The sequence below is a fragment of the Tropicibacter sp. S64 genome, from assembly GCF_049803835.1.
Classification (GTDB): Bacteria; Pseudomonadota; Alphaproteobacteria; order Rhodobacterales; family Rhodobacteraceae; genus Pacificoceanicola.
Genome location: NZ_JBNAGK010000006.1, coordinates 24648 through 81154 on the forward strand (window position 1 = coordinate 24648; position 56507 = coordinate 81154).

Consider the following 56507-nt stretch of genomic DNA (forward strand, 5'->3'; position numbering starts at 1 on the left):
CGCCGGGGCGGCCCTGGGGGTGCGTCAGTTGATCGTGGGGTTCCAACCCACCCGCCGCGTCAGTCGAATTCCCGGAGCCGCGCCACATAGCGCGCCAGCGTGTCGATCTCCAGGTTCACCCGGTCACCGACTCGCGCCTTTCCCCAGGTCGTCACCTCCTTGGTGTGCGGGATGAAGTTGATGCCGAAATCGCAACCCTCCACCTCGTTCACCGTCAGCGACGTGCCGTTCAGCGCCACGGAGCCCTTCGGCGCGATGTATTTCGCGAGGTTCTCCGGCGCGCGCAGGGTCACCCGCGTGCTGTCGCCCTCGTCCCGCATGGCCACGATTTCCGCCACGCCATCCACATGCCCCGACACGATATGCCCGCCAAGCTCGTCGCCAACCTTCAGCGCTCGCTCCAGATTGATCCGCCGCCCCTCGGCCCAGTCACCAAGGTTGGTCTTCGACACCGTCTCCGCGCTGATCTCCACCTCGAACCAGTCGCCGCCAAAGCGGATCACCGTCAGGCAGACCCCGTCGCAGGCGATCGACGCACCGATGTCGATGGTGGCGGTGTCATAGGCCGTGCCGATCTGCGCCTTCAGGTCGCCGCGCTGTTCCAGAGTTCGGATGTCTCCCATGTCGGTGACGATGCCTGTAAACATGCCGAAAGCTCCTGCGGACGGGGGCAACCCGGGCCTTATTTTCGCCGAGGTTAGCCGTTAAGAAAATGGTCAGGGAAAGGACATAGAACGCCGCAATGAGCAACGCAACCGGACAAGAACGGGTCTTCCTGTTCCTGCAGGGGCCGCACGGTCCCTTCTTCAACCGGCTTGGCGCGATGCTGCGCAAGACCGGGGCGGATGTCTGGCGCGTCGGCTTCAACGCCGGCGACCGGGCGTTCTGGTTTCATCCGTCCAGCTACATTCCCTTCCGCGGCACGCAGGACGACTGGCGGCAGAACTTCATCGCCCTGCTCGCGGAAAAACGCGTCACCGACATCGTGCTTTATGGCGACGTGCGCCGGATCCACGCCGAAGCGGTGGAGGAGGCGAAGAAGCGCGGGTTGACCGTGCATGTCTTCGAGGAAGGCTACATGCGGCCCTACTGGGTCACTTACGAGCGCGGCGGGTCCAACGGCCATTCGAAACTCATGCAGATGAGCATCGAGGAGATGAAGCGGGCGCTGGAGATGTACGACATGGAAGCCCCCCTGCCGCCGGCGCATTGGGGCGACATGCGGCACCACATCTTCTACGGCGCACTCTACCACTGGTTCGTGATGTTCCGGAACGGCGATTACCGCAACTTCCGGCCGCACCGCTCGCTGACCGTGTTGCAGGAGTTCGTGCTCTACCTCAAACGGCTCCTTCTGATGCCGTTCAGCTGGCTCGACCGGGTCATCGCCACCACCCGCATCCGTCTCGGCGGCTTTCCCTATCACCTCGCGCTGATGCAGCTGGAGCATGACAGCTCCTTCCAGAAGCACTCGCCCTTCAACAGCATGCCGGAGTTTCTCGAACTGGTGATCGAGGGCTTTGCCAGCGGTGCGCCGGGGCATCACCATCTGGTCTTCAAGGCGCATCCGCTGGAGGATGGCCGCGTCAACGTGCGCCGCGCGATCCGGCACTTCGCGGCACAATACGGCGTCTCGGACCGGGTGCATTACGTCCGCGGCGGCAAGCTCGCACAGCTGCTCGTGGATGCCCGCACCGCGGTCACGGTCAACTCCACCGCCGCGCAGCAGGCGCTTTGGCGCGGAATTCCGATCAAGGTCTTCGGCGACGCGGTCTATTCCAAGCCGGAGTTCGTCTCGACCCAGCCGCTGCCGGAGTTCTTCGCCGCACCGTCGCGCCCGAACATGCACGCCTACAAGGACTATCGCCGCTATCTCCTTGAAACCTCTCAACTTCCCGGGGGATTCTATTCCGCCCGCGGGCGACGGCAACTGCTGCGTCAGGTGGTCGACATGATGCTGGCCCCCGACGATCCCTATGACGCCCTGAAACGCGGGACCGCGGCCCCACGGCAACAGTTGCGCGTGGTGCATTAGGGCGAACTGCCTCAAACACTGGCGTTTTTCGTTCAGGACCGGTAGCCTGAAAAGAAAAACCCGAGGCAGAACACAGGTCGAGGAGACCGAGCAGTGAAATACTCCCCTTCCCGGTGGGCGAAGTCCGTCGCCTTGCTGGCTGCGGTGTCGGTTCTGGCATCCTGCGGCCTGCCGCGCGTTGGCCCCAACAAACGCGAAATCTTCTCCGGCTCCGTGCAGCGGCAGGGCGACGCCTTCATCGTCTCCGTCAACGACCGCGTGACCCGCGCCACCGCCGTGGTTCCGGCGCTCGGCTTCTCCGAAGCCTTCACCAACGCCGCCGCGCTCGGCTCCGACACGATCCGTCCCGGCGATACGCTCGGCCTGACGGTTTGGGAAAACGTCGACGACGGCCTGCTCAGCAGCGGCCCGGCCAACGCCACCGCGCTCGAAGAGGTGCAGGTGGACGGCTCCGGCTTCATCTTCGTGCCCTATGCGGGCCGGATCAAGGCCGCGGGCAATACGCCCGAGCGGCTGCGCCAGATCATCACCAGCAAGCTGAACGAACAGACGCCGGATCCGCAGGTGCAGGTGCGCCGCATCGCCGGTGACGGCTCTACCGTCAGCCTCGTCGGTTCCGTCGGCGGCCAGGGCGTCTATGCCATCGAACGCCCGACGCGGACTTTGTCGACCATGCTGGCCCGGGCCGGCGGCATCACGATCGAACCGGAAATCGCCCAGATCAAGGTGCTGCGCGGCGACCGGACCGAGACCGTCTGGTTCCAGGACCTCTACAAGCATCCCGAGTTCGACATCGCGCTGCGTGGCGGTGACCGCATCCTCGTCGAAGCCGACACGCGCGCCTTCACCGCGCTTGGCGCGACCGGGGCGCAGGCCCGCGTGCCATTCGAGAGCCAGAACATCAGCGCGGTCGAAGCCATTGCCCAGGTCGGCGGCCTGCTGGCAGCCTCCGCGGACCCGACCGGCGTGTTCATCTTCCGCAACGAACCGGCGGAAATCGCCAACACCGTCCTCGGGCGGACCGACCTGATCGGGGCGCAACGCATGGTCTACGTGCTTGACCTGACGCAGCCGAACGGCATGTTCATGGCGCGCGACTTCGTGGTGCGTGACCAGGACACGCTCTACGTCACCGAAGCGCCATTCACCCAGTGGAACAAGACCATTGCGGCCCTCACCGGCACGCTCGGCGCGGTCAGCACCATCACGACGGCAGCCGAAACGATCGGTGGCACGGGCGGCAGCGGCGGCTGAGATCTTGACTATCAGACCCGAGGGACAGGGCAGCGCCGAGGGAGACATCCCTCGGCGTCTTTTTGTCTACAATGCCGGGTTTCTGCGGCAGCCGCGCCTGCGCCGGATCCTCGCCTTGGCCGGTTACCGCGTGTCTTTCGGTCGGCCGGCGGAGGGTGACCTGATCGGCGTCTGGGGCCAGTCTCCCTATGCGCACCGCGGCGAGGCCATGGCGGCCCGGACCGGGGTGCCGCTGGTGCGGATCGAGGACGCCTTCCTGCGCTCACTCCATCCCGGGCGCAGCGGCGAGCCGCCACTTGGCCTCCTGATCGACCACACCGGCGTCCATTTCGACGGGCGCAGGCCCTCTGACCTCGAAACCCTGCTTGCCACGCATCCGCTTGATGACACGGCGCTTTTGAACGTCGCACGCGGGGCCATGGCGCGGATGCGGGACGCGCATTTGTCGAAATACAGCGCCACCCGGCTCGATCTGGACCTGCCCGCCCCCGGCTATGTCCTGGTCATCGACCAGACCACCGGGGACGCCTCCGTCATGGCCTCCGGCGCGGATCGCAACCGGTTCCTCGAAATGCTCTTCGTCGCGCGCGAGGAAAATCCGGGCGCACGTATCGTCATCAAGACGCATCCCGAGACCAACGACGGGTTCCGCGCCGGGCATTTCCGCAGCACCGACGCGACCGGACTGGTGAGCCTCTGCGATATGCCCATTTCACCCTGGCAGCTGCTGGATGGCGCCACCGCCGTTTACACCGTTTCTTCCCAGATGGGCTTCGAGGCCATACTCGCCGGGCACAAACCCCGTGTCTTCGGTCTGCCCTTCTATGCCGGGTGGGGCCTGACGCAAGACGAGACCCCGATCGCGCGGCGGCAGCGCACGCTTACCCGCGCGCAGCTCTTCACCGGGGCCATGCTGCTCTATCCGACATGGTACGACCCCTATCGCAACCAACTCGGCACGCTGGACGATGTGCTGGGTGCGCTAGAGTCGCAAACCCGGGCCTGGCGCGAGGATCGGCAAGGCTGGATCTCCGAGGGGATGCGTCTGTGGAAAAGGCGTCATCTTCAAACATTCTTCGGATCCGAGAAGCGGTTACGGTTCGAAGATGATGTGGACAAGTCACGCGCTCTGGCCCGGTCCACGGGTGCGCGTCGCATGGTCTGGGCTGGCAAGGCGCAGGACGAGGCCGCTGTGCGGGTCGAAGACGGGTTCCTGCGCTCCCGTGGGCTGGGCGCGGAACTCACACCTCCGCTGTCGCTGGTGCTCGATCCGGAGGGAATCTACTACGACCCCACCACGCCATCCCGCCTCGAAAGCTTGGTCCGTGCGAGGGCTGTGGATACAAGACCAGATCAGATCGAACGTATCCACAGGGTGATAGACCGCATAAACCGAAATCGCTTGTCCAAATACAATCTGTCCGGAGATTTACCCACATTGTCGCCGGGGTCTCGCATCCTCGTTCCCGGACAAGTCGAGGACGATGCCTCCATTCTTCGCGGCAGTCCGGACATTCAGTCCAACGCGGCGCTTCTCGCCCGCGTGCGCGAGGCCAACCCCGATGCGGTGATCCTCTGGAAGCCCCATCCGGATGTGGAGGCTGGCTTGCGCACGGGTGCGGTGGACAATCCCGGGCAATGGGCGGACATGACGCTGGCGCACGCCCCCATCGCACCGCTGCTGGAACAGGTCGACGCGGTCTGGACCATGACGTCCCTCACTGGGTTCGAGGCGCTGCTGCGCGGCTGCCGTGTGACGACCCTCGGTGCACCATTCTACGCCGGCTGGGGCCTGACGCAGGATCTCGGGCCCGTGCCCGCCCGCCGCCTGTCTGGCCCGCGGCCCTCTCTCGCGGCGCTCGCCCACGCGGTGTTGATCGACTACCCGCGCTATCATGACTCGAAGACCGGCTTGGCGTGTCCGGTGGAGATCGTTCTGGATCGGCTGGAATCCGGCGACCTGCCGCGCCCCGGTCCATTCAACAGGACCCTGTCCAAGCTGCAGGGCGTGTTTGCCACACAGGCGCACCTATGGCGGCGATGAGAAAAATCATGGACTGCCAATTCGTTAACGATTCATGAAGAAATGCAACGTCAAAAACGAAACTCAACGCCTTGTCGAAAAAGGATTTTCTGCGTTTTCCACCGCAGCATTCCACTTTCGGGAGAGTATCAAGAAAGCCTGATAATCCCTTATTGCATCGACAGAAATCAGGATTCCGCGCTGCGGCGCCAGACGTGGTGGATATCGCCCCCCTCCACCGAACTGTCCACAAGCGTGAACCGCGGCGCTTCGGCCAGTCTTTCGACGCCGAGCGCGCCCAGCCCCGGATGCCCTTCGGCCCCGAGCGTTAGTCCAGCGGTAAAGACGTGCAACTCGTCCACGAGATCTGCGCCCAGCAGGGAGGCCGCCAATTGCCCGCCGCCCTCGCAGAACACCCGCGTCAGCCCGGCCTCCCCGAGCGCCCGCAGCAGCGCGGCAGGATCGACCCGCCCCGCCAGCAACCGGCACGGCACCAGTCTCGCGCCAAGGCCCTCCCACGCCCGCAGCAAGTCGCGCCCTGCGTCGGGACCGTGACAGATCCAGACCGGCACCTCCTGTGCTGTCCGCGCCAGGTTTCCCAGAAGCGGCAGGTCCAGGAACCGCGAAACAACCACGCGCACTGGCTGCCCGACGGTACCGAAGCCGCGCACGGTCAGCGCCGGATCGTCGGCTCGCGCCGTGCCACCGCCGACCATGACCGCGTCATGGGTATTGCGCAGCCCGTGTACAGTGCCCCGCGCCGCCGGGCCTGTGATCCACTGGCTCTCGCCTGTCGCCGTCGCAATCCGCCCGTCAAGGCTCATGGCCAGTTTCAACGTCAGCCAGGGCCGCCCCTGCTCCGTTCGGAGGAAGAACCCAGCGTGATCGGCCAGCGCCTCCTCCGCCAGAACGCCGGTTTCGACTGCAATGCCCGCCGCCCGCAGCATGGCAAAGCCCTTGCCGGACACGCGCGGATCGCTGTCCGGAACCGCCGCCACCACCCGCGCCACCTTCGCGGCAATCAGCGCTTCGGCGCAGGGCGGGGTCTTGCCGTGATGGGCACAAGGTTCGAGCGTGACATAGGCCGTCGCTCCCTCCGCCTGCGCACCAGCCATGGCCAGCGCCTGCGTCTCCGCGTGGGGCCGCCCGCCCGGCTGCGTCCAGCCGCGTCCGACAACGCGGCCATTCCGGACGATCACGCAACCCACAGCCGGGTTGGGCCAGCATTTGCCCATCCCGCGACGACCCAGGCCAAGGGCATGGGCCATGTGCTGGCGATCCGTCTGGCTCACTTGTCCGCTGCGGGGGCGCCTGCTTCCGGACGCAACTCGGAGACGAATTTGTCGAAGTCGTCCGCGGCCTGGAAGTTCTTGTAAACGCTGGCAAACCGGACGTAGGCGACGGTGTCGATCCGGGCCAGCGTCTCCATCACGATCTCGCCGATCTGGTGCGAGGAGATGTCGGTCTCGCCCATGCTCTCGAGCCGCCGCACGATGCCCGAGATCATCTGGTCGACGCGTTCCGGCTCCAGCGGGCGCTTCTGGATCGCGATGCGGATCGAGCGCTCCAGCTTGTCGCGGTCGAAATCCTCGCGCCGCCCGTTGGACTTGATCACGACGAGGTCGCGCAATTGTACCCGTTCATAGGTGGTAAATCGCCCGCCACAGGCCGGACAGAACCGGCGGCGCCGGATGGCCACGTGATCCTCCGCCGGGCGGGAATCCTTCACTTGAGTGTCTACGTTACCGCAAAACGGGCAGCGCATCGGCCGTCCCCCTTGTTCTTATTGCCTGCTCTCTGTGCCTGATTGCGCGGTTTGCCCGCACTTATCCACAGCCACTATAGGTCAGTCCCAAGGTTTTGGGTAGTGCTCAATTAACCACTCTAGATGCTGACGAAACGGCCCGTGGCGAAAGGGACTCACTGACCGTGTTGCCACATCTGCTCGCCCGGGTCCCAGGTCATGCCGACGGCTTCCTTGGCCCGCATCAGCGCGTCACCCCAGGGGAAATCCACCTGGGCCGGATCGCAGGACAGGCTCGCAACCGATTGACCGCCCTTGAGAACCTCGACGCCGCCCGAGACCGCGCCGGGCGCGTCGGACACTGCCAACTGCTTGTCGATGGCGCCGTGCACGAGATAACCGTACTCGCCATTGGCGAACTCCACCTCTTCCCAGATCGTGCCGCCGATCCCGGGCCACGGCATATAGGCGACATTCGCCGGGTGCTCGCGCAACTCCAGCTCCGGTGCGCCCTGCTTGCCATAGCGGTAGACGATGTTGCCCTGCTCGACGCAGACCTCCAGCCAGCGGGACTTGCCCGCGATCTTGCAAGAGAGGAACAGGTCTTCGGGCGCACATGCAGCCCCGGCAGACGTGCCGGAAGCCACCAGAAGCACCGCGGCGGCGAAATGGATCTTCATGTGGTTCTCCAAAAGAAAAAAAGACGTGCGCAGGGGGGGCTGACGGGCGAGGCCCGTCAGATATTGCTCGGCATCGGATAGACCGGCTTCGTGTTCTCGCCCGCCTTCAGCGCGGCCTCGCGCCGGGTCATCCAGGCAACGATCTCCTCGGCGCTCGGATTGGTGTCCGCGATCCACTGGAAACACCACTTCGCCTCCCGCTTCAGCGCCTCTTCGTCCACATCCTTGAGCGAGCGCTCCGGATCGTCCCAGCGCGGCCCGCCCAGGTACACCGCGGCGAACATCATCTTCGCCTTGAGCGGCGGCGTGCCCCCGACCAGCAAGGCCTCGTAAAACATGCGGTGAACGTCTTCCCAATGGACGGTCTGATAGGTTTCCAGCCCTTCGTTGCCGACACCGCAATAGGCATCGTGTAAGGCGGCGGCCTCCAGATACTCGCGGCTTTGCCGGTCGCCCATGATCGGTTCGAGGATGACCGGAATGCTGGCCCCGTCTGTCAGCGTCTTGGGCGGCGCGGTCCAGGTGCGGCCAAAGCCATCCACGAACTCGATCTTGCGGGTCGTCGGCAGGAAGGCATGGGCGAACTTCTCGACGAAAACCGGCGTGCCCGCCATCTCGATCGGCCCGCCGATGAAGCGGCAGATCTTGCCGTCCTGCCCCGGCCCTTCGCACAGCGCTCCGGTTTTGACCATACGCCCGGCCAGGTACTCGGGCACCGCGTAGGCGATGGTCCCGGCAAGGGCTACGGCAATGATGGCAAGGGTTTTTCCGGATCTTTGCAAAGCCATTCGAGTCCCTTGGACGTCTTCAATCAATGCAAGCGTAACAAACCCGCCCGCTCCCGCAAGTCCGAGATTCCAGCCCTCTGACCATCATCCCAGGTGCGCGGCAACACTGCGGCGGTGGGGCGCGGTGCGGTGTTCGAACAGGTAGATGCCCTGCCAGGTGCCAAGCGCCAACCGGCCTTCCACCACGGGAATGCTCAGCGACACCGGCATCATCGCGGCCTTGATGTGCGCGGGCATGTCATCGGGGCCTTCGTAGATGTGCGTCAGGTACGACATGGCAGGATCGTTGCCTGGCGGAACCAGCCGATCAAAGAAGGCGTTCAGGTCGGTCTGCACGTCAGGGTCGGCGTTCTCCTGGATGAAAAGGCTGGCAGAGGTGTGGCGCACGAACAGGGTGAGCAGGCCGCCAGCGTTGGCGCGCACCCACTCCACAACCGGACTGGTAAACTCGTAAAGCCCCTGCCCGCGTGTCTCGATGATGAATGTCGTATTGGCCACGCGCTGTCTCCCCTGCCAGTTGCAGGAATGCCCGACAGGGCGACGCGCTGCAAGACCGTGTCAGGTATCCTTGACGACACAGGCCACGGAGGGCATGTCGCCGGTATTGTCAAACAGGATTTCCCGGCCACTGTCGGTGACCGCCGGCATCTGTGCCACTTGTGCCAGCGTTTCTTGGCACCGCGCGAAGTCCTGAGCGTCGACCTCGATCTCGATGACCACGGGTTCATCAGGCACGAACACATCGGTTGCCGCGACCGCTCCAGCGGCGGCGAACAACAGGGCGAAAGCGGACATAGCGGTTTTCTTCATGGCAGTTGCCTCCTGGGACCTTAACGCCGGTTTTAGCAGGCAGGTTCCGCAGAAATGGTGCACGTCAGCTTTGGACCGCGTGCAGAATGCCGAAAAACAAAGACAACTTCGCCCGGTTGGTAAACTGTCGACTCGAGCCTCGCCTAATCCGGGCGCTTGTGGCCAAGCATCAGTTTCAAAAGGAGAAAAAGCCACGGCAGTCCGTGTAATCCAAAATCGAACAAGTCGGTGGGACGGGTCAGGTCACCCGCCAGAAGCATCCTGAATTTTTCGCTGAAATGCGGCTCCGGCACAAAGGGCGCGAGGCCCAGCGTGACGCAGAGGAACAGCAGCAGCGGCCAGGGCAGCGCGTCCAGCACCCGGCGCAACCCGCTCATTCGCGGAACAGAGACTTGCCCATCTGGTCGATCATCTGCCTGGCCTTGTTGACGGAGGCCTCGACCGCCACGTCATATTCCCGGATCAGATCGGCGCGGATCAGGCGATGGCTCTTGGCTTCGCCATCCACCTCCGCTTCGATTACCGCGCAGATGCGGAACTGCCCGCCCTCGTCGATGGGCTCCGGCGTGATCCGAAAGCCTTCGTATTCAATAACTTCGACGGCGGGCGCCTTCTCGGACCCACCGCCGCCGAACAGTTTCTTCCACAGCGACATCTACTGATCCAGGAACGAGCGCAGCTTGCGCGAGCGTGACGGATGCTTGAGCTTGCGCAGCGCCTTGGCCTCGATCTGGCGGATGCGCTCGCGCGTCACGCTGAACTGCTGGCCGACCTCTTCCAGCGTGTGGTCCGTGTTCATGCCGATACCGAAACGCATCCGCAGAACCCGCTCCTCGCGCGGTGTAAGGGACGACAACACCCGTGTCGTGGTCTCCTTCAGGTTCTCCTGAATGGCCGAGTCCAGCGGCAGGACAGCGTTCTTGTCCTCGATGAAATCGCCAAGCTGGCTGTCCTCCTCGTCGCCAATCGGCGTTTCGAGCGAAATCGGCTCCTTGGCGATCTTCATCACCTTGCGGACCTTTTCCAGCGGCATCTGCAGCTTTTCGGCCAGTTCTTCCGGCGTCGGCTCCCGGCCGATCTCGTGCAGCATCTGGCGGCCGGTGCGGACCAGCTTGTTGATCGTCTCGATCATGTGGACCGGGATACGGATCGTGCGGGCCTGGTCGGCAATGGACCGGGTGATCGCCTGACGGATCCACCAGGTCGCGTAGGTCGAGAACTTGTAGCCGCGGCGATACTCGAACTTGTCCACGGCCTTCATCAGGCCGATGTTGCCTTCCTGAATGAGATCAAGGAATTGCAGGCCGCGGTTGGTGTATTTCTTGGCAATCGAAATCACGAGGCGCAGGTTCGCCTCGACCATTTCCTTCTTGGCCTGACGGGCCTCTTTCTCGCCCTTCTGGACCTGCCCGACGATGCGGCGGAATTCGGAAATATCCAGACCGACGTACTGACCGACCTGCGCCATGTCCGCACGCAGTTCCTCGACCTTGTCGGAGGAGCGCTCGATGAACATCTGCCAGCCGCGCCCGGCCTTCTCCGCCATGCGGTCGAGCCAGTTCGGGTCAAGCTCGTGGCCGCGATATTCGTCCACGAATTCCTTGCGGTTGATCCGGGCCTGATCCGCCAGCTTCACCATGGCGCTGTCGATCGACATGATGCGCTTGTTGATGCCGTAGAGCTGGTCGATCAGCGCCTCGATGCGGTTGTTGTGCAGGTGAAGCCCGTTGACCAGTTCGACGATCTCGCCACGCAGCTTCTGATACCGCGCCTCGTCCATGTCGGAGAAGCTGTCGTCCTCGTTCAGGGTGGCCGAGATGCGGCTGTCCTGCATCTCCGCCAGTTCTTCGTAATCCTGGGCGATGCGGTCCAGCGTTTCGAGCACGCGCGGTTTCAGCGCGGTCTCCATCGCGGCGAGCGACATGTTCGCCTGCTCGTCGTCGTCCTCATCGTCGTCGGAGGACAGCGGATTGCCGTCGGCGTCGAGTTCCGGCTGATCGGACCGCGGCTTGGACGTCTCCACACCGGAGGTATCCACCACCGGCTCGCCGACTTCGCCCTCTTCGCCCATCTGGCCGGAGAAGGTTGTCTCGAGGTCGATCACGTCGCGCAGGAGGATGTCCTCGGACAGCAGTTCCTCGCGCCAGATCGTGATCGCCTGGAAGGTCAGCGGGCTTTCGCAAAGCCCGAGGATCATGGTGTTGCGGCCAGCCTCGATGCGCTTGGCAATGGCGATCTCGCCCTCGCGGGACAGCAGCTCGACGCTGCCCATCTCGCGCAGGTACATGCGCACCGGGTCATCCGTGCGGTCGAGCTTCTCCGAGCCGCCGGAGGACAGCGCCACATCGCCGCCGCGCTTGGTCTCGACGAGATCGGTCGCGCCCTTGGCATTTGCATTGCCGTCGTCGTCATCCGCCTCTTCGTCGTCCTCGGTGACCTGGATGCCCATTTCGGAGAGCATCGACATCACGTCCTCGATCTGGTCGGAGCTGACCTGATCCGGCGGCAGCACGGAGTTGAGCTGATCGTAGGTGATGTAGCCCCGTTCGCGGGCCTCCGCGATCATCTTCTTGACCGCAGCCTGGCTCATGTCGAGACTGACGTCGTCGTCCTGATCTTCGGGCTTGGAGTCGTCGTTATCCTTGGCGGCCATCAGGCTCTCCTCATCAGGGAATCGGGCGCGATGTGATTCGGTATCACGAATCATCATGGCATTCGAGTGATTCGGGTTCACTCATTTACCCTGTCTTCCTTACTGTTTCTTCACCACAACGGGCATGTGTTCAATCTAGCGCCGGGATTTGTCGAAGCGAATCTGCGACAGGAGCGAATCGAAGGCGCTGCGCTCTTCCTTGTCCATATGCGCGCCGTTCGGTCCCACGTCGAATTCCGTGTCGTCCTCGTCATTGATCCGTCCCGCCTGGGCCCGGGCCTGTGCCGCCTGGGCAAGCCTCCAGGTGAGCGCCTCGTCGGCGCGATCCTCGAGATCCTCCCGCGCCTCGCTCAGCTCCGTGTGCCAGCCGCGATGTGCTTCCATCTTGGCGAGCTCCTCGGCGACGGTCAGGCGAGACAGTTCCGCATCCCCGGGGCGGCGGATGCACGGCACGACGCTCAGATGGCGCGCCTTGAGCAGGCTTTCAAGGGCCTCGGAGCCGATTGCCTCCGCCACCCGGTCGCGCATCACCGCCTCGTTGCCGATGCAGCGCAGGATGGTATCGCGGATCAGGGCGCTTTGCGGGTCGCGGCAAGGCATCAACTCGAGTTGCGGCTCGAATTCGAGGGCCACCTCCGGCGCACAGAGGATCGCGGCGAGAACCACCGCCTCGCGCAATTGGAACTCGGCCTCGTCCCCGCCCGACACCAGCAGAGATGCCTTCACCGCGGACGAGGGCGGCGGCGGCGCACGCCAGTCACGGCGTTTCCACTCCTGCCGGGGACCACCGCTCTGCGCCTTGCCGCCGCGCTGACCGCGGAACAGCTGGAAGCGCAGTTCCTTTATGTCCTCGCCGTAATGGTGGCGCAGCGAAGGGTCCTGGATCATCGAAATCCGGGCCCGCAACTGCTTGTCCAGCGCCGCCTTGCGCTCGGGACTGTCGAAGACCTTGTCTTCCGTCTCCTGCCGCCAGAGCAGCTGCACCATCGGCATCGCCGCGTCGAGCACCGCCTTCACCGCCTCCGGCCCTTCGGCACGCAAGAGATCGTCCGGGTCCTTGCCCTCCGGCATGACCGCAAAGCGCAGCCCCTTGCCCGCCTCCAGGAGCGGCAGCGCAAGGTCGATCACGCGATACGCCGCCCGCAGACCCGCCTTGTCACCGTCCAGCGCGATGATCGGCTCATCGCTCAGCCGCCACATCAGTTGCAACTGCTGCTCGGTCACGGCGGTGCCCAACGGAGCCACGGAAGCCCCGAACCCCGCCTCGCTCAGCGCGATCACGTCCATGTAGCCTTCCGCCACGACCAGCGGCGCGCCCTTGCCCGAGGCTTCCCGCGCCGGGCGCAGGTTGTAGAGGTTGCGCGACTTGTCGAAAAGCTCGGTTTCCGGCGAATTCAGGTACTTGGCGTTGTCGTTCGGGTCCATCGCCCGGCCGCCGAAGGCGATGCATTTGCCGCGCCCGTCGCGGATCGGGAACATGATGCGGTCGCGGAAGACGTCATAGGGCTCGCGGCCCTTGTCCGATTTCTTCACGAGGCCCGCCGCGAGCATGAGCTCCATCGGCACGCCCTTCGCCTTCAGCCCCTCGCGCAGGTTCTCCCAGCCCGCGGGCGCATAGCCGATCTCGAAGCGCTCCAGCGCCCCCTGCTTCAGCCCGCGCTTCGCCAGGTACTTGCGGGCTTCCTCCGCCACGCCGCGCTGCAATTGCAGGCGGAAGAACTGCACAGCCTGCTCCATCACATCGGCCAGCAGGGACCGACGGTCCTGCTTTTCCTGAGCCCGCGGGTCCTGTTTCGGCACCTCCATGCCCGCTTCCTGGGCAAGGATTTCAACCGCTTCCATGAAGCTCACGTTCTCTGTCTCGCGCACGAAGGAGATGGCGTCGCCCTTCGCATGGCAGCCGAAGCAGTAGTAATAGCCCTTGCGGTCGTCGACGTGGAAACTGGCAGTCTTCTCGTGGTGGAACGGGCACGGCCCCCACATGTCGCCCTTGCCCTGCTGCGACTTGCGATTGTCCCACAGCACCTTGCGGCCGGCCACTTGGGCCATGCTGGTGCGGTTGCGCAATTCGTCGAGGAATCCGGGGGGCAGGCTCATGGCCCTCTATATTGGCCGAAGCCCCGGACGAGTCCAGAGGACACCCGGCTTATCCACAGGGATTCGGACGGTGGGTTACAAACCCACCCTACCGCTACTGCGCCTTGCAGGTCGCGAGATAGGCGTCCTTGATCCCGGCGATCTGGTCCTCCGGCACCCCGTAGACGAACTCCACCAGCATGTCGGCGGCGGTCTTGCCGTATTCCGCACGCAACTCGCGGCGGATCTTGACCTTGCCGACCCCGGCCTCGCGGGCATCCACCGCCTTCGAGACGACAACCATCTGCGCGTCACAATCCGCCACCTGAGCAAAGGCCGGGGCGGCGAAAATCAGGGCGATGAGGGTGGCAAGGGTCAGGCGCATCGGGGTCTCTCCGTCTTGATTGGCCGCTATCTAGTGCGGGACGCGCTGCGCGGCAACGGAAACCATCGCATTGCCGATCTCGTGAACGAGGGTCCGGGCCATGGAGCGGAAACCAAGGATCAGGAGCGCCTCATTGCTCTCGCGCAGGATGGTGACACTCATGTGCTGGCACAGGGTCCGAACGACCTTGCCCATGGGCAAGCTATCAGGGCGCAGATCAACCGGAACGAGTCTCGCCAGAACCTCATGGCCGCCTGCCCCACAAAGCCGCACCACCGCCCAGCCGTCCGTCTGGTCAGAGACAGCCGCGACCTCGGCAAGGGTGGGATCCGGCTCCGGCCCCAAAAGCATCGCCTGATCCTTGCCGCACCAGAAGAGCCGCGCATCGCCCTCTCCGGGCGCAGGCCATCCGAGCCCGTGTTTGTCCCTGAGGATCTGATCCAGCAAACCTGTCCGTCCTGCGAACGGCGACAGCCATGTGAGTCTTCCCGGCTCCACCTCTTCGAGCCGCCACGGCCCGTGGGCTACCGGCAAGAGCCCCACGCAGGGCGTTTGTGCGATCAAATCAACCACGCAGCCGCCCTCCTTCGGGATCGAAAGCCACCGCGTCCGTGACCTCGCAGACCGTCTCGACACTGCGCAGATGGTCGCAAAAGTAGACCAACGAGCCGATCCGCGCCCGTCCGTTCCGCAGGAAAGCCAGCGCCCGCGTCTCGCCCAGCGTCGGCGAGAAGCAACTGCTGGTGACATAGCCCTGGTCGTTCTCCCGCACCGGCACCGCGTCTTCGTCGAACAGGTGCCCGCCGGCCGGCAGCACCTCCATCCGGTTCACCGGCCGGAGGCCCACCAGTTCCTCGCGGTCCTCCATCAGCCCCGGCCGCGCCGCCAGCGCCTTGCCGATGAAATCCTTCTGTCCGCTCATCATCCGCTGGAACCCGATGTCAAACGCCGTCGTGCGCCCGTGTATCTCCGCATGGGTGATGTGCCCCTTCTCGATGCGCAGCATGTTCAGCGCCTCCATCCCGTAGGCCCCGCCGCCCATGCCCTCCGCGCACTCCACCAAAAGCTCGAACAGGCTCGCCCCGTACCGCGCCGGAACCGCGACCTCGTAGGCATGCTCGCCGGAGAAGGAGATGCGGAACAGCCGCCCCTCCACTCCGCAAATCCGCCGCGCCCCGCAGGCCATGTACGGGAAATTCTCATTGTCCACCGACACATCGAGCAGCGTATTCACCAGATCCCGCGCCTTCGGTCCGGCCACGGCGAATTGCGCCCAATGCTCGGTCTCCGACACGAAGCGCACGTCCATCCCGGCACAGAACGCCTGCTTGACCCAATCGAGGTGCCGCATGACCTGCCCGGCGGCGGCGGTGGTGGTGGTCATCAGCCAGCTGTTCTCCGAAAGCCGCGCCGTGGTGCCATCGTCCATGACGTAGCCATCCTCGCGCAGCATCAGCCCATAGCGCACCCGCCCCGGCTTCAACGTGCTGAAAACATTGGTATAGACGAAATCCAGAAACGCCCCGACATCGCGCCCCTGCAAGGCGATCTTGCCCAGCGTTGAGACATCGCAGACGCCGACCGCCTCGCGCACCATGCGCACCTCGCGGTCACAGCTTTCACGCCAGATCTTTTCCCCATCCCTCGGGAAAAAAGACGGCCGATACCAAAGCCCCGCCTCGATCATCGGCGCGGCGCGGTTGAGGCTGCCCACATGCGAGGGGATGAACCGTTCCGGCGCAAACCCCTTGTCCGTCGCCCCCGCGCCGAGCGCCGCAATCGCGACGGGCGTATAAGGCGGGCGGAAGGTGGTCGTCCCGGTCTCCGGGATGGTCCGCCCGGTGACATCCGCCAGCACTGCCAAAGCCGCGACGTTGGAACTCTTCCCCTGATCGGTCGCCATGCCCTGCGTCGTGTAGCGCTTCATATGCTCGACGGAGCGGTAATTTTCCTGCGCCGCCTGCGCCACGTCCTTCACCGTCACATCGTTCTGGAAATCGAGCCAGGCCCGCCCTTTGCCCGCCACGGCCCAGAGGCGGCGGATGCGGTAGAGCGCGTCCTCGGCCTCCGGCACCTCGGGCAGATCGCCCCGGAAGCCCAGTGCCCGCGCCGCCTCCAGACCCGCCTCCGCGCCGTCCATCAGACAGGTCGCGGTCGAGAAGCGGCCCCGCGCCGCGCCCGCGACCGTCAGGCCCGGCACAGCATCCTGCCGAGGCACAAACGCCAGCAGGTCGTCGTCCCAGACCGGCCGCCCGTTCATGTGGCAGGTCAGATGCACCGAAGGGTTCCAACCGCCGGATACGCCCAGCGCCTTCACCGCAAGCCGATCTTCGCGGCCATCCGGCAACCGGATCGCGATTCCCTCAAGTCCCTGCCAGCCAAGCCCTTTCGTCACCTGCGCCCCCGGATAGAACGGCACATCCCCAGCGAGGTTCTTCGCGTCATGGCGGCTGTCGATCAGCGCCACCACGCGCACCCCGGCCTGTGCCATGTCCCGCGCCGTACGATGGGCGTCGTCGTTGTTGCAGAACACAGCCACCTCCCGCCCCGGCACCGTGCCGAAACGGTTGAGATAGCCGCGCAAGGCGCCGGCCATCATCACCCCGGGCTTGTCGTTGTCGCGAAAGGCAATGTGCCGCTCCAGAGCGCCCGCACAAAGCACGGCCCGCTTCGCCACGATCCGCCAGAAGGTCTCGCGGGGGCGGTCCCCAGGCTCCGCCAGATGATGCGAAACCCGCTCCAAAGCGCCATAGGTGCCCTGATCGAAGGCCCCGGTCACGCTTGTGCGCGTCATCAGCCGGACGTTTTCCATCTCCCGAAGCTGCGTGAGCATATCCGCCACCCAAAGGTGCCCCGGCCTGCCGTCCACCGCTTCCATCTCGTTCAGCAGACGCCCGCCAAGAACCGCCTGCTCGTCACACAGAATTACATCCGCCCCGGCCCGCGCCGCCGCCAGCGCCGCCATCAGACCCGCCGGACCGCCGCCGATCACCAGCACATCGCAGAAGGCAAAAGCCTTGTCATAGCGGTCGCTGTCCTGCTGGCCGGACAATGCCCCAAGCCCCGCGGCACGGCGGATCACCGGCTCGTAGACCTTCTCCCAGAAGGATCTCGGCCACATGAAGGTCTTGTAATAAAACCCCGCCCCCAGAAACGGCGCCGCCAGATCGTTCACCGCCATCAAGTCAAGACCAAGGGACGGCCAACGGTTCTGACTCCGCGCCTCCAGCCCGTCGTACAGCTCCTGTACCGTGGCCCGAGTGTTCGGGTCCGACGAAGCTCCGCGCCCCACCGTCACCAGCGCATTCGGCTCCTCCGAACCAAGCGTCAGCACGCCACGCGGGCGGTGGTACTTGAAGCTGCGCCCCACCAGCCGCACCCCCTCGCCCATCAGCGCGGAGGCCAGCGTATCCCCGGCAAAGCCCGCATACGTCCGCCCGTCAAACCGGAATCCAAGCGGCGCAGACCGATTCACACGCCCCTTGCCGTCAATCCGCATCCCGCGTCTCCACCAGAGAAGCGCCATAGACCGCGTGGGTCACCGTATCGCGCTCCACAACCAGCCAGGCGCCACAGCCCGCCTCGTGATACCATAGGTCCCGCGTCCGCCCCGCCGGGTTGTCGCGCAGATGCAGGTAATCGCTCCACTCCGCCACACCGGCCTCCGCCGAAGGCCGGTCCAGCATGGACGCCGCGCCCTGATAGTAGAACTCGCGCCGATCCCGCTCGCCGCACAGGGGGCACGGCAGTCTCATTGGCCCATCCCGGCGCAGACCGCCTCGGGCACCCGGTCGAGCCGGTAGGACACCCATTGCCCCGGCACCTCCGCAAGGTCCATCGCCCCGCCGCACTCTTCCGTCTCGCCCACCATCAGGTAGCGCGTCCGAAAGGTCAGGCTGTCCCCGCTCTGCTTCGTCACTTGCAAGAAGCCACCGTCACATTCGACCTGACACAGCAAGGCATCGGCCTCGGTCCCGCAGAGCAGGAATTGCGAGAGCACCCGCCCCGCGTTGCCCTCCATCCGCGCGTGGCCCTGATTGGCCGCAATAACCTCGATCAAGCCCTTGCGTGTCACCTCTGACAGCCAGTCGCCCACTGAAAGCCGGATTTCCCGCACCACCTGAGCCGGATTGGCATCCAGATGCGACTGCGCATAAACCCGCGCGTAGCAGCCGGGCCGGATCTCCTGTGCTGACGCCATGGTGGCGCAGAGCATGAACAGGACCGCGACAGCCGGTTTCTTCTTGGTCAAAATACCCAAAATTCCGCCCCCTCCACGCGCCTCAATGCAGATTGTGTTGCGCACCGGTCCCCTCCTCGTCCATCAGGCCGCGCCCGGTCTCGAAGCGGTCCAGCCGGAACCGCGCCGCCGGTTCGTGCGGGCGGTCCTGCGCGATCAGGTGGGCAAAGCTGAACCCGGACCCGGGCACAGCCTTGAACCCGCCGTAACACCAGCCGCAGTTGAGATAGAGCCCCTCGATCCCCGTCCGATCAATGATCGGCGAGCCATCGGGCGACATGTCCATGATCCCGCCCCAACTGCGCAGCACCTTCGCCTTGCCGATCATCGGCATCAGCGTCATAGCCGCCTCCATCACATGTTCCTGCATCGGCAGGTTCCCCCGCGCCGCATAAGAGGCGTAGAAATCCAGATCGCCGCCAAAGACCAGACCACCCTTGTCGGACTGGCTGATATAGAAATGCCCCATGCCGAAGGTCACCACATGGTCGATCACCGGCTTCAGCCCTTCGGTGACGAAAGCCTGCAGTACATGGCTCTCGATGGGCAAGCGCATGCCCGCCATTGCCGCCACCTGCGACGAGCGCCCGGCCACCACGATGCCCACCTTCTTCGCCCGGATCGCGCCGCGCGTGGTCTGAACGCCGGTGACGCGCCCGCCGTCCACATCAATCCCGGTGACTTCGCAGTTCTGAATGAGGTCGACCCCGCGCCGATCCGCCCCCCGGGCATAACCCCAGGCGACAGCATCATGCCGCGCTGTGCCGCCGCGCGGGTGATACAGCCCGCCATAGATCGGGAACCGCCCGTTCTCATGGTCGAGCCAGGGCAGCAACCGCCGCACCGACTTGCGATCCAGCAGGATCGCGTCGTCGCCCTGATTGATCATCGCATTCCCGCGCCGCGCCGCCGCGTCGCGCTGGCCGTCGGAGTGGAAGAGGTTGATGACCCCGCGCTGCGAATGCATCACGTTGAAATTGAGCTCTTCCTCCATCCCTTCCCAGAGTTTCAGCGAGTGGGAGTAGAATTCGGAGTTGCCCGGCAGGCCGTAGTTCGCCCGGACAATCGTGGTGTTCCGCCCGACATTGCCGCCGCCGAGGTAGCCCTTCTCCAGCACAGCGACGTTGCTCAGCCCGTGTTCCTTCGCGAGGTAGAACGCCGTCGCCAGCCCGTGCCCGCCGCCGCCGATAATGACGATGTCATATTCCGCCTTCGGCGCCGGATCGCGCCAATGCGCCGTCCAGCCGCGATTGCCGGTCAGCCCTTCCTTCAGAACCCTGAGCCCCGAGAACCGCATCCTGCTCTCCTCAAATGCAAGGCAGGGCCACCGTGGCAGCCCTGCCTGCAAGTATCAATGGGGAGTCCGCGCCCTGCCCGGTCCGGCCCCGACAAACCCGGGTTTACCCGCGACAGTGCGGCGAAAGCCGCGCCTGCCGCACCGGCATCACTGGATCAACCGCAGATTGTTGATCTGACGCGCGATGGCGTGGAAGGTGTCGGTGATCTCGACCCCCTGAACGTCGAAGTAATGCGAAGCGGAGGATGCACAATCCCGCAGGGCCGCCTTGCCACCGGCCGGTGCCTCGAAGGCGATGGAGAAGATCACGATGCCCTCGTCCTTGGCCGCCTGGCAGATGTCATGCAGACGGTCGTCGGCCCGGTCTCCCCCCACGAGTTCCTCGTAGGCGTAATAGACATCGTAATACTGCTGGTAGCTGACATAGCCGTCGTAATAGGGCTTCACGTAGAACTTGTTGGCCACCGCCGCGGTCGAGAAGCGGGCATAGAGTTCCTGGTTCGTCATCTGCCGCGCGTTGCTGCCGCCGTCTGGGCTGTTGCGGTAGCGGTAGCTCGAACTGGAGTTTTCATAGCGCTTCCAGAACCACACGTCGTTGCTCGTCCCGCTGTAGTCGCGCACCTTGATCGAGAAGTGATCGTCGTAGGGAGAGTCGTTGCCGTGATCGTTGATCCAGACGTTCGACATCCCGGTCTTGTACTTGCTCCGCAGATCGTACTCCGACGTGTTCTCGCCGTCGGTCATCACCACGACGAACTTGATTGCTTCCGGATCGTTGTATCCGGCGGGTCGCGACGCGGCGGCCACCGGGACGAGGCCCTCGTCCGCAAGCGCGCCGACGACAGGACGGGCGGCAGGGTCGAGCAGCGCAACGCCCCATTTCACGCCAAGGTCGATCGCCGTGTTGCCACCGGCCTGCAAGGCATTCACCCGGCTCTTCAGGATCGCGGCATCGGCACTGTGAACCACGACGGCACTGGTATCACCTGTGGCGCACCACGGCATGGCGATGGCGGCCGTGTTCTGATCGCTCGACTGGATATCGAAGTGCGACAGGCGGGTCAGCGTCTGCGAAGGACTGATCGCCGTGTCGTGGAAGGCCCCGTCCGGGAAGATGGCGCAGCGCGAATAGTCATGCAGGGAGTCGAACGTCCAGTGCGCCCCGACCGTCTCGCCCAGACTCACGGTCGCATTGTAGGGAACAAGCGACACAGTCGCGAGGCCCGTGCCTTCCTCCGCCGGCTTGACGACGGTGTCGATGAACTGCCGCGCTGCCTCGCGCATGTTGATGATCCGGTCGCCGTCCATCGAGCCGGAGATGTCCAGCACAAGCGAGATCTCGACGTTCGAAATCTTCTCCTCGGCGGTACTGATTGCCTGCACCGGCAGGTTGTCCAGTCCGGACATCTTCAGAAAGAAGGTCTGAAGACCGAGCGAGCCCTTGGCCTGCACCGTGCGATAATTCAGGCCGTCATCGACAGCGATGGTGGACAGCGCGGTTCCGAGCCCTGCTTTCGCCATGTAGTCCTGCACGACCGCCGTCGGCTCCTGCATCTGGTCAAGATCGGTGGCGGCCAGAACCGCGCGGTCGAGCGTTGCCTGCATTTTCGCCCGGTTGGCTTCCTGACGCATGATGTCGACAGAGGCCCCGGTGATGATCAGGATCAACATGACCATGAACACCGAGAAGATCGTGATGTTGCCGCCTTCATCTGTCCGGAAGACATCGAGGCCGGGAATTGCCCGTTTCATAGCGGAATTTCCTTCCTGTCATGTCGCTCGTGCGGTTGGCACAAATGGTTAATAAACGCTGAATGCGCCCCAAATCCGGTGCGCTCAGGGCCATCGCCGGACGAAAATGTGGAAACAATTTGCCGCAAACACCCGCAAAGTTCCCGGCCCTGACGACTTTGTGGCGAAATGGTGCGGCGCAGCGGAAAGACGCCCGACCAACAGACCCCATCCCGGGCCGATGCGCAGGTTGACGAACCTGTCGGGAACCAGGGCCCGGTGAGGCAGGATTTCCGGATGCTCCCAGTCAGGCCACGGCCCGGCTCCCGAAACCGCGCGCCAAACGCGAAACAGGGCCGCCCGTGGCGGCCCTGTCGGCAAGTTCAAGCGTGATGGCGTCTTCCGGTCCGTCTCCGTCAGACCGGAGTCGTCCGCGTCAGGCGTCGCTCCAGGTGATCTTCGGAGCGAAGCGCGGGCGGGTGAAGCCGAAGTTGTAGAACAGACCGGCGGAATTCAGGCCCGGCACCTCGAAGGGCGGCTGATAGTCGGTCTGCGTCTCGACCACGATGATGCGTTCGTTGTCCAGCATGTTCGGCAGATTGTCCGTCAGGTTGGCCAGATCGGACCCGGTCATGGCCGAGAAACCGCCGCGCGTCTTGGACCATTCGACATTATATCCGCCGTCTGCCTGCTTGTACCGCACGAGAGTCACCCGCAGCGAGTAAGGTCCGGCGGAGCGCGTCAGGTAAGCCATGAGATCCACCATGCCATCGAGATAGGCATTATCGATGGGATCGGTCTCCCGCGAGATCGCGTCCGAGATCGTGTAGGCCGCCTTCACGTTCAGGCTCTTGTAGCGGAAGGCGTCATGCAGCGAGAAGGTGGCGGCGAGGATCGTGATCACCAGCGGCACCCAGAGGATCGTTTCGACGGTGACGTTGCCGTCTTCATCCCTGGCGAACCGGCGCAGGTGGGAAAGCATCTTGTTCAGCATCGTCTCTTACCTCGGTTCCTGGACGAAGGCGGAGGTCACGACCAACTGGGCATAGCCTTCCTCGTCCTTGTTCAGTTGCTTGCCAAGCGACGTCGTCGGCAGCATCGGCTTGTACTTCAGGCAGGCGCGGATCAGCATCAGGTCGTTGTCCTGCCCCGGCACGAAGTTGCGCACCGGATGCGGCTCCTGCTCGGCGTTCTGGCAATCGGCGTTCACCGGCGCCGCCGAGAAGTCACGCGGGCTGACCTGCACCATTTCGAGCCGCAGGTTGCTCTCGCACTCGTCGAGGATGGTCGCCTTCTCACAGATCATGGCCCGGACGTCCGCGTAGGTGGGGATGTCGCCGGTGCTCAGGCGGATCTCGCGGGTCGCGAGGTCGAGGCCCCGTTCCAGCATTGCATGACGCAGGTTCATGTAGGCGATCTCGACACCGGCGGCGAGCAACAGGAAGAAGACCGTGAAGTAGACCGCGAATTCGACCGTTGCGTTGCCGTCCTCGTCCCTGCGGAAGCGTCTGGCGAAGCTGTGGATGCTGTTCATGTTCATTGGATCAGCCTCAGGTTGTTGATTTGACGGGCAACCGCATCGAAGGCGTCGTAGATTTCGTCACCGTTGACGTGGAAGTGATGGCTGGGCGAGGATGCGCAGTCGAGCATGTCCTTGGCCGCGGCATTGGTGGTTTCGAAGGCGATGGTGAAGACGGTCACCCCGAGGTCCTTGGCCATCTGGCACTGCTTTTGCAGGTTCGAGATGTTCTTCGACTGCACCGACATGTTGTAGTAGCTGCCGCTGCCCTGATCCTGGAGCGCCACCTCGTTGTTGATGGCCGCTTTCGGGTCGTTCGGACGGAACTGGTCGGTGGTCTGGCCGTCGGTCATGATGACCACGTATTTCTCGGTTTCCTGGTCGTTCCAGTCGATCGGGCGACCCTGGAACCGGGCGTCCACGAGACCGGCTTCGATCAGGTAGCTCACCGCGTCACGGTTGACCGGGTCGAGCAGCGCGAGACCGTACTTGATGCCGTACTGGAGACCCGTGCCGTCGTGCATCCGCATGTTGCCGATGAAGTCCACGAGGCCCTGACGGTCGGACGAGTAGTACTGGACACGGCTGTCCTCGCCCGGGCACCACCCCCAGTCCATGACCGACGCCTCGTAGGGCCAGTAGTTGAAGTGCGGGACATAGTCGCTGGAGAGCGGCATGGCGGTGGTGTCGAACTCGTTGTCGTAGATTTCGACGCAGGAGGACGGCATGTTCACGTTCGTCTTGCCCGAGTTGCCCGGCGAGTCGGCGGTGCCGTCCGGTTCCTGCGTGCTGACCGGGTGCACATACTCGGCGGCCCAGTGGTCGTAGTTGATCGAGCCGTAGGAGAGCTTGCTGCCGGGGATCTTGCCGTTGTGCTTGGTCGGGCCGATGTCGGAGTCCGCGCCGTTCCGGTCACCCTTGACCTGGAAGTAGCGGGCCTTGCCGGAGGAGCCGAGCACCGAGACGCCGAGGAACTGGTTCGGGTCGCTCAGCTTGCTGTCCATGCTGAACATGTAGGCGGCAGCGCCCCGGAAGATGTCGTCCATGTCACGCGAGGCGGTGCCCGGGAAGTCCTTGATCATGTGGGCGCGATCGTAGATGTCGTCACCGTCGGTGTCGAAGTACAGCACGATGCTCGTGACGGCCGAGTCCCAGACCGGGAAGAAGCCGTCGGCGTTGGTGTAGGCCGTGCCATCCTGGCAGGACGGATCGGCGGCACCCTCGTCGGCGTTCTCGGCGTTGTTGTTGCACAGCGAATAGCCCGGTGCATCCTGGTCGCCGTTGCCCCAGCCGTTGTTCTCATGCTTGATCTTCGGGCGTTCGCCGCGGAAATACTCGAACAGCTCGGTGCCCGGGTTCACGTGACCGGCGAAGGGAATGAGGTTCAGCGTGGTCACGCCGTTGCTCTCTTCCGTCATCACCTTGTTCACGAAGGCCTGCGCGGCGGGACGCATGCGGTCCATCCGGTTGTTCCAGCGCATGGAGCCGGAAATATCCAGAACCATGGAGATTTCCACGTTGGAGATCTTCTCCTCGGCGGCGCTGACGGCGGGTGCGGTGAGGGTATCGAAGCCGGACATATGCAGGAAGATGGTGTCCATGACACCCTTGCCCTTCGCCGTGACGGTCCGCGCGTTGGCCGATTCCTCGACCGTCACTTCCGCAACCACCCCGGCCAGCCCGGACTTGTTCATGTAGTCGTTGACGACGCCCACCGGATCCTGCGTCTGGTCGAGGTCCGCTGCGGCCAGCACCGCCCGGTCCATCGAGCTCTGCATCTTGGTCCGCGTGGCCTCGAATCGCATTATGTCCACCGACGCGCCGGTGATGACGAGAAGAAGAATGACCATGAAGACCGAGAAGATCGTCACGTTTCCGTCTTCGTTCTCCTGGAATACGTCGAGATCAGGCAGCATCCGTTTCATATTCGTTCGTCCTTGCGTTCGTCCCCTTACTCGCTGAGGGGTTGAATGGTTAATGAAGTGTGAATGAGACAGGATTTGGGCGCGTTTGCGGCCCAACTGCCCTGATTGCTGGTTTTCAAGCCCCAGAGACGTTGACCTAGCGTCAAGACGCATACTGCTTTCGGATAGGGGCGAGGCCATCCCTGCAGGAGTCGAGAGCAGTCGGACCAGCCCGTTCCACACACGATTCGGCTGCGCGACGCTATGGTTCACGACGGACCACATGTCACCTCGCGGTCGCAGGATGGCCCCGCTTTCGCTCCGGGTCTTACCGCCTCGCGCCGGCCACACATCGGAACCGACACCGGGATCGGTCGTTTGTCCGCCTTCCGCCCCCAAGAAGCACGGGTTCGTCCTGGCGTCGCATCGCATGGCCAGAGTCCCCTTGTTCTTGCTCCCGCCAGCCTGGTGCCGCGGGTCAATTAACACTAGGCAAGGAACTGGACACGAAAGCGTTCAGAAATGTGGCCGCAGTTTGAACTTCCCCCTCAATTTTTCTCAAACGAGGGTGCGATGGCGATGCTCCGCTTCGGCAATCCGGAGGGACAATTGGCCTTCGCCAACCGCGCTCCAGCCGGGCATCGCCGGGCACAGAAAGCCCGTAATCCCCTGAAAATCATTGTGTTTCGCAAGGGTGCCTGGCTTCACCCGCTTGCGGAACAGGGGCGGCGGAGCCCTGCGGCGGCTCTGCCAGACGCCGCTGCGGTCCGCCGCGGCACACCCTTGACGGGTCCGGGACGCCAAAATGGCGTCTCCCGCATGGGTTGAAACTTCTTCGTAAGGTTGAGTGCGGGTCCGGGGACCGGGCGGTCGGTCGCGGCAGTCACCTTGCCAGAAAGACCTTAAGGAAAAGGAAAACGGCGCCGGAGGCCTTTACCCCCGGCGCCGCCGTGCCGCAAATGACCGGACGACAGGCCCTCGCTACAGGCCCTTTGCGCGGTAGCTGGCGGCGACCCGCTCGATGGCGACGATATAGGCGGCGGTGCGCAGGTCGCGAACCTCTGGCCGGCCGTGCCAGACCGCGCGCATCGCCTGATAGGCAATGCGCATCGTGTCATCGAGCCCGGACCGCACCAGTTCGAGCTCGTCGGCCCCGCGCAGGTATCGCTCCTTGAACCTGGGGGACATGCTCCAGGTGTCGCCCATCGCGGCGTCCAGCCGCTCCAGCTCGTCCACCACCAACTGGTGCCGCGCCTCTTCCTGCCGCCGCTGCATCCGTCCGAAACGGATGTGGCTGAGGTTCTTGACCCATTCGAAATAGGATACGGTCACGCCCCCGGCGTTGGCATACATGTCCGGTATGATGACGACGCCCCGGTCGCGCAGGATCTCGTCCGCCCCGGCGGTGATCGGCCCGTTGGCGGCCTCGATGATGAGCGGCGCCTTTATGGAATGGGCGTTGCTCAGGTTGATGACCCCTTCCAGCGCGGCGGGAATGAGAATGTCGCACTCGGCTTCCAGCAGGCTCGCACCCTTCGCGAGGTGGCGGGTCTCGGGATAGCCGGTCACGCCGCCGTGCCGGACGATCCAGTCCCGCACCGCCTCGACGTCCAGACCGTTCTCATCGTGCAGGGCACCGTCATGTTCGATGATGCCAGTGATGATCGCGCCATCCTCCTCGCTCAGGAACTTCGCGGCGTGGTAGCCGACGTTGCCAAGCCCCTGCACGATGACCCGCTTGCCCTCCAGCGTGCCCGAGAGCCCCGCCGCCGCCTTGTCCTCCGGATAGCGGAAGAACTCGCGCAGGGCGTATTGCACCCCGCGCCCCGTCGCCTCCACCCGGCCGGAGATACCCCCGGCATTCAGCGGCTTGCCGGTGACGCAGGCGCGGGCGTTGATGTCGGTGGTGTTCATCCGGGCGTACTGGTCGGAGATCCAGGCCATCTCGCGCTCGCCCGTTCCCATGTCGGGCGCGGGCACGTTCTGCGACGGGTGGATCAGCGAGCGTTTCACCAGTTCATAGGCAAAGCGGCGGGTGATCTGCTCCAGCTCGCGCTCGTCGTATTCGCGCGGGTCGATGCACAGCCCGCCCTTGGAGCCGCCGAAAGGCGCCTCCACCAACGCACATTTATATGTCATCAGCGCCGCCAGCGCCTCAACCTCGTCCTGGTTAACGGCGAGGGCATAGCGGATGCCGCCCTTGACCGGCTCCATGTGCTCGGAATGCACCGAGCGATAGCCGGTGAAGGTGTGGATCTTGCCGCGCAGGCGCACGCCGAAACGCACCGTGTAGGTAGCGTTGCACACGCGGATCTTCTCTTCCAGACCTGGCGGCAGGTCCATCAGGGCTACAGCCCTGTTGTACATGAGATCGACAGACTGTCGAAATGTCGGTTCATTCAGTGGAACTGCACACATGCCGGGCCTCCTCCCGCGCGGGCAGGCCGTCCCGTTTGCGGTGTCCGGCCCCGCGCCTTGCTGTTGCACAGCGACCCTACCCCGGCTTGGCCCGGGACCCAACCACCTTTTCGCCCCATTCACCCCCTGATTCTGCGTCCGAAAATCGGCGCCTTGGTGAACTGTGAAGAATGGCGAAACAGTGACCCTCATGCGGGCCTCACTGTCGATGCGAACCCTTAAAAATAGGGGCAATTGCTATTCAAATCGCCCCATTTTGGCCCGGATTTCCAAGCATAACCGGCGCATCGCACTGTGTTCCAGCGTACCCGGTCTGCTCCGGGGGGAAGGTAACGAAATGAAAATGGTATCGCACGCGCTGTCCGGCCTGAACGCCCCTGTCCGCTACGGGACCCAATCGGCGACCGGCGGATGGCTTGGCCGGTTCCGGGCCGAAGAAGTCGGCAGCATGTCCTATTTCGCCGTGGCGGGCGCGCTCGTCATGATGGTCTTCGGCGGCATCGGGATCGACATGATCCATGCCGAACTGAAGCGCAACAAGGTTCAGAATACGCTGGACCGCGCCGTACTTGCCGCCGCCAACGTCAAGAACGAGATGGACCCCGCCGATACGGTCGAGGCCTATTTCGCCGCGATGAACATGACCGACGCCTTGCAGAACGTCGAAGTCTCGCAGGACATGAACAACCGCCGGGTCAAGGCCGATGGCCTCGTGACCATGCCGTCGCACCTGATGGGCCTGATCGGCGTCGACTCGATGCAGGCCGCCGGCACTGCCACCGCGCTGAACGGCATCGGCAACGTCGAGATCTCGCTGGTGCTCGACATTTCCAACTCGATGAACGCGGGCGCATCCGGCACGCCGAAGATCGACCAGCTCAAGGAGGCGGCAAAGTCCTTCGTCGATACGCTGCTGCCCGCCGACGCCGTCGATCCGCTGGTCTCGATCTCGATCGTTCCCTACAATGCGACGGTCAACCTCGGACCGGACCTGGCCTCTTATTTCAACCTCGAGGACGCGCATCCGTTCTCGCACTGCGTGACCTTCCACGCGGCCGACTACAGCTCGACCCAGGTCGATACGATCAGCCAGCTGGACCAGATTGCCCACTTCGATCCCTACGACGGCCATGTCGCCACCGAGGACCCCTGGTGCCCGACCGGCAACCGGGCGCGCATCCTGCCGCACAGCTCCGATCCGGAACTGCTGAAGGCGGAGATCGACGGGCTTGTTGCCAACGGCAACACCGCCATCGACCTCGGCGTGAAGTGGGGGGCCTCGCTGCTCGACCCGTCGGCGCGCCCGATCCTCGACAGCATGATCAGTGCCGGACAGATGGCCGCGCCCGCGACACCGCGCCCGGCGGCCTTCGATGACACGGAGACGATGAAATTCATCGTGGTGATGACCGACGGTCAGAACACTTCGCAGTTCGATCTCAAGGACAACCGCAAGTACGGTTTCTCCAACGTCTGGGTCGACGACCACGGCACGGCGGACATGTCCGACGACCGGTATTCGATCCGCGTGGTCGACAACCCGGGCAACACCTCCGACGTGTTCCTTTGGACCCATCTGAAAAACAGCGATCCGAACAATGCGTTCAAGACTTCGATCTACAGCTGGGCGCTGAACGATCCGCTCTATCAGATCGTCAGCCAGACGACATCCCAGCTGTTCAACGGCAAGGCAAACCCGTCCGCCTCCGCCCTGACCAACGCCAACTGCAACGCGTCCTTCAAGACCTGCGATGTCGCCGATGCCTTCCCGTTCACCCAGGGCGGCGGCCCGCGCCGGATGACCAACGCCGAGCTCTATGCCCGGATGGGCACCGCCGGGCTCGCCAACACCTACTACTGGTTCGCCTACACCAAGGGCCGCATCAGCTACGACACCTACCTCGACGCCTATTATTCCTACGAGGAAATCCAGAACGGGGCCACTGCGGACGCCTACCTGTCCAACGTCTGCGGCGCCGCCAAGAACAACGGTGTGGTGATCTACGCCATCGGCGTCGAGGCACCGCCGGCTGGCCTGGCCGCGATGAGCGACTGCGCCACCTCCCCGGCCCATTACTACGACGTGCAGGGCAGCGAGTTGAACCAGACCTTCGCCGCCATCGCCCGTACCCTCCAGACCCTGAGGCTGATCCAATGATTACGCGTGTAAAGAATGCCCTCGCCCGTTTCCGGAAGGACGAGACCGGCTCCATGGTCGTTCCCTTCGCCCTCTGGACCCCTGTGTTTCTCGGCCTGATCCTGTCCGCCATCGAACTCGGCACCGTCACCATCCGCCAGACGGCGCTGGAACGGGCCCTCGATGACACCGTTCGCGACCTGCGCCTCGACGCCGGTGTCGTAGGCACCCACGACGAGCTGAAGGCCAAGATCTGCCAGACCGCCGCCGTGCTGCCCGCCTGCACCGAGATGCTGCGCCTCGAACTGGTGCGCCTCGACATGCGCAACTGGCAGGCCCCGCAGGCCAAGGCCGACTGCGTCGACACCAGCGAGCAGATCAACCCGGTGCGCGGCTTCTACAAGGGCGGCGAGCAGGAGATGATGATGATCCGCGCCTGCTACAAGTACCAGCCGATCACCCCGGCGGGCACCCTGAGCTCCAGCCTTGCCACGGACGCCGCGGGCTATACCGCGATCGTCTCCACCACCGCCTTCGTCAACGAACCGAGCTGAGGAGAGGACCCATGGACCGTTTCAACCCCTTCCACCTTCTCCGCCGCTTCCGCCGCGAACAGGACGGCTACGTGACGCTCGAAGCGATCATCGTGATGCCCGTGCTGCTGTGGATCTTCGCCGCCTGCTGGGTCTACTTCGACGCGTTCCGCCAGCAATCGGTGAACCAGAAGGCCAACTTCGTGATTTCCGACATGCTCTCCCGCGAGACCAAGGAAATAGACGCCACCTATGTCGACAGCACCTTCGAGTTGCTCAAGGTCCTGACGCAGGCGAATGCCGACGGCACCGCGCTGCGCCTGACACTCGTGGAATACGACGAGACCGCCGGCGCGTGGAACTTCCTGTGGTCCGAGGCGCGCGGCGACATGGCCGCCCTGGCCGCCGGTGACATGAGCGGCTATCAGGACCGCCTGCCGATTGCCCTCGAAGGCGACCAGCTGATCCTCGTGGAGACCTGGGACGATCACAACCCGGTGTTCAAGATCGGCCTCGATGCCTTCACGATCACGTCCTACAGCTTCACCCGCCCGCGCTATGCGCCGAAGATGGTGATCGCCGGGCTGTGACCTGACCTTGATCGCGTGACATCCTGTGCCCCCGGACCCCGGTCCGGGGGTCAGTCGTTTGCGCGGTCCGGATCGTCCCGCTGCACCAGCCTGAGCGTCATGATGTCGGCAACGGGCTTGGTCACCCCGCCGGACGTCACGCCACCGATGGCGAGCCGCTTGCCGGTCCGCCACCACAGCCCCGGCCGCCAGGCGCGGGGCATCGGCTCTTTCAGCAGCACGAGAAACCCGTTCGAGGGTTTCATGGCAAACGGCGAGCGGTCGACCTTGGCGATATTGTCGAACCGGGCGAGCACCGTGCCATTCTCCTCGAACAGCCCCTCCTCGGTGAGAACGAGCACGACGCCGGTGGCCTTCCACATCCGCTCCGAGCCCCAGAGCGCTCCAAGCCCGGCGAGGATCAGCACCCCCTGCCACAGCACGCTGTCCATCGGCGTCGCGAGCCCAAGATAGAGCAGCAAGGCGCCCAGTCCCATCAACGCGCCTACCCCGATCATCCGCCGCCCCGCCGAAGCGCCGATGCGTCCGAGTTCGTTCTGCTCCATGGTCGTCCCCTTTGTGGTCTGCCTTGCCTTTACAGCGACAGCGCGCGAGTTTGAAACCGCTTCCTGCATGATGACCCTGCAAATCCTGCCCGATGGAGCCCGACGTGCCCGAACGATCCTTCGAAACGCCTTTCGGCACGCTCACCTTGACGGAAACTGACGGTGCCATCGTCCGGCTGCGCTGGGGCGCGGGGATGGTGGAGGACACGCCACTCCTGCGCGAGGCGGAAGCGCAGATACTGGCCTACTGCGCCGGGGAGCGCGAGGATTTCGATTTGCCGCTCCGGGTGCAGGGGAGTGCCTTCCAGCGCGACGTCTGCGCCGCAATGTCCGCGATTCCCTTTGGCGAGACCCGGCGCTATGGCGATCTGGCAAAGGACCTCGGCGTGCCCGCGCAGGCCATAGGTCAGGCCTGCGGCGGCAACCCGATCCCGGTCATCATCCCCTGTCACCGGGTGCTCGGGGCGAACGGGCTCGGCGGGTTCTCCGGCGGCACGGGAATCGAAACCAAGGTGCAGCTGCTGCGTCACGAAGGCGCGGCCTCGCTGCTGATCTGAACAGTCGCGGCGCGGCGCCCCGGTCAGTCGCGGCGCGGCGCCCCGATCAATCGCGGCGCGGATCGCGGGGATAGACGCCGAGGATCTCCAGCATGGAGGTGAAGTAATCCAGCTCCTCCAGCGCCCGCTTGACACCCGGATCTTCCGGATGGCCCTCGATGTCCGCATAGAACTGCGTCGCGGTGAAGGACCCGCCGACCATGTAGCTTTCTAGCTTGGTCATGTTCACGCCGTTGGTCGCAAAGCCGCCCATCGCCTTGTAGAGCGCCGCCGGAATGTTGCGCACCTGAAACACGAAGGTGGTCATCATGCCATGCTCGCCGCGACGCGCGTGATCGGCCTTCTTGCCCATGATGAGAAAGCGCGTGGTGTTGTGGGCGTGGTCCTCGATGTGCCGCGCGAGGATGTTCAGCCCGTGTGTCTTCGCCGCCATGTCGGAGGCCAGCACGCCCTCGTCCCGCTTCTGCGAGATCGCCAATTCCGCCGCCGCGCCCGCGCTGTCCGCCGCCGCCTCGCCCTTGATCCCGTACTGCGACAGGAAGCTCGCCGCCTGCGGCAGGAGCACCAGGTGCGCGCGCACCTTCTTCAGCTCCTCGATCTGCACCCCCGGCAGGGCCATCAGCGATATGTGCACCCGGACAAACGCCTCGTCGACGATCCGAAGCCCGCTCTCCGGCAGCAGCCGGTGGATGTCGGCGACCCGGCCGTAGGTGGTGTTCTCCACCGGCAGCATGGCTAGCTCCGCCACGCCGGTCTTCACCGCCGCGATCACATCCTCGAAGGTCTTGCAGGGCAACGGGTCCATGTCCGGCCGCGCCTCGGCACAGGCCTGGTGGGAGTAGGCGCCAAGTTCACCCTGAAATGCGATTTTTCCGGACATGCCCCCGTACCCCTTCTCAAAAACCCGGCCCCGGGCGATTGGTCGCGGCTTCTATACCTTGCCATGTGCGAAGGGAAGCCGTAGATACCCGCCGAACCGAGTTTCAGACGAACAGGGCTTCTCATGCTTGATACGATGACAGCTACCAAAATCGTGGGCGGTGTCTGCGGCACATTCCTGGTGTTCCTGCTGGGGAAATGGGGCGGCGAAGTGCTGTTCCACACCGGCGGCGGCCATGGCGGTGAGCAGATGGCAGCCTATGTGATCGAAGTCGAAGACAGCGGCTCCGCCGAGCCCGAGGCCGAGGTGGACTTCGCCACCCTGCTCGCCTCCGCCGATCCCGCCAAGGGCGAGAAGGTCTTCGGCAAGTGCAAGGCCTGCCACAAGGTCGACGGCACCAACGCCACCGGCCCGCATCTCGACGGTGTCGTCGGCCGCGCGATCGACGCCGTGGACGGCTTCAACTACTCCGGCGCGCTGCTCCAGGTGGGCGACGTCTGGTCGCCGGAGAACCTGAACCACTTCCTGACGGATACCAAGGCCGCCGCGCCGGGCACCGCCATGAGCTTCAAAGGACTGCCGAAGGCAGAGGATCGCGCCGACGTGATCGCCTACCTCCAGACGCTCGGCGGCTGACCGTCCGAACCGGATGAGACATTCGAGGGCTGCCCCGTCAGGGTGCAGCCCTTTTTCTTGCCGATTTCCGCAAACCCGCTTGCCTCTCACGAACCCGACAGCCACTCTCACGTTTACGCAATCTCAACTTGATCAATGCAAGGCTAGCACCAATAACTTGGTTAACAGGCCGAAAACGGACCGCAACGTAAGGGGAGAGCACATGCAGCGCACCGCAGCCCGAACCCAGAGCCTCGCTCTGCCATCCCGCACCAGGATGACCGGCCTCGCCCTCGGGGCGCTGATGCTGGCGTTCGCGGCAACCTCCGCCTTTGCGCAGGATGTCATCCGGTCCCACGGCGTCTCGACCTTCGGCAACCTCAAGTATGACGCGGGCTTCACGCATTTCGACTACGTCAACCCGGACGCGCCCAAGGGCGGCGAGTTCTCGACCTGGGCCTTCGGGACCTTCGACAGCCTGACGCCCTATATCCTCAAGGGCAACGCGGCGGCGGGCGCGTCGGTTTTCTTCGACAGCCTGATGACCGGCAACCTCGAGGAACCGGACGCCATGTACGGCCTCGTGGCCGAAAGCCTCGAATACCCCGAAGACCGCTCCTGGGTGATCTTCCACATGCGCCCGGAGGCGATGTTCTCCGACGGCACCCCGGTTCGGGCACAGGACGTGGCGTTTTCCTACAATATCCTGAAGGACAAGGGCCGCCCCTCCTTCAAGACCACCTTCCAGTATTTCACCGGCGTTGAGGTGATCGACGATCACACGGTCAAGTTCACCTTCGATCCCGAAGGACCGCTGCGCGAATTGCTCATGACCGCGGGCGGCATTCCGATCCTGTCGGAGAAATACTACGAAACCGTGGATTTCACCGAGAGCAGCTTGACACCCCCGGTCGGCTCCGGGCCTTACCTGCTCGAAGACGTGAAGCCGGGGTCCTCCGTGACCTACCGACTCCGCGACGACTACTGGGCGAAGGACCTGCCGGTGAACCGCGGTCAGAACAACTTCGAGACCATCCGGTTCGAGTATTACGCCGACTACACGACCGCGCTCGAAGCCTTCAAGGGCGGCGCCTACCTGTTCCGCGAGGAGTACACCTCGAAGGACTGGGCCACGGCCTATGACTTCCCGGCCATCGAAGAAGGCTACGTGATCAAGGAAACCCTGACCGATGGCCGCCCGGCGGGCACGCAGGGCTTCTGGTTCAACCTGCGCCGCGACAAGTTCAAGGATCCGCGCGTGCGCGAGGCCATCGGCATGGCGTTCAACTTCGAATGGTCGAATGAATCGCTGTTCTACGGCCTCTACCAGCGCACGGACAGCTTCTGGGAGAACTCTCCGACGCTCGAGGCCACCGGCATGCCATCGGAGGCGGAACTCGCCATCCTCGAGCCGCTGCGCGAGTATTTCCCCGAAACCGTCTTCACCGAACCCGCCTTCGTTCCGGCGGAATCGGATGCCGCCGACCTCGCGGACCGCCGCCAGCTGCGCCGGGCCGGCAAACTGCTGGAGGACGCCGGCTGGATCGTCGGCGACGACGGCATCCGCTACAAGGACGGCAAGAAGCTGACCGTCGAAATCCTCAACGACGCGCCCGGCTTTGACCGGATCATCAACCCCTATATCGAAAACCTGCGCCGTCTCGGCGTCGATGCGGTACACAACCGGGTCGACAATGCCGAAAGCCAGGAGCGCGAGAAGAACTTCGATTACGATATGGTCACCCAGCGGTTTGCCATGTCGCAGACCCCCGGCGACGAACTCCAGCAGATCTTCGGCTCCGCCTCCGTCAACACGCCCGGCTCGGTCAACGTGGCGGGCCTCTCCAACGAGGGTGTGGACAAGCTGATCCGCATCATCGCCGACGCCAAGTCGCGCGAAGAGCTGGATACCGCCGTCAAGGCGCTCGACCGGGTGTTGCGCGCCATGCATATCTGGGTGCCGCAATGGGCCAAGGGTGTTCACAACATCGCCTACCGCGATGTCTTTGACCGCCCCTACACCGACAATCCGCCCCCGCTGTCGATGGGCGAGTCGTCGATCTGGTGGTGGGACGAGCAAAAGGCGCAGCGCCTGCGCGACGCCGGAGCGCTTTAATCCGCCATGGGCGCCTATATCCTTCGCCGACTGCTGCTCATCATCCCGACTCTGATCGGGATCATGGTCATCAACTTCGCCCTCGTGCAGTTCGTCCCCGGCGGGCCGATCGAGCAGATCATCGCCCAGATCGAGGGCGAGGGCGACGTCTTTCAGGGTATCGCGGGCGGCGGCGGCGAGGTGGCCGCCGTGGGCGAGGACGGCGTCGGCCGCCGTGGCCTGCCGCCGGATTTCATCGCCCAGCTGGAAAAGGAATTCGGCTTCGACAAGCCGCCGCTCGAACGCTTCCTGAACATGATGTGGAACTACATGACGCTGGACTTCGGCGAGAGTTACTTCCGCTCGATCTCCGTCATCGACCTCGTGATCGAGAAAATGCCAGTCTCCATCAGCCTCGGCCTGTGGTCCACGCTGATCGCCTATATCATCTCGATCCCGCTCGGCATCCGCAAGGCGGTGAAGGACGGCTCCAGCTTCGACACATGGACCTCCGGCGCCATCATCGTCGCCTACGCCATCCCCGGCTTCCTCTTCGCCATCCTGCTTTTGGTGCTTTTCGCGGGCGGCAGCTACTGGCAGATCTTTCCGCTGCGCGGCCTGACCTCCGACAATTGGAGCGAGCTCGGTTTCTTCGGCAAGATCACCGATTACATCTGGCACATCGCCCTGCCAGTGATCGCCTCCACCATTTCGGCCTTTGCTACGCTGACCCTGCTGACCAAGAACAGCTTTCTCGACGAGATCAAGAAGCACTACGTCATGACCGCCCGCGCCAAGGGGCTGAACGAGCGGCAGGTGCTCTACGGCCATGTCTTCCGCAATGCCATGCTGATCGTCATCGCGGGTTTCCCGGCGGTGTTCATCGGCGTGTTCTTCTCCGGCTCGCTCATCATCGAGACGATCTTCTCGCTCGATGGCCTCGGACGGCTCGGTTTCGAGGCGGCGGTGGCGCGGGACTACCCGGTGATCTTCGGCACGCTGTTCATCTTCGGCCTGATCGGTCTCGTGGTGAACATCCTGTCGGACCTGATGTATGTCTTCGTCGATCCGCGCATCGACTTCGAAAAGCGGGAGGGCTGAGACCATGGCGCTGCAACCCGATCCCGATCACGACGGCATTCAGCCGCAGCCCGAACCAGGTGCCGGTCCGATCCCGGAAACCCGGGGCCGCTTCACCCTGTCGCCGCTGAACCAGCGCCGCTGGCGCAACTTCCGGCGCAATGGGCGGGCGTTCTGGTCGCTGTGGATTTTCCTCGTGTTCTTTGTTCTTTCGTTGTTCGCGGAGTTCATCGCCAACGACAAGCCGATCCTCGTCAACTATCGCGGCGAGTATTACACGCCGATCTTCAACTTCTACCCGGAGACCGAGTTCGGCGGCGACTTCCGGACCGAGGCCGCCTACCGCGACCCGGAAGTGCGCTGCCTGATCCGCACCGGCGGCATCGAGGACTGTTTCGACGATCCCGACACGCTGCTGGAGGCTGTCGACAACGGCGAAACGCTGGAGGGCGATTTCCGGAAAGGCTGGATGCTCTGGCCGCTGATCCCCTACAGCTACACCACCCCGGTGGACCGCCCCGGCGCCGCCCCCCTGCCCCCGAACGGACAGAACTGGCTCGGCACCGATGACACGAAGCGCGACGTGCTGGCACGGGTGATCTACGGCTTCCGCCTATCCATTCTGTTCACCCTGATCGTCACCGTCTGCGCCTCGATCATCGGCATCATCGCCGGGGCGCTGCAGGGCTTCTTCGGCGGCTGGCTCGACCTGATCTTCCAGCGGCTGATCGAGATCTGGGGCGCAACCCCTTCGATCTATGTCATCATCATCCTCTTCGCGATCCTCGGGCGCAGCTTCTGGCTTCTGGTGATCCTCTCCATCCTCTTCGGCTGGACCGCCCTCGTCGGCGTCGTCCGGGCGGAATTCCTGCGAGCAAGGAACCTCGAATACGTCCGCGCCGCCCGCGCTCTGGGGGTCAGTAACTGGACCATCATGTTCCGCCACATGCTGCCCAACGCCATGGTGGCGACGCTGACCATGCTGCCGTTCATCGTGACCGGCACCATCAGCGCCCTCGCCGGCCTCGATTTCCTCGGCTTCGGCCTGCCCTCCTCGGCGCCCTCGCTCGGGGAACTCACGCTTCAGGCCAAGCAGAACCTGCAGGCTCCCTGGCTCGCCTTCACCGCCTTCACCGTGTTTGCGGTGATGCTCTCCCTGCTCGTCTTCATCTTCGAAGGCGTGCGCGATGCCTTCGACCCCCGGAAGACCTTCACATGAGCGCAATTCTTCAGGTGAAGGACCTCAAGGTCTCCTTCCGTCAGGATGGCCGGAGCACCATGGCCGTGAAGGGTGTCAGCTTCGACATCCAGCGCGGCGAAACCGTGGCGCTGGTCGGCGAGTCCGGCTCGGGCAAATCGGTCACCGCCCTCTCCACCGTCTCCCTGCTGGGCGATGCCGCGCAGGTCGAGGGATCGGTGATCTACGAAGGGCAGGAGATGATCGGCGCGTCCGACAAGCTCCTGCGCAAGGTCCGGGGCAATGACATCAGCTTCATCTTCCAGGAGCCGATGACCTCGCTCAACCCCCTGCACACGCTGGAAAAGCAGCTGGGCGAGAGCCTGCTGCTGCATCAGGGCCTGACCGGGGCGAAGGCGCGCGCGCGGATCATCGACCTGCTGACCAAGGTGGGCATCCGCGATCCGGAATCGCGCCTCTCCGCTTACCCGCACCAGCTCTCCGGCGGGCAGCGGCAGCGGGTGATGATCGCCATGGCGCTGGCCAACGGCCCGGACCTTCTGATCGCCGACGAGCCGACCACCGCGCTCGACGTCACCATTCAGGCCCAAATCCTGCAACTGCTGGCGGAGCTAAAGCAGGCCGAACAGATGAGCCTGCTTTTCATCACCCATGACCTCACCATCGTGCGCAAGTTCGCGGACCGGGTCTGCGTGATGAAGAACGGCGAGATCGTCGAACAGGGGCCGACGGCGGAGATTTTCGGCAATCCGCAGCACCCCTACACGCAGATGCTTTTGTCTGCGGAGAGCACCGGCCTGCCCGAGCCGGTTCCGGAGGGCGCGGAGGAGATCGCGCGGACGGACCACCTGAAGATCTGGTTCCCGATCCAGCAAGGGCTTCTCAAACGCACGGTGGGCTACGTCAAGGCGGTCAATGACGCGACAATGATGGTCCGCGCCGGGGAAACCGTCGGCATCGTGGGCGAAAGCGGCTCGGGCAAGACCACGCTGGCGCTTGCCATCATGCGGCTGATCCAGTCGGAGGGCGGCATCCATTTCCGGGGCGAGGACGTGCGGCAATGGCCGACCCGGCAGCTGCGGCGGCTGCGCTCGGAAATGCAGATCGTCTTTCAGGACCCCTTCGGCTCCCTCTCCCCCCGCATGACCTGCGAGCAGATCATTGCGGAGGGGCTTGGCGTGCACGGCTCCCCCGATGGCCGGCCGGCGCGGGAGTTGGTGACGGAGGTGATGACGGAGGTTGGCCTCGATCCGGCGACGATGCACCGTTATCCGCACGAATTCTCCGGCGGCCAGCGCCAGCGCATCGCCATCGCCCGCGCCATGGTGCTGCGGCCGCGCCTCGTGGTGCTGGACGAGCCGACCAGTGCACTCGACATGACCGTGCAGGTGCAGATCGTCGATCTGTTGCGCAAACTTCAAGCGAAGTACAACCTCGCTTACCTGTTCATCAGCCATGACCTGAAGGTCGTGCGGGCGATGAGCCACAAGGTCATCGTGATGAAACAGGGCGACGTGGTGGAAAGCGGCGACGCAGCGGATGTCTTTGCCAATCCGCAGGACCCCTACACCCGCGCCCTGTTCAATGCCGCGTTCCTCGAGCCAGTGGGCTGAGGGCGGTTTGCCCTCTGCCCCGCCCAGACCGAGCCGAGCACCAGCGCCGCGCCGAGCATCTGTAGCGGCGTGAGCGCCTGCCCGAGGATCACCCAGCCGAGCAGCACCGCCGAGAGCGGACTGAGGAAACCGAGCGCCGCGACAGCGGAGGGACCCAGGCGGGAGATGCCGCGGAAGAAGGCCCAATAAGCCAACGCGCCCCCGGCGGTGCCGAGCCACAGCAAACCGAGCACGCCGCGCGTGTCCATCACCGGCAGGCGCGGGTCGACGATGAGCGCCATCGGCACCAGCAGGATCCCCCCCGCCGTGAGTTGCCAGGCTGTGAAGGTCAGCGGCGGCACCGGCGGCTGCCAGCGCCGCGTCAGGACAGTGCCCGCCGCCATGGACACCGCGCCGACCAGCGCGGCGGCAATGCCGATCCAGTCGAAGGCCGCGCCGGGGCCGAGGATCAGCATCCCGACACCGATCAACCCCATGAGCGCCGCCGAAGCCGCCGCCCAGGTCAGCGGTGCGTTGATCCAGAGCCACGCCAGCAGCAGCACGATCAGCGGCTGCACCGCGCCGAGCGTCGCCGCGACGCCGCCCGGAAGGCGATAGGCCGCGGCAAAGAGGCAGGCAAAGAAGATCGCGAAGTTGAGTGCGCCCAGCACGAAAACCCGCCCGATCCAGTCCCGCCCCGGCAAGGCCCGGGTGAGCGCCAGCAGGATCAGCCCCGCTGGCAACGCCCGAAGCGCCGCGACGGTCAGCGTCGGCGCGCCGGGCAGCAGTTCGGTGCTGACGATATAGGTCGCGCCCCAGGCGGCGGGCGCGAGGGCCGTGAGCAGGATGTCCCGGTTGCGTGTCATGGGGCGGTCTCCTTCGATGGATTTATCTTGACGTCAAGATACTCTCATTTATCTTGACGTCAAGATTAAACTCCCTACCCTGCCGCCATGGACGATGTCGACCGCATTCTGGAGCAATGGCGCCGCGAGCGTCCGGACCTTGACGTGGCCCCCATGGGCTTGATCGGGCGGCTGTCGCGGCTTGCCGCCGCGCTGCGGGCAGCCCATGAACAAGTGTTCGAGAAACACGGGCTGAGCGCCGCCGGTTTCGACGTGCTTGCCACGCTGCGCCGCGCCGGCCCGCCTCACGCGCTCGACATCAAGTCGCTGCTGGCCTCGACCATGGTGACCTCGGGGACCATGACCAACCGTCTGGACAAGCTGGAAAAAGCCGGGCTGCTGGAGCGCAGGCCGAACCCGGAGGACGGGCGCGGCTTCATCGTGGCGCTGACCGACAAGGGTTTTGATCTGATCGACGTGGCGGTGGCCGATCACGTCGCCAACCAGCACCGCCTGGTCGAAGGGCTGCGCGGCGGCGAACGCACCGCGCTCACCGCCTTGCTGAAGACATGGGGAAAGGCGCTGGAGGACCGGGCTTCAGATCGCTGAGGAATGCCCGGCCTTGCTCAGGTCATAGGCATCGAAGGCCCGCGCCACCAGCCGGGTCAGCGGCCGCACCTTTTCAGGGATCGTCAGGCCATCCTCGTCAACCACGAGCAGCGAGTCGAACTGTGCATTCGCCTCCCGCAGCATGGCCATCAAGGCCGTCCGGGAGATGGAGAAATCGCGCAGGATCTCCGCCACGTCGACGCGGAAATCGCACATGACCATCTCGATCAGGCGGCTGCGGAGCAGGTCGTCGCCCTGGAAGACATGGCCGCGCGTGGTCGCGAAGCGCCCGTCGCGGATCGCCGTTGTATGCGCCCCGGTTGCCGGGGCATTCTGCGCAAACCCTTGCGGGAAGCGGGAAATCGACGAAGCGCCGATACCGATCAGGGCAGAGGCCGTATCGTCCGTATACCCCTGGAAATTGCGCCGCAGCCTGCCGACCTTCCTGGCGATGGCGAGGCCATCCGAAGGCTGCGCGAAGTGGTCGATGCCGATTTCCTCGTACCCGTCCCAAAGGAACAGCCGCTGCGCCACCTCGAACAGCGCGAGCCGCTCCGTCGGAGTGGGCAGCGCCTCGGAGGGGATCAACTGCTGGCGCTTGGCCATCCAGGGCACATGCGCATAGCCGTAGAGCGCGACGCGATCGGGGTTGAAGCTCAGCAGCTTCTGCACCGTCTCCGTGATCTTCGCCGCCGACTGATGCGGCAGGCCGAAAAGGATGTCGGCATTGAGGCTGCGCACGCCGCGCTCGCGGATCATCTCGACCGCCTGCTTGGTGATCTCGAACCCCTGCGGGCGGCCGATGGTTTCCTGTATCTGCGGGTCGAAGTCCTGCACGCCGATCGACGCCCGGTTCATGCCGCCCGCCGCCAGCACGTCCAGCCGCGCGCCATCAATCTCGTTCGGGTCGATCTCCACCGAAAACTCGGCGTTTTCGGAAAAATCCGCGACCGAACGGATGGCGTCTATCAGCGCCTTCATCATCTCGGGAGAGAGCAGCGTCGGGGTCCCTCCGCCCCAATGCAGGCGCGACATTTTCACGCCCCGTGGCAGATGGCGGCGCAGCAGTTTCAACTCCGCCTTGAGCGTCTGCACATAGGCCTCGACGGGGCTGAGCGTGGCCGTGCCCTGCGTGCGGCAAGCGCAGAACCAGCACAGCCTGCGGCAGAAAGGCACGTGCAAATAAAGGGAAATTTCCCCATCTTGGGGAAGAGACTCGATCCATCCGGCGAACGTGTCCGGACCGACCCCGCCTGCGAAATGTGGCGCTGTCGGATAAGACGTGTACCGCGGTACTTTCGCGTCGAAGAGGCCCAGCCGGGCGAGTTGTGTTCGCGTATCCATGCGCGTAGACTTAAGACGCCGGGAGGCACGGGACATTGACCCAGATCAAGACGAGGACGCCAATGCTGAACGAACGCAGTCTCGCGACGACGCAACAGTGTGACAGTTGCCCGATCCGTCACCGCGCCGTTTGTGCCCGTTGCGAGACGGACGAGCTCGAGCGTCTCGAAGAGATCAAGTATTACCGCAAGTTCGAAGCCGGCCAGACCGTGATCTGGTCCGGCGACCGCATGGAATTCGTCGGCTCCGTGGTGTCCGGCATCGCCACGCTGACCCAGACCATGGAGGACGGCCGGACCCAGATGGTGGGCCTGCTGCTGCCGTCCGATTTCGTCGGTCGTCCGGGGCGCGAGACGGCGGCCTATGACGTGGTGGCGACCACCGACCTGGTGATGTGCTGTTTCCGCAAGTCGCCGTTCGAGGACATGATGGGCCGGACGCCGCATATCGCGCAACGCCTTCTGGAAATGACGCTGGACGAGCTCGACGCGGCGCGGGAGTGGATGCTGGTGCTGGGGCGCAAGACGGCGCGGGAAAAGATCGCCTCCCTGCTGTCGATCATCGCCCGCCGCGACGCGACGCTGAAGCTCAAGGGTTCCGACGGGCCGCTGGTGTTCGACCTGCCGCTGACGCGGGAGGCCATGGCCGATTACCTCGGCCTGACGCTGGAGACGGTCTCGCGGCAGATCTCCGCGCTGAAGAAGGATGGCGTGATCGAACTGGAGGGCAAGCGGCACGTGACCATCCCGGACATGGGCCGCCTGCTGGAAGAGGCCGGAGACGACGCCGACGGCGGGGTCTTTGCCTGACCCCTCAGGCCGTCACGCGCCGAAACTGATCAGCGTATCGAAGTTGCCGAAGATCATGCGCTTGCCGTCGAAGGGCATGGTCATGGCCTGCTGCCAGCGCGGATCGGTCTGCATGGAGCCCCAGCAGGCATCGGCGGCGGCCTTGTCCGGCCAGATGATCCAGGAAAACACGATCTTCTCGCCGTCCTGACGCTTGACCGCCATCGGGAAGGACGTGACCTCGCCATCCGGGACATCCTCTTCCCAGTTCTCGACCATGGCGACGGCGCCGTAATCCTTGAACAGCGGCCAGGACGCCTTGGCCATTTCCAGATAGGCGTCCTTGTTCGCTTCCGGCACGGCGGCCAGAAAGCCCGATACATATGACATGACGATTCTCCCGTTTCGCGTATGCAGCTTACAGGAGAATCGCGGAGTCCCTCCAAAAAATGCGGACCGCCTGCCGCTGGATCAGTGCGCCATGAAGACGGTGATGTTGGCCCGCTCCAGCATGTTGCGCGTCGCCCCGCCGAGGATCGCCTCGCGGAAGCGCGAATGGCCGTAGGCGCCCATGACCACCATGTCGGCATCCACGTCGGTCGCATGCCGCATCAGCACGTCGGACACGCGGGGCATGGTCTTGGACAGCACGTCGATCTCCGCCTTCACGCCGTGGCGCGTCAGGAACTGCGAGACCATGCCGCCCGGGTCGGAGCGGTTCGGGCCGTGCTGCGGCGGGTCGATGACCACCACATGCACGATGTCCGCCTGTTTCAGCACCGGCAGGGCGGCGCGGATCGCCCGCAGCGCCTCGGGACTCTCGTTCCAGCCGATCACGATGCGCTTCGGCGCGGTGGGGGTGTCGACGTCATCCGGGCAGACCACCACGGGCACCTGCCCCTCGAACAGCGCGCCTTCGACCACCGGCTCGAGCTCCACGCCATGGCCATCGCCATAGGGCTTGGGCAGCACCACGAGGTCCGCGAACCGCGCCCGCGATGCCACATGGCGGCCGATGTCGGCGAGCTGCGCGACGCCATGCTCGACGGACCAGCGCAGATCGTATTGTTTCATCAGGTCTTTCACCTGCGTCGCCAGCGCCTCTCCCTCGGCGGTGGCGCGTGACAGGGTTTCCTGCAGCACCATGGCGTTGGCCCCGGCGTAATAATATCCCGTCTGGGTCCGGTCGACGCCGAAACAGAGGATATCCAGATGGGCATCCGCCCCTCCGGCCACCGCCGCGGCATGGGCCACGGTGCTCCGGGCAAGATCGGGATCTGTGACAACCGTCAGAATGGTCTTGTAGCTCATGGCACGTCCTCGCGTTTGCCCCGGCACGAAACCGGGTTCCCTTTTTGCACGCTAACGCGGCGCAGATCGCCGCACTTTGACACGCATCAAGAGCCGCGTCGCAATCCATTGATGCAGATCAAGGTTAGGTTCACCCGAACATCGCACAACCCCGTCAGTCTAATAACCGCCTGCGCGGAACGCGAATCGTGCAGGGACAGACGAAGGGACGAAACATGTCAAACTACATCAAGCTTGTCGCGCTTGGTCTGGTGGCGATCTTTGCGATGGTCGGCACCAATTACGCGCGCGACCTTGCTTACCAGGTCCACGCCTTCCTGATCTTGCTGATCGCGGGTGGCCTGTTCATCTGGACGCTGCGCAATACCGACGAAGACACCGCGGCGGTCCATCCGCAAAACGAATACATGGACGGCGTGATCCGCGCCGGCGTGATCGCAACCGCCTTCTGGGGCGTCGTCGGCTTCCTGGTCGGCACCTTCATCGCCTTCCAGCTGGCCTTCCCGGTGCTCAACTTCGACTGGGCGCAGGGCTTTGCCAACTTCGGGCGCCTGCGGCCGCTGCACACCTCGGCGGTGATCTTCGCCTTCGGCGGCAACGCCCTGATCGCCACCTCCTTCTACGTGGTCCAGCGCACCTCCGCCGCCCGCCTCTGGGGCGGCAACCTCGCCTGGTTCGTGTTCTGGGGCTATCAGCTGGTGATCGTGCTCGCCGCGACCGGCTACCTGCTCGGCTCGACCCACGGCAAGGAATACGCGGAACCCGAATGGTACGTCGATCTCTGGCTGACCATCGTCTGGCTCGCCTATCTGGCGGTCTTCGTCGGCACGATCGTGAAGCGCAAGGAGCCGCACATCTACGTGGCGAACTGGTTCTTCCTGTCGTTCATCCTGACCGTGGCCATGCTGCACGTCTTCAACAACATCGCCATCCCGGTCTCCATCTGGGGCTCGAAGTCGGTGCAGGTGTTCTCCGGCGTGCAGGACGCCATGGTGCAGTGGTGGTACGGCCACAACGCCGTGGGCTTCTTCCTGACCGCGGGCTTCCTCGGCATGATGTACTACTTCATCCCCAAGCAGGCCGAGCGCCCGGTGTTCTCCTACAAGCTGTCGATCATCCACTTCTGGGCGCTGATCTTCCTTTACATCTGGGCCGGCCCGCACCACCTGCATTACACCGCGCTGCCGGACTGGGCCTCGACCCTCGGCATGGTGTTCTCCGTGGTGCTCTGGATGCCGTCCTGGGGTGGCATGATCAACGGTCTGATGACGCTCTCCGGCGCATGGGACAAGCTCCGCACGGACCCGGTCATCCGGATGATGGTGATTTCCGTCGGCTTCTACGGCATGTCCACCTTCGAAGGTCCGATGATGTCGATCCGCGCGGTCAACTCGCTGTCGCACTACACCGACTGGACCATCGGTCACGTCCACTCCGGCGCGCTTGGCTGGAACGGCATGATCACCTTCGGCGCACTCTACTACCTCGTGCCGAAACTGTGGAACCGCGAGCGCCTGTACAGCCTGAGCCTCGTCTCCTGGCACTTCTGGCTCGCCACCATCGGCATCGTCTTCTACGCCGCCTCCATGTGGGTGACCGGCATCATGGAAGGCCTGATGTGGCGTGAAGTGGATGCCAACGGCTTCCTCGTGAACTCCTTCGCCGACACCGTGGGCGCGAAGTTCCCGATGTATGTTGTCCGTGGCCTCGGGGGCGTCCTGTTCCTGTCGGGTGCGCTCATCATGTGCTACAACTTGTGGATGACCGCGCGTCGGGCCCCGGCTGTCGAAGCCGATGCCGCCGCCGCTCACGCCACTCCGGCCGAATAAGGAGGACCGGACACATGGCAATTCTTGAAAAACACGCAATCTTGGAAAAGAACGTCACGCTGCTGGCCATCTTCGCCTTCCTGGTGGTGACCATCGGCGGGCTCGTCCAGATCGTGCCGCTCTTCTACCTCGACAACACCATCGAGGACGTGGAAGGCATGCGCCCCTATACCCCGCTCGAAATGGCGGGCCGGGAGATCTACCTGCGCGAAGGCTGCTATGTCTGCCACAGCCAGATGATCCGCCCGATGCGCGATGAGGTGGAGCGGTATGGGCACTACAGCCTCGCCGCAGAGTCGCAATACGACCACCCGTTCCAGTGGGGCTCCAAGCGGACGGGGCCGGACCTCGCCCGCGTCGGCAACCGCTACTCGGACGAATGGCACGTCGACCACCTGCGCAACCCGCAATCGGTGGTGCCGGAGTCGGTCATGCCAAAGTACGGCTTCCTCGAAGCCAAGCTGATCGACGGCGAGTACATTGCTGACCTGATGTCGACGCACAAGTTTATCGGCACGCCCTACACGGACGAGATGATCGAAGCCGCCCAGGCCGACTTCGCTGCACAGGCGGACCCGGACAGCGACTACGACGGTCTGCTCGAACGCTACGGCGAGAAGGTGAACGTGCGCAACTTCGACGGCCAGCCGGGGGTCTCCGAGGCCGACGCGCTAATCGCCTACCTGCAGATGCTGGGCACGCTGGTCGACTTCTCGACCTTCACGCCCGACGCAAGCCGGTAAGGGAGGGAGAGATGGAACACTATTCCTTCCTGCGTGAACTCGCCGACAGCTGGGCGCTGCTGGGCATGTTCGCCTTCTTCACGGCCATCGTGATCTGGGCCCTGCGGCCCGGCTCCACGACCGTCCATGACGACATCGCGAACATCCCGTTCCGCCACGATGATCGCCCTGCGCCGTTCAGCGCAGACAAACCCGCCGAATAAGGAGGTCGGGACATGAGTGACAAGAAAAACGACAATCTCGACTACGAGACGACGGGACACAGCTGGGACGGCATCCAGGAGTACAACAAGCCGCTGCCGAAGTGGTGGCTGTACACCTTCTATGCCTGCATCGTCTGGGGCATCGGCTACACCATCGCCTACCCGGCCTGGCCGCTGGTGAACTCGGCAACTGCCGGTGTGCTGGGCTACTCCACCCGCGGCGAAGTCGCCGAGGAGATTGCACGGGTCGAGGAAAGCAACGCCGCGATCAACGAAAAGCTCGCCTCCGTCGAGCTGACCGCCATCGCAGACGATCCGGAGCTGAACACCTATGCGCAGAACGCCGGGGCCGCCGTGTTCAAGACCTGGTGCGCCCAGTGTCACGGCGCGGGTGCGAACGGGGCGAAGGGCTATCCGAACCTGCTCGACGACGACTGGCTCTGGGGTGGCTCCATCGAGGCCATCCACACCACGATCACCGTCGGCGTGCGTCAGCCCTCCGACGAGGATTGGGTGCGCCAGTCGCAGATGCCCGCCTTCGGCCGCGACGAGCTGCTCGAAGAGGAGCAGATCACCCAGGTGGTCAACTACGTGATGACCCTCTCGGGCGGCGAGCCGAACGACGCCTCTCTGGTCGAGGCGGGCGCCACGGTCTTCGCCGACAACTGCGCCTCCTGCCATGGCGAGGACGGCGGCGGCGACCGCGCCCAGGGCGCGCCGCGTCTCAATGACCCGATCACGCTCTATGGCGACGACTACGACACGCTGATGGAGACGGTGCACAACGCCCGCTACGGCGTCATGCCGAACTGGAACGAGCGCCTGTCCGAAGCCGAGATTCGCGCCGTGGCAACCTATGTCCACGGTCTCGGCGGCGGCGAAGCCTCCGAATAACGCCAGACGTCCCTTCGCATTGGCGAGACGGGCCGGAGGACACTCCGGCCCGTTTTTCATGCGCGGATGGATGGAGGCGCTCACCCCTGGACGCACGACGGAACCGGACTCTTTCAAAGAGTCCGGACCGATTTCTTTTCAAGAAATCGGGGTGTTGGCCCAAACGCCCTACGGCAGCGCAACCCTCTCTCACAGGCCCGGGCCCACCCGTGAAAACATGCATCCAAAATAACATTCAAAAAACCGCGTATAAACGCGCTCAACTTGATTTGCATCAATGCCGCGTACCGACGAAACGGCGAAACTCGGAACATAGATCGGGGCCCTCCCCCCGGTCACTCGAAAACCCCGCTCACAAGGCTGGGGCCTGACGCCGGTGCTTCGTCCTGTTCGCGCGTTTCCTGAAGCACCGGCGTCCTTTCATTTTCCCATCAGCCGACCCAGCCAGCGATACCGCTGCTCGGGTGGCATCGGCCGTCCGGCGCAGGGCGGCCGGGCGAGCAGGAACGGATCAGTCATCGTGCCCGCTCCGCCGCCCCGCGTGCTGGCGAAACGGTAGGTCTTCGGCGCTCCACCGCAGCTTCGGCAGATCGGCACGGTCCCGAAACTCGGTCGGGGTCCGCGTGGCAGTCAGTAAAGTTTTTGCAAAGACGCTGAACATCGGTCTATCCTTCCTTCGATGGCGTTTCTCCTTCTTTTATGGAGCAAACGCCCATTCCGGACGACTCAGCAATAAATGCAACATGTAAACTGAGCTTACGCATGAACTGGACCAGCCTCCCCCCGCTCAGCGCCCTGCGCGCCTTTGCCGCCTATGCGGAAACCGGCTCGGTCGAGGCGGCGGGGCAGGCGCTCAACGTCACCCACGCGGCGATCAGCCAGCAGATGCGCGGTCTCGAAACGCACCTCGGCCTCGCCCTGCTTGACCGCTCCGGGCGCAGCCTGTCGCTGACCGCGGAAGGCGAGGCTCTGGCGCAGGCGCTGCACGACGGCTTCGGGCAGATCATCCAGACCGTCGAAGCCCTCACCGGCGCCGACGCCGACCGCCCGCTGCAGATTTCCACCACCCCCACCTTCGCCTCCGCCTGGCTGATGCCGCGCATGGGCAGCTTCCGGGAGAAGCATCCGGAGATTGACCTCATGGTCGATCCGACCGCCGCGGTGAAGCCGCTGCAACCCGGCGGCATCGACCTCGCCCTGCGGTATGGCAACGGCAACTGGCCCGGCCTCGACGCCGAACTGCTCGTGCGCAGCCCCATCGTCGTCGTCGCCTCGCCGCGGCTGGTGGAGGGCAAGACCATCCGCAGCCCGGCGGATCTCGAACATTACCACTGGCTGCAGGAGTTGGGCACCAACGAAACCACCGACTGGCTGGCCCAGAACGGGGTCAGCCGGTCGCGCGGCTACGGCATCACCACCCTGCCCGGCAACATGATCCTCGAAGCCGCGCGGCAGAGCCACGGGGTGGCCATCGTCGCCGGGGTCTTCGTGCAGGACGACGTGCGCGCCGGACGCCTGCGGGTGCTGTTCGAGGATGACCGCAAGAAAGGGTACTACCTCGTGACCCGTCCGGGCGTGCATCGCCCGCCGCTGCGCGATTTCCTGGCCTGGCTGCGGCGCGAGGCCGCACGCTCGGACAACGCCGCACGGCTTTCTGCGACGTAAAGCTAAATCGAAGATGCAATAATTGATGCAGGTCAAGGAGACCGGCCGCCCAAGCTGTGAAAAGGGCCGCAACGAAACAGTCTCAAGGAAGCGATTCCCCGTGTCTGACAGCACTCCCCCGGCCCCGAGCCTCTATGCCTCGCGCGAGCCGATCTTCCCCCGCCGCGTCTCCGGTCCGTTCCGCAATCTCAAGTGGGTCCTGCTCACGCTCATGCTGGGCGTGTACTACATCACCCCCTGGATTCGCTGGGACCGCGGCCCGGAACTGCCGGATCAGGCGGTGCTGCTGGACCTTGCCGGGCGCCGGTTCTTCTTCTTCTGGATCGAGATCTGGCCGCATGAATTCTATTTCGTCGCCGGGCTTCTGGTGATGGCGGGCCTCGGCCTGTTCCTGTTCACCTCCGCGCTCGGGCGTGTGTGGTGCGGCTATGCCTGCCCGCAGACCGTCTGGACCGACCTCTTCATCCTCGTCGAGCGCTGGATCGAGGGCGACCGCAACGCCCGCCTGCGCCTGCACCGCCAGAAGAAATGGGACTTTCACAAGGCCCGCCTGCGCCTGACCAAATGGGCGGTCTGGTTCCTGATCGGTCTCGCCACCGGCGGTGCCTGGGTGTTCTACTTCACCGACGCGCCGACGCTCGCCGTCGACCTCGTGACCGGCAACGCCCATCCCGTCGCCTACACGACGATGCTGATCCTGACGCTGACCACCTTCTTCTTCGGCGGCTTCGCCCGCGAGCAGATCTGCATCTACGCCTGCCCCTGGCCGCGCATCCAGGCAGCCATGATGGACGAGGACACACTGACCATCGGTTACCGCGACTGGCGTGGCGAGCCGCGTGGCAAGGGCAAGGCCCGCGAGGGTCTCGGCGACTGCATCGACTGCAACGCCTGCGTCAACGTCTGCCCCATGGGCATCGACATCCGCGACGGCCAGCAGATGGCCTGCATCACCTGCGGCCTGTGCATCGACGCCTGCGACGACATGATGGACAAGATAGGCAAGCCGCGCGGGCTGATCGACTACCTCGCCCTGTCGGACGAGCCGCGCGAACGCGCCGGGGGCCAGCCGCGTTCGGTCTGGAAGCACATCTTCCGCCCGCGCGTGATCCTCTACACGACGCTGTGGTCGCTGGTCGGCCTCGGCCTCGTCTTCGCCCTCTTCATCCGTCCGGAAATCGAGATGACCGTCGCCCCGGTGCGCAATCCGACATTCGTGACGCTCTCGGACGGCTCGATCCGGAACACCTATGACGTGCGTCTGCTGAACAAGCACGGCGAGGACCGCCCCTTCCGCATCACGCTGAAAGGCAACGATTTCCTCCGTGTCCAGCTTGAGGGCACGCCCTACGAGACCGTCACCGTGCCGGCCAACGAGACCTACCTGCAGAAGGTCTACGTCATCGCGCCGCGCGGCTCGGAACCGGCAGAGGACGAGCGCACGCCGTTCCGCCTCTGGGTCGAGGACCTGACCAACGGCGACCGCGCCTCCAAGGACACTATCTTCAACGGGAGGGCCAACTGATGGCCACCAAGGACTTCAAACTCACCGGCTGGCATGTGCTCGGCATCTTCGGCGGCGCCTTCGCCGTGATCATCGGGGTGAACATCGCGCTGGCCTACAACGCAGTGAAGACCTTTCCGGGGCTGGAGGTGGCGAACTCCTACGTCGCCAGCCAGACCTTCAACGACCGCAAGGCCGCGCAGGTGGCCTTGGGCTGGGACGTGAAGGCAACGCTGGACGGAGACCGCCTGCTGCTCTCCATCACCGACGCGGCAGGCCGCCCGGTGCAGGCAGGCAAGCTCGAAGCGAAAGTCGGCCGCCCGACCAACGTCAGCGAGGATCTCGACCCGGAATTCGCCTTCGACGGCACGCAATACGTTGCCTACGTCGACCTGCGCCCCGGCAACTGGGATGTCTGGCTCAAGGCCGTGGCGCTCGACGGCACCGAATTCGAGCAACGTCTGGAAATGACGATCGGAGGCTGATGTGACTGCCGCCCTGCGCCCCCCCGTCTCCGCCTGCCCGGCCTGCTCCGCCGCCCCCGCCGCCGAGGCGCTGGCGGCCGCAGCGGAGCAAAGGGAGGCCCACATCGTGCTCTCCCTGCCGACGATCCACTGCGCCGCCTGCATGTCGACGGTGGAGCGGGCGCTGGCGAAGGCTCCCGGCGTGCGCTCCTCCCGCGTCAACCTGACGATGAAGCGCGTGAGCATCGAGGCCGACCCCGAGCTGACCGCCGCCGATGTCATCCCGGTCGTCGAAGCCGCAGGCTACGAGGCCCACGAACTCGACACCACGGCGATCTCCGCCACCGCCACGGACCGCGCCGGGCGCGACCTCTTGATGCGCCTTGCCGTCGCGGGCTTTGCCTCGATGAACGTGATGCTGCTGTCGATCGCCGTCTGGTCCGGGGCCGAGGGCGCGACCCGCGACCTCTTCCACTGGATCTCCGCCGCAATCGTGCTGCCCGCCGTCGCCTTCTCGGCGCAGCCCTTCTTCAGGAATGCCTGGACGGCACTGAAGGCCCGCGCCCTCAACATGGACGTGCCGATCTCGCTGGCCATCCTGCTCGCGGTCTTCACCTCGCTCTGGGAGACGTCGCTCTCCGGCGAGCACGCCTATTTCGACGCCGCCATCGCGCTCACCTTCTTTCTGCTGACAGGTCGCTATCTCGACCACCGCACCCGCTCCGTCGCCCGCTCCGCCGCCGAGGAACTCGCCGCGCTGGAAGTGCCCCGCGCGTGGCGGCTTTCGGACGGCATCGAAGAGAAAGTCTCCGTCTCCGATCTGCGCATCGGCGACCTGATCCGCGTCAAACCCGGCGCACGGATGCCCGTGGACGGCACCATCACGGAGGGCACCTCCGAACTGGACCGCTCCCTCCTGACCGGCGAAACCCTCCCCGTGCCTGCCGAACCGGGCCGCGCCGTCTCCGCTGGCGAAGTCAACCTCACCGGCCCCCTCACCATCCGCGCCACCGCCGTCGGCCGCGATACCTCGCTGCAACGCATGGCGGACCTCGTCGCCATCGCCGAGTCTGGCCGCTCGCGTTACACCTCGCTCGCCGACAAGGCCGCCAAGCTCTACGCCCCCGGCGTGCACATCCTCTCGGCCCTCGCCTTCGTCGGCTGGTGGCTCTACTCGGGCGACCTGCGCGTTGCCACGAACATCGCCGCCGCCGTGCTCATCATCACCTGCCCCTGCGCCCTCGGCCTGGCGGTGCCCGCCGTGACCACCGCTGCCTCCGGTCGCCTGTTCAAGCGCGGCCTGCTGATCAAGGACGCCACGGCGCTGGAACGCCTCGCGCAGGTCGACACCGTCGTCTTCGACAAGACCGGCACGCTGACCGCAGGCACGCCGGAACTGACGAACCTGCAGGACTTCACCCGCCGCGACCTCGAAATCGCGCTGGCCCTCGCCGAAGGCTCAGCGCACCCGCTGGCGCAGGCCATCACCAGCGCCGCCCGCGCCGCAGGCATCACGCCCGCCAAGCTCGACCAGATCACCGAAGTCCCCGGCTTCGGCACCGAAGCCCTCTGGCACGGCAGCCGCGTGCGCCTCGGCCGCGCCGCCTGGACCGGTGGCAGCGCCACCGACATGACCGCCACCTGGCTCAGCGTCGAGGGCGGCACCCCGCAGCCCTTCACCTTCTCGGACCGCCTGCGCGACGGCGCCGAGGAAGCCGTTCAAGCCCTTCAACAAGCCGGCAAACGCGTGATCCTGATGTCCGGCGACACCACCGCCGCCGTCGAATCCCTCGCAAGCCGCCTGAACATCCAGCAATGGCTCGCCGAAGCCCTGCCGCAGGACAAGGCCAGCCGGATCAAGGCGCTGGCGGACGATGGCGCGAAGGTCCTCATGGTCGGCGACGGCCTGAATGACACCGCCGCCCTCACCGCCGCCCATGTCTCGATCTCCCCGGCCAGCGCGCTCGACGCCGCCCGCACCGCCTCCGACATCGTCCTCCTCGGCCAGAGCCTCGCCCCGATCCCGGACGCCGCGCTGACCGCGCAGAAAGCCGTCAAACGCATCCGCGAGAACTTCACCATCGCCAGCTGGTACAATATCATCGCCGTACCGCTGGCCATCGCCGGGCTGTGCTCTCCGCTGATCGCCGCCCTCGCCATGTCGGCCAGCTCCATCACCGTCTCGCTCAACGCCCTGCGCCTGAGGTAAACCGATGAATATCCTGACCTACCTGATCCCGATCTCGCTGATCCTTGGCGGCGCGGGCCTCGCTTTCTTCGTCTTCACGATCAGATCGAACCAATACGAGGACCCCGAAGGCGACGCCCGCCGCATCCTGTCAGGCGACTACGACGACCACCCCAAACCCTGACCGCTGCGCGGACCAGACTTCACCCCGCGAGGATCATGTCCGCCGCCTTCTCGGCAATCATGATCGTGGGCGAATTGGTATTGCCGGAGGTGATGGTCGGCATTACCGAGGCATCCACCACCCGCAAACCGCCAACCCCCTTGAACCGCAGCTGCGCATCCAGAGGCGCGTCGTCCTCCGTTCCCATGCGCACCGTGCTGACCGGATGGAAGATCGTCGTGCCGATGTCCCCCGCCGCCCGGGCCAGATCCTCATCGCTCTCGAACGCAACGCCCGGCTTCACCTCCTCCGGCGCATATTTCGCCATCGGCCCCTGCGCCATGATGCGCCGCGTCAGCCGGATCGCCCGCACCGCGGTCATCCGGTCGCCCTCAGTCGAGAGGTAATTCGGCGCAATCCGCGGCGCGTCGCGGTAGTCCGGCGAGGTCAACGACACGCTCCCCCGGCTCTCCGGGCGCAGGTTGCAGACCGAGGCCGTCACCGCCGGATAGTCATGCAGCGGCTCGCCAAAGGCCCCGAGCGAAAGAGGCTGCACATGATATTCGAGGTCCGGCGTCTCCAGATCCTCCCGCGACCTGGCAAAGGCCCCAAGCTGCGACGGCGCCATGGACATCGGCCCTGAGCGCTTCAGGGCATATTCCAGCCCGATCATCGCCTTGCCCCAGAGCGAATTGGCGATGGTGTTCAGGGTCTTCGCGCCCGTCAGACGCCAGGAGCAGCGCAATTGCAGATGGTCCTGCAGGTTCGCCCCGACCCCGGGCGCATCGACTTTCACATCCACCCCATGCTCCGCCAGCAAGGTCCCCGGCCCGATCCCCGACAATTGCAGGATATGCGGCGAGTTCACCGCCCCGGCGGACAGGATCACCTCCCCGGCGCAGTGCGCCTCCCGCGCCTCGCCGCTGCGGTCGTAGGCCACGCCGACGGCGCGCCCGCCGTCGAGAATCAACCGCTTCACATGCGCATGCGTTTCAACCTTGAGGTTCTCCGTCTGCCGTGTCCGCAGAAACGCCTTCGCCGTGTTCATGCGCCAGCCGTTCCGCTGGTTCACCCGGAAGTACCCGACGCCCTCGTTGTTCCCCGTGTTGAAATCCGTGACCTTCGGCAGGCCCGCCTCCGCCGCCGCCTCCATCCAGTCGTCCAGCACATCCCAGTGCAGCCGCTGGTTCTCCACGCGCCATTCGCCGCCCGCCCCGTGCATCTCGGACGCGCCGTCGACATAATCCTCCGACTTGCGGAAATAGGGCAGCACATCGTCCCAGCCCCAGCCGGTCAGCCCCATCTGCCGCCAGCCGTCATAATCCGCCGCCTGCCCGCGCAGGTAGAGCATGCCGTTGATCGAAGAACATCCGCCAAGCACCTTGCCGCGCGGATACAAAAGCGACCGCCCGTTCAGCCCCGGGTCCACCGCGGTGCGATAACACCAGTCGGTGCGCGGGTTGCCTATGCAGTAGAGATAGCCCATCGGGATATGCACCCAATGGTAGTTGTCCGGACCACCCGCCTCCAGCAGCAGCACGCGCCGCCCGGCATCGCTCAGCCGCTTGGCCAGCACGCACCCCGCACTGCCCGCCCCGATGATGATGTGATCCCAGGCCATCCCGCACCCCCGTTTTTCCGTTGTGCGAGAATGGCCTGCCCCCATGCGGGACGCAACGTCCGGAATCCTAGAAAAAGCGCTCCGCCCGTCGCGGCACGTCCCGCGCCTGTACCGCATACTCCGCCTGTCGACAGGTCAGGATCGGGCGCACCGGCTTGCGGCTGTCATCGCCAATCACCTCCCGGATCGTGGCGCGGTCCTCTGCGGTCAGGAAATCCCGTGTCCGGAAGCCCGGCAGCAGGCTCTCGCAAGGCGCACCCTCCGCGATCAGCAGATCGTGCCGGTCGAGCAGCACGTGCACATAATGCACCCACCGCTTCTCAACCTGCCGGATGGACGTCCCGTTGACGAGGCTCTTCGCCGGCACCAGCACCTCCGACGCGCCGAAATGCAGATCGGCCCAGGGCGAGGCGATCAGCACCCGGTGCTGCGGCGACAGCTTCAGCGGGGCGAAATTGCCAATCGCCCCGGTCTCGAACCGGATCGGCGCGGCGGAGCCGGTGCCGGGCATGCGTCTGGCCCCGATCCAGCGGATCGTCTGCTTGATCCCCATCCAGGTGCAGACCGTCTCCCCCACCGCAAGGTCCCCCGCCGCCACCAGCCCGCGCGGCGTCGCGATGCGGGCGGAGCGTTCGAAACAGATGTATTCATGGCTGTAGGCGGCGTTCTGGTCCGTGGTGTAGAACTGCGGCTCCGCGCCGGGGTTGTAGTTGGTCCAGTACCAATTCTCCAGGTCGAACCCGGGCGTCCAGATGACCTCCGCCGGAGTGCCGTTTCCGTCGGTGCCTTCGAAAACGATGATGCCGCCGCCTCCAGGAGCGAGATCGCTGCGCACGACCGTGGCATTCAGGATCGTGCTGCCGCCCGATCCGCCCCAGCTGACGTCATAGCTGTCACCGATCTCGAACAGCCGCGGATCGCTGTCGCCGTCATGTGTGGTGATGACGAGATCTTTGG

At 64.8% G+C, this 56507-nt stretch carries 53 protein-coding genes (1 of these 53 only partly in view); 23 read left to right on the forward strand and 30 right to left on the reverse strand.

Going from position 1 to position 56507, the window contains the following annotated elements; translation table 11 throughout:
* Positions 1–59: 59 nt before the first annotated feature.
* Positions 60–647 (reverse strand): riboflavin synthase, encoded by a 588-nt coding sequence (locus tag ACP159_RS10815; RefSeq protein ID WP_425099716.1) that lies wholly within the window; start codon positions 645–647, stop codon positions 60–62.
* A gap of 95 nt (positions 648–742) precedes the next feature.
* Between ACP159_RS10815 and ACP159_RS10820 the strand changes: the two genes are divergently transcribed.
* From ACP159_RS10820 to ACP159_RS10830, 3 genes are all read left to right on the forward strand, one after another.
* Entirely contained in the window at positions 743–2035 is a 1293-nt protein-coding gene (locus tag ACP159_RS10820) for a capsule biosynthesis protein (RefSeq protein ID WP_425099717.1), read from the forward strand.
* A 93-nt stretch (positions 2036–2128) separates the two neighbouring features.
* Positions 2129–3289, forward strand: coding sequence for a polysaccharide biosynthesis/export family protein (locus ACP159_RS10825; RefSeq protein WP_425099718.1), 1161 nt, complete (start codon positions 2129–2131; stop codon positions 3287–3289).
* 4 nt (positions 3290–3293) lie between these two features.
* The gene (locus ACP159_RS10830) at positions 3294–5333 is read left to right on the forward strand and encodes a capsular polysaccharide biosynthesis protein (protein ID WP_425099719.1); all 2040 of its coding nucleotides are present in this window, start codon (positions 3294–3296) and stop codon (positions 5331–5333) included.
* A gap of 167 nt (positions 5334–5500) precedes the next feature.
* Here the strand turns inward: ACP159_RS10830 and ribD are convergent, their stop codons facing one another.
* The 21 genes from ribD to ACP159_RS10935 all read right to left on the reverse strand — a co-directional run bounded on the left by ribD (position 5501) and on the right by ACP159_RS10935 (position 27557).
* Entirely contained in the window at positions 5501–6604 is a 1104-nt protein-coding gene (ribD, locus tag ACP159_RS10835) for a bifunctional diaminohydroxyphosphoribosylaminopyrimidine deaminase/5-amino-6-(5-phosphoribosylamino)uracil reductase RibD (RefSeq protein ID WP_425099720.1), read from the reverse strand.
* A complete protein-coding gene (gene nrdR, locus ACP159_RS10840) occupies positions 6601–7077 on the reverse strand; it encodes a transcriptional regulator NrdR (protein ID WP_425099721.1) in 477 nt (158 codons plus the stop codon). The genes ribD and nrdR overlap by 4 nt, the downstream gene beginning before the upstream one ends.
* A gap of 155 nt (positions 7078–7232) precedes the next feature.
* Positions 7233–7736: a hypothetical protein gene (locus tag ACP159_RS10845; protein ID WP_425099722.1), complete on the reverse strand. Its 504-nt coding sequence runs from the start codon at positions 7734–7736 to the stop codon at positions 7233–7235.
* A 56-nt stretch (positions 7737–7792) separates the two neighbouring features.
* Positions 7793–8524, reverse strand: a complete 732-nt coding sequence (locus ACP159_RS10850; protein ID WP_425099723.1) for a DUF1353 domain-containing protein — start codon at positions 8522–8524, stop codon at positions 7793–7795.
* An 84-nt stretch (positions 8525–8608) separates the two neighbouring features.
* Positions 8609–9022: a secondary thiamine-phosphate synthase enzyme YjbQ gene (locus tag ACP159_RS10855; RefSeq protein WP_425099724.1), complete on the reverse strand. Its 414-nt coding sequence runs from the start codon at positions 9020–9022 to the stop codon at positions 8609–8611.
* Between the two features lie 60 nt (positions 9023–9082).
* Positions 9083–9334, reverse strand: a complete 252-nt coding sequence (locus ACP159_RS10860) for a hypothetical protein (protein WP_425099725.1) — start codon at positions 9332–9334, stop codon at positions 9083–9085.
* Between the two features lie 143 nt (positions 9335–9477).
* Positions 9478–9711, reverse strand: coding sequence for an RND transporter (locus ACP159_RS10865; protein ID WP_425099726.1), 234 nt, complete (start codon positions 9709–9711; stop codon positions 9478–9480).
* On the reverse strand, positions 9708–9989 hold the full coding sequence (locus ACP159_RS10870) for an HlyU family transcriptional regulator (protein ID WP_425099727.1): 282 nt from the start codon (positions 9987–9989) through the stop codon (positions 9708–9710). The genes ACP159_RS10865 and ACP159_RS10870 overlap by 4 nt, the downstream gene beginning before the upstream one ends.
* The gene (gene rpoD / locus ACP159_RS10875) at positions 9990–11987 is read right to left on the reverse strand and encodes an RNA polymerase sigma factor RpoD (protein WP_425099728.1); all 1998 of its coding nucleotides are present in this window, start codon (positions 11985–11987) and stop codon (positions 9990–9992) included.
* A gap of 135 nt (positions 11988–12122) precedes the next feature.
* A complete protein-coding gene (dnaG, locus tag ACP159_RS10880; RefSeq protein ID WP_425099729.1) occupies positions 12123–14084 on the reverse strand; it encodes a DNA primase in 1962 nt (653 codons plus the stop codon).
* Positions 14085–14178: 94 nt separating this feature from the next.
* Entirely contained in the window at positions 14179–14448 is a 270-nt protein-coding gene (locus ACP159_RS10885; RefSeq protein WP_425099730.1) for a hypothetical protein, read from the reverse strand.
* Between the two features lie 30 nt (positions 14449–14478).
* On the reverse strand, positions 14479–15021 hold the full coding sequence (locus ACP159_RS10890; protein ID WP_425099731.1) for a sarcosine oxidase subunit gamma: 543 nt from the start codon (positions 15019–15021) through the stop codon (positions 14479–14481).
* The gene (locus tag ACP159_RS10895; protein ID WP_425099732.1) at positions 15014–17947 is read right to left on the reverse strand and encodes a sarcosine oxidase subunit alpha family protein; all 2934 of its coding nucleotides are present in this window, start codon (positions 17945–17947) and stop codon (positions 15014–15016) included. The genes ACP159_RS10890 and ACP159_RS10895 overlap by 8 nt, the downstream gene beginning before the upstream one ends.
* Positions 17937–18203, reverse strand: coding sequence for a sarcosine oxidase subunit delta (locus ACP159_RS10900; RefSeq protein WP_425099733.1), 267 nt, complete (start codon positions 18201–18203; stop codon positions 17937–17939). The genes ACP159_RS10895 and ACP159_RS10900 overlap by 11 nt, the downstream gene beginning before the upstream one ends.
* Positions 18200–18700 carry a hypothetical protein gene (locus ACP159_RS10905; RefSeq protein ID WP_425099734.1) on the reverse strand — a complete coding sequence of 167 codons (501 nt, stop codon included), beginning with the start codon at positions 18698–18700 and terminating at the stop codon, positions 18200–18202. The genes ACP159_RS10900 and ACP159_RS10905 overlap by 4 nt, the downstream gene beginning before the upstream one ends.
* Before the next feature lie 31 nt (positions 18701–18731).
* Positions 18732–19985, reverse strand: a complete 1254-nt coding sequence (locus ACP159_RS10910; RefSeq protein WP_425099735.1) for a sarcosine oxidase subunit beta family protein — start codon at positions 19983–19985, stop codon at positions 18732–18734.
* 147 nt (positions 19986–20132) lie between these two features.
* Entirely contained in the window at positions 20133–21737 is a 1605-nt protein-coding gene (locus tag ACP159_RS10915; RefSeq protein ID WP_425099736.1) for a pilus assembly protein TadG-related protein, read from the reverse strand.
* A 415-nt stretch (positions 21738–22152) separates the two neighbouring features.
* Positions 22153–22710, reverse strand: coding sequence for a TadE/TadG family type IV pilus assembly protein (locus tag ACP159_RS10920; protein WP_425099737.1), 558 nt, complete (start codon positions 22708–22710; stop codon positions 22153–22155).
* 6 nt (positions 22711–22716) lie between these two features.
* Positions 22717–23256, reverse strand: a complete 540-nt coding sequence (locus tag ACP159_RS10925) for a TadE/TadG family type IV pilus assembly protein (RefSeq protein WP_425099738.1) — start codon at positions 23254–23256, stop codon at positions 22717–22719.
* Positions 23253–25160, reverse strand: coding sequence for a pilus assembly protein TadG-related protein (locus tag ACP159_RS10930; protein ID WP_425099739.1), 1908 nt, complete (start codon positions 25158–25160; stop codon positions 23253–23255). Before ACP159_RS10930 ends, ACP159_RS10925 begins: the two co-directional genes overlap by 4 nt.
* A 960-nt stretch (positions 25161–26120) precedes the next feature.
* Positions 26121–27557 (reverse strand): Glu/Leu/Phe/Val family dehydrogenase, encoded by a 1437-nt coding sequence (locus tag ACP159_RS10935; RefSeq protein WP_425099740.1) that lies wholly within the window; start codon positions 27555–27557, stop codon positions 26121–26123.
* A gap of 337 nt (positions 27558–27894) precedes the next feature.
* Here ACP159_RS10935 and ACP159_RS10940 point away from each other — a divergent pair, with 337 nt between their 5' ends.
* The 3 genes from ACP159_RS10940 to ACP159_RS10950 are packed head-to-tail and all read left to right on the forward strand — an operon-like array spanning position 27895 to position 30817.
* Positions 27895–29715, forward strand: a complete 1821-nt coding sequence (locus ACP159_RS10940; protein ID WP_425099741.1) for a pilus assembly protein TadG-related protein — start codon at positions 27895–27897, stop codon at positions 29713–29715.
* Positions 29712–30248: a TadE/TadG family type IV pilus assembly protein gene (locus ACP159_RS10945; RefSeq protein WP_425099743.1), complete on the forward strand. Its 537-nt coding sequence runs from the start codon at positions 29712–29714 to the stop codon at positions 30246–30248. The genes ACP159_RS10940 and ACP159_RS10945 overlap by 4 nt, the downstream gene beginning before the upstream one ends.
* An 11-nt stretch (positions 30249–30259) precedes the next feature.
* Positions 30260–30817 (forward strand): TadE/TadG family type IV pilus assembly protein, encoded by a 558-nt coding sequence (locus tag ACP159_RS10950; RefSeq protein WP_425099744.1) that lies wholly within the window; start codon positions 30260–30262, stop codon positions 30815–30817.
* Between the two features lie 50 nt (positions 30818–30867).
* On the opposite strand, the gene ACP159_RS10955 is transcribed toward ACP159_RS10950, so the two are convergent.
* The gene (locus ACP159_RS10955; RefSeq protein ID WP_425099745.1) at positions 30868–31362 is read right to left on the reverse strand and encodes a hypothetical protein; all 495 of its coding nucleotides are present in this window, start codon (positions 31360–31362) and stop codon (positions 30868–30870) included.
* Between the two features lie 92 nt (positions 31363–31454).
* On the opposite strand from ACP159_RS10955, the gene ACP159_RS10960 reads away from it, so the two are divergent.
* Complete coding sequence (locus ACP159_RS10960) at positions 31455–31919, forward strand: methylated-DNA--[protein]-cysteine S-methyltransferase (protein WP_425099746.1); 465 nt, start codon at positions 31455–31457, stop codon at positions 31917–31919.
* Between the two features lie 46 nt (positions 31920–31965).
* On the opposite strand, the gene ACP159_RS10965 is transcribed toward ACP159_RS10960, so the two are convergent.
* The gene (locus ACP159_RS10965) at positions 31966–32799 is read right to left on the reverse strand and encodes a prephenate dehydratase (protein ID WP_425099747.1); all 834 of its coding nucleotides are present in this window, start codon (positions 32797–32799) and stop codon (positions 31966–31968) included.
* Positions 32800–32922: 123 nt separating this feature from the next.
* Here ACP159_RS10965 and ACP159_RS10970 point away from each other — a divergent pair, with 123 nt between their 5' ends.
* From ACP159_RS10970 to ACP159_RS10990, 5 genes are all read left to right on the forward strand, one after another.
* Positions 32923–33435: a c-type cytochrome gene (locus tag ACP159_RS10970; protein WP_425099748.1), complete on the forward strand. Its 513-nt coding sequence runs from the start codon at positions 32923–32925 to the stop codon at positions 33433–33435.
* A gap of 202 nt (positions 33436–33637) precedes the next feature.
* Positions 33638–35530, forward strand: a complete 1893-nt coding sequence (locus ACP159_RS10975) for an extracellular solute-binding protein (protein ID WP_425099750.1) — start codon at positions 33638–33640, stop codon at positions 35528–35530.
* 6 nt (positions 35531–35536) lie between these two features.
* Entirely contained in the window at positions 35537–36610 is a 1074-nt protein-coding gene (locus ACP159_RS10980) for a microcin C ABC transporter permease YejB (protein ID WP_425099751.1), read from the forward strand.
* A gap of 4 nt (positions 36611–36614) precedes the next feature.
* Complete coding sequence (locus ACP159_RS10985) at positions 36615–37808, forward strand: ABC transporter permease (RefSeq protein ID WP_425099752.1); 1194 nt, start codon at positions 36615–36617, stop codon at positions 37806–37808.
* On the forward strand, positions 37805–39400 hold the full coding sequence (locus ACP159_RS10990; RefSeq protein WP_425099753.1) for an ABC transporter ATP-binding protein: 1596 nt from the start codon (positions 37805–37807) through the stop codon (positions 39398–39400). Before ACP159_RS10985 ends, ACP159_RS10990 begins: the two co-directional genes overlap by 4 nt.
* Here the strand turns inward: ACP159_RS10990 and ACP159_RS10995 are convergent.
* Positions 39352–40245 (reverse strand): EamA family transporter, encoded by an 894-nt coding sequence (locus ACP159_RS10995; RefSeq protein ID WP_425099754.1) that lies wholly within the window; start codon positions 40243–40245, stop codon positions 39352–39354. The genes ACP159_RS10990 and ACP159_RS10995 overlap by 49 nt on opposite strands.
* 87 nt (positions 40246–40332) lie before the next feature.
* Here ACP159_RS10995 and ACP159_RS11000 point away from each other — a divergent pair, with 87 nt between their 5' ends.
* Positions 40333–40833: a MarR family winged helix-turn-helix transcriptional regulator gene (locus ACP159_RS11000; protein ID WP_425099755.1), complete on the forward strand. Its 501-nt coding sequence runs from the start codon at positions 40333–40335 to the stop codon at positions 40831–40833.
* Here ACP159_RS11000 and hemN read toward each other — a convergent pair.
* Positions 40822–42177: an oxygen-independent coproporphyrinogen III oxidase gene (hemN, locus tag ACP159_RS11005; RefSeq protein WP_425099756.1), complete on the reverse strand. Its 1356-nt coding sequence runs from the start codon at positions 42175–42177 to the stop codon at positions 40822–40824. The genes ACP159_RS11000 and hemN overlap by 12 nt on opposite strands.
* Before the next feature lie 62 nt (positions 42178–42239).
* Between hemN and fnrL the strand changes: the two genes are divergently transcribed.
* Entirely contained in the window at positions 42240–42986 is a 747-nt protein-coding gene (gene fnrL, locus ACP159_RS11010) for a transcriptional regulator FnrL (protein ID WP_425099757.1), read from the forward strand.
* Between the two features lie 12 nt (positions 42987–42998).
* Here the strand turns inward: fnrL and ACP159_RS11015 are convergent, their stop codons facing one another.
* On the reverse strand, positions 42999–43355 hold the full coding sequence (locus ACP159_RS11015) for a DUF1428 domain-containing protein (RefSeq protein ID WP_425099759.1): 357 nt from the start codon (positions 43353–43355) through the stop codon (positions 42999–43001).
* An 81-nt stretch (positions 43356–43436) separates the two neighbouring features.
* On the reverse strand, positions 43437–44276 hold the full coding sequence (locus ACP159_RS11020) for a universal stress protein (protein ID WP_425099760.1): 840 nt from the start codon (positions 44274–44276) through the stop codon (positions 43437–43439).
* A 215-nt stretch (positions 44277–44491) separates the two neighbouring features.
* Here ACP159_RS11020 and ccoN point away from each other — a divergent pair, with 215 nt between their 5' ends.
* The 9 genes from ccoN (at position 44492) to ccoS (ending at position 53950) form a co-directional block, all read left to right on the forward strand.
* Positions 44492–46105 (forward strand): cytochrome-c oxidase, cbb3-type subunit I, encoded by a 1614-nt coding sequence (gene ccoN, locus ACP159_RS11025; protein ID WP_425099762.1) that lies wholly within the window; start codon positions 44492–44494, stop codon positions 46103–46105.
* A gap of 14 nt (positions 46106–46119) precedes the next feature.
* Positions 46120–46848: a cytochrome-c oxidase, cbb3-type subunit II gene (ccoO, locus tag ACP159_RS11030; protein WP_425099763.1), complete on the forward strand. Its 729-nt coding sequence runs from the start codon at positions 46120–46122 to the stop codon at positions 46846–46848.
* An 11-nt stretch (positions 46849–46859) separates the two neighbouring features.
* On the forward strand, positions 46860–47051 hold the full coding sequence (locus tag ACP159_RS11035) for a cbb3-type cytochrome c oxidase subunit 3 (RefSeq protein ID WP_425099764.1): 192 nt from the start codon (positions 46860–46862) through the stop codon (positions 47049–47051).
* 12 nt (positions 47052–47063) lie between these two features.
* Positions 47064–47945 (forward strand): cytochrome-c oxidase, cbb3-type subunit III, encoded by an 882-nt coding sequence (ccoP, locus tag ACP159_RS11040; RefSeq protein ID WP_425099765.1) that lies wholly within the window; start codon positions 47064–47066, stop codon positions 47943–47945.
* Between the two features lie 762 nt (positions 47946–48707).
* Positions 48708–49610, forward strand: coding sequence for a LysR family transcriptional regulator (locus ACP159_RS11045; RefSeq protein ID WP_425099766.1), 903 nt, complete (start codon positions 48708–48710; stop codon positions 49608–49610).
* A 100-nt stretch (positions 49611–49710) separates the two neighbouring features.
* On the forward strand, positions 49711–51135 hold the full coding sequence (ccoG, locus tag ACP159_RS11050; RefSeq protein ID WP_425099767.1) for a cytochrome c oxidase accessory protein CcoG: 1425 nt from the start codon (positions 49711–49713) through the stop codon (positions 51133–51135).
* Complete coding sequence (locus ACP159_RS11055; RefSeq protein ID WP_425099768.1) at positions 51135–51599, forward strand: FixH family protein; 465 nt, start codon at positions 51135–51137, stop codon at positions 51597–51599. The genes ccoG and ACP159_RS11055 overlap by 1 nt, the downstream gene beginning before the upstream one ends.
* Position 51600: 1 nt before the next feature.
* Positions 51601–53787: a heavy metal translocating P-type ATPase gene (locus ACP159_RS11060; protein ID WP_425099769.1), complete on the forward strand. Its 2187-nt coding sequence runs from the start codon at positions 51601–51603 to the stop codon at positions 53785–53787.
* 4 nt (positions 53788–53791) lie between these two features.
* Positions 53792–53950 carry a cbb3-type cytochrome oxidase assembly protein CcoS gene (ccoS, locus tag ACP159_RS11065; RefSeq protein WP_425099770.1) on the forward strand — a complete coding sequence of 53 codons (159 nt, stop codon included), beginning with the start codon at positions 53792–53794 and terminating at the stop codon, positions 53948–53950.
* Between the two features lie 19 nt (positions 53951–53969).
* Here ccoS and ACP159_RS11070 read toward each other — a convergent pair whose 3' ends face one another.
* Together ACP159_RS11070 and ACP159_RS11075 are read right to left on the reverse strand one after the other, a co-directional pair.
* Positions 53970–55550 carry a GMC family oxidoreductase gene (locus ACP159_RS11070; RefSeq protein ID WP_425099772.1) on the reverse strand — a complete coding sequence of 527 codons (1581 nt, stop codon included), beginning with the start codon at positions 55548–55550 and terminating at the stop codon, positions 53970–53972.
* A 67-nt stretch (positions 55551–55617) separates the two neighbouring features.
* A protein-coding gene (locus tag ACP159_RS11075; protein ID WP_425099774.1) for a Hint domain-containing protein crosses the window boundary here: on the reverse strand, positions 55618–56507 show its 3' portion. The gene runs 106 nt beyond the window's last position; 890 of the gene's 996 nt are visible here — the last part of the coding sequence; its start codon lies off the right edge, out of view; it ends in the stop codon at positions 55618–55620.

What these genes read in the sequence shown, in the direction of transcription:
- ACP159_RS10815 (WP_425099716.1), bottom strand. Translation starts at nt 647, where the DNA reads ATGTTTACAGGCATCGTCACCGACATGGGAGACATCCGAACTCTGGAA.
- ACP159_RS10820 (WP_425099717.1), top strand. Translation starts at nt 743, where the DNA reads ATGAGCAACGCAACCGGACAAGAACGGGTCTTCCTGTTCCTGCAGGGG.
- nrdR (WP_425099721.1), bottom strand. Translation starts at nt 7,077, where the DNA reads ATGCGCTGCCCGTTTTGCGGTAACGTAGACACTCAAGTGAAGGATTCC.
- ACP159_RS10845 (WP_425099722.1), bottom strand. Translation starts at nt 7,736, where the DNA reads ATGAAGATCCATTTCGCCGCCGCGGTGCTTCTGGTGGCTTCCGGCACG.
- ACP159_RS10850 (WP_425099723.1), bottom strand. Translation starts at nt 8,524, where the DNA reads ATGGCTTTGCAAAGATCCGGAAAAACCCTTGCCATCATTGCCGTAGCC.
- ACP159_RS10860 (WP_425099725.1), bottom strand. Translation starts at nt 9,334, where the DNA reads ATGAAGAAAACCGCTATGTCCGCTTTCGCCCTGTTGTTCGCCGCCGCT.
- ACP159_RS10865 (WP_425099726.1), bottom strand. Translation starts at nt 9,711, where the DNA reads ATGAGCGGGTTGCGCCGGGTGCTGGACGCGCTGCCCTGGCCGCTGCTG.
- ACP159_RS10870 (WP_425099727.1), bottom strand. Translation starts at nt 9,989, where the DNA reads ATGTCGCTGTGGAAGAAACTGTTCGGCGGCGGTGGGTCCGAGAAGGCG.
- rpoD (WP_425099728.1), bottom strand. Translation starts at nt 11,987, where the DNA reads ATGGCCGCCAAGGATAACGACGACTCCAAGCCCGAAGATCAGGACGAC.
- dnaG (WP_425099729.1), bottom strand. Translation starts at nt 14,084, where the DNA reads ATGAGCCTGCCCCCCGGATTCCTCGACGAATTGCGCAACCGCACCAGC.
- ACP159_RS10885 (WP_425099730.1), bottom strand. Translation starts at nt 14,448, where the DNA reads ATGCGCCTGACCCTTGCCACCCTCATCGCCCTGATTTTCGCCGCCCCG.
- ACP159_RS10895 (WP_425099732.1), bottom strand. Translation starts at nt 17,947, where the DNA reads ATGCGGATTGACGGCAAGGGGCGTGTGAATCGGTCTGCGCCGCTTGGA.
- ACP159_RS10900 (WP_425099733.1), bottom strand. Translation starts at nt 18,203, where the DNA reads ATGAGACTGCCGTGCCCCCTGTGCGGCGAGCGGGATCGGCGCGAGTTC.
- ACP159_RS10910 (WP_425099735.1), bottom strand. Translation starts at nt 19,985, where the DNA reads ATGCGGTTCTCGGGGCTCAGGGTTCTGAAGGAAGGGCTGACCGGCAAT.
- ACP159_RS10915 (WP_425099736.1), bottom strand. Translation starts at nt 21,737, where the DNA reads ATGAAACGGGCAATTCCCGGCCTCGATGTCTTCCGGACAGATGAAGGC.
- ACP159_RS10920 (WP_425099737.1), bottom strand. Translation starts at nt 22,710, where the DNA reads ATGCTGAACAAGATGCTTTCCCACCTGCGCCGGTTCGCCAGGGATGAA.
- ACP159_RS10925 (WP_425099738.1), bottom strand. Translation starts at nt 23,256, where the DNA reads ATGAACATGAACAGCATCCACAGCTTCGCCAGACGCTTCCGCAGGGAC.
- ACP159_RS10930 (WP_425099739.1), bottom strand. Translation starts at nt 25,160, where the DNA reads ATGAAACGGATGCTGCCTGATCTCGACGTATTCCAGGAGAACGAAGAC.
- ACP159_RS10935 (WP_425099740.1), bottom strand. Translation starts at nt 27,557, where the DNA reads ATGTGTGCAGTTCCACTGAATGAACCGACATTTCGACAGTCTGTCGAT.
- ACP159_RS10940 (WP_425099741.1), top strand. Translation starts at nt 27,895, where the DNA reads ATGAAAATGGTATCGCACGCGCTGTCCGGCCTGAACGCCCCTGTCCGC.
- ACP159_RS10945 (WP_425099743.1), top strand. Translation starts at nt 29,712, where the DNA reads ATGATTACGCGTGTAAAGAATGCCCTCGCCCGTTTCCGGAAGGACGAG.
- ACP159_RS10950 (WP_425099744.1), top strand. Translation starts at nt 30,260, where the DNA reads ATGGACCGTTTCAACCCCTTCCACCTTCTCCGCCGCTTCCGCCGCGAA.
- ACP159_RS10955 (WP_425099745.1), bottom strand. Translation starts at nt 31,362, where the DNA reads ATGGAGCAGAACGAACTCGGACGCATCGGCGCTTCGGCGGGGCGGCGG.
- ACP159_RS10960 (WP_425099746.1), top strand. Translation starts at nt 31,455, where the DNA reads ATGGAGCCCGACGTGCCCGAACGATCCTTCGAAACGCCTTTCGGCACG.
- ACP159_RS10965 (WP_425099747.1), bottom strand. Translation starts at nt 32,799, where the DNA reads ATGTCCGGAAAAATCGCATTTCAGGGTGAACTTGGCGCCTACTCCCAC.
- ACP159_RS10970 (WP_425099748.1), top strand. Translation starts at nt 32,923, where the DNA reads ATGCTTGATACGATGACAGCTACCAAAATCGTGGGCGGTGTCTGCGGC.
- ACP159_RS10975 (WP_425099750.1), top strand. Translation starts at nt 33,638, where the DNA reads ATGCAGCGCACCGCAGCCCGAACCCAGAGCCTCGCTCTGCCATCCCGC.
- ACP159_RS10980 (WP_425099751.1), top strand. Translation starts at nt 35,537, where the DNA reads ATGGGCGCCTATATCCTTCGCCGACTGCTGCTCATCATCCCGACTCTG.
- ACP159_RS10985 (WP_425099752.1), top strand. Translation starts at nt 36,615, where the DNA reads ATGGCGCTGCAACCCGATCCCGATCACGACGGCATTCAGCCGCAGCCC.
- ACP159_RS10990 (WP_425099753.1), top strand. Translation starts at nt 37,805, where the DNA reads ATGAGCGCAATTCTTCAGGTGAAGGACCTCAAGGTCTCCTTCCGTCAG.
- ACP159_RS10995 (WP_425099754.1), bottom strand. Translation starts at nt 40,245, where the DNA reads ATGACACGCAACCGGGACATCCTGCTCACGGCCCTCGCGCCCGCCGCC.
- ACP159_RS11000 (WP_425099755.1), top strand. Translation starts at nt 40,333, where the DNA reads ATGGACGATGTCGACCGCATTCTGGAGCAATGGCGCCGCGAGCGTCCG.
- hemN (WP_425099756.1), bottom strand. Translation starts at nt 42,177, where the DNA reads ATGGATACGCGAACACAACTCGCCCGGCTGGGCCTCTTCGACGCGAAA.
- fnrL (WP_425099757.1), top strand. Translation starts at nt 42,240, where the DNA reads ATGCTGAACGAACGCAGTCTCGCGACGACGCAACAGTGTGACAGTTGC.
- ACP159_RS11015 (WP_425099759.1), bottom strand. Translation starts at nt 43,355, where the DNA reads ATGTCATATGTATCGGGCTTTCTGGCCGCCGTGCCGGAAGCGAACAAG.
- ACP159_RS11020 (WP_425099760.1), bottom strand. Translation starts at nt 44,276, where the DNA reads ATGAGCTACAAGACCATTCTGACGGTTGTCACAGATCCCGATCTTGCC.
- ccoN (WP_425099762.1), top strand. Translation starts at nt 44,492, where the DNA reads ATGTCAAACTACATCAAGCTTGTCGCGCTTGGTCTGGTGGCGATCTTT.
- ccoO (WP_425099763.1), top strand. Translation starts at nt 46,120, where the DNA reads ATGGCAATTCTTGAAAAACACGCAATCTTGGAAAAGAACGTCACGCTG.
- ACP159_RS11035 (WP_425099764.1), top strand. Translation starts at nt 46,860, where the DNA reads ATGGAACACTATTCCTTCCTGCGTGAACTCGCCGACAGCTGGGCGCTG.
- ccoP (WP_425099765.1), top strand. Translation starts at nt 47,064, where the DNA reads ATGAGTGACAAGAAAAACGACAATCTCGACTACGAGACGACGGGACAC.
- ACP159_RS11045 (WP_425099766.1), top strand. Translation starts at nt 48,708, where the DNA reads ATGAACTGGACCAGCCTCCCCCCGCTCAGCGCCCTGCGCGCCTTTGCC.
- ACP159_RS11055 (WP_425099768.1), top strand. Translation starts at nt 51,135, where the DNA reads ATGGCCACCAAGGACTTCAAACTCACCGGCTGGCATGTGCTCGGCATC.
- ccoS (WP_425099770.1), top strand. Translation starts at nt 53,792, where the DNA reads ATGAATATCCTGACCTACCTGATCCCGATCTCGCTGATCCTTGGCGGC.
- ACP159_RS11070 (WP_425099772.1), bottom strand. Translation starts at nt 55,550, where the DNA reads ATGGCCTGGGATCACATCATCATCGGGGCGGGCAGTGCGGGGTGCGTG.